This is a genomic window from Thalassobacterium maritimum, from assembly GCF_031127805.1.
In the GTDB taxonomy this organism is placed as follows: domain Bacteria; phylum Verrucomicrobiota; class Verrucomicrobiia; order Opitutales; family Coraliomargaritaceae; genus Thalassobacterium; species Thalassobacterium maritimum.
The window spans coordinates 1-57,671 of the sequence record NZ_JARXHW010000003.1; the positions used below are offsets into that span (position 1 = coordinate 1).

Genomic DNA, 57,671 nt, shown 5'->3' on the forward strand with positions numbered 1-57,671 from the left:
GCGACCATCAAACGAGAGCGACAGCTTAAGAAGTGGTCGCGAGCAAAGAAGGTCGCGCTTATTCGCGGTGATTTTGAAAAATTGAAAACACTGAGCAAATCACGAAAGACTTGACCACAATCGTTCCAAAAGTGTTCGTAATCGAATCCCTCCTTCTCCGCCATTCGACACGCTACGCTTGCTCATGGCAGGCCAAAAGATGGCTACAAGGAGTCTATTAATGCGGATTTCTGCGCCTCACTCAGATCAATCTGTTGTAGCTTCTCAACGATGTAAGCAGAACTACGACGAGCGGACCACCCTTTCAAAATTTGCTGACTGAGCTTTGCTACCTGCGCTTGATCTTTGACTCGGAAAGCTGCCAATAGAGCAAGATCAGGGGTCGAATACGCGATGCGCTTAGCAAGCGATTGATAAGTCGCATCAAGTGACGCAGGCGCAGTCACTTCTTCGATATAAGTCATCGCACCTTCAGGGTCTTCTTGAAACAGGCTGGGAAGCACGCCTTGGCGAACCGACGCTTGAAACTCTGGGTTCTCAATTGCTTCGACAAATTCAATCGCACCAAGGGCGTCATTTTCGCCAAGGGCACGTATCGCCCGTCGTTGCAGTTCTTGATTAAATTGAACATCATCGGGATTCGCGGCCTGCTGTTCGACCAGCCAATTCCATGCAGCCTCTGGATTCTGACCGAACCACTCATCGACCACGCCCTCAAGAGCCTTCTTTTGTAATCCTTCATCCTGAATTTGAGCAGCGAATTCGAGCGACTTATCTGCTCCGTATTTGGCCAACTGCGTAGCGATCTGATGCACGCCATCGCTAAATGTCATCTCACTTTGATTTTTGAGAAAAAGTTCAGCAGCGTCGCTGGGAGCGGAGTAACTAATTGAACTGATATACTGGTTTAGAAAAGCCGAGCGAAACTCAGAAGACTCTAAAGCTGCGTAGGTTTGTTCAAATGCGCCTGCATCACGAACCCGCCACGCCAGCGAATTAAAAAAACGATTGTGATCTTCGGGGCGAATCTCCTGCTCTAATACTTCGACAATTGTTTCAGGCGCATCCACGACGGATTGCGCATACAGAAATTCAGTGAGTCCGGCTCGGGCTGCAGGCGAAGCATACTTTTTAATAAAAGCGATCGATTGCTCCAACGGAGCGCCACGTGGATCGTAGGCGAGCGTATTCAATGCGTTATCTTTCTCCTCCGAGGGCCCGCTTTGAGCGAAAAGCTCATCGGCCTTAGAGAAATCACCATTCTTCAAAATTTGTACATATAAAACCTGCTGGGCTTGAAGCGCCAACTCGTCGCCCGCCATACCAGCTGCGATCGCCTCGGCACGCTCGAAATCCTCTTCAGCGATGGCAAGCAATGCACCCAAGCGAGCGTCATTTTGACGTAAAACAGGAAAACGTTCGTCGATGATATCAAAAACTCTGTCCGGTTGCTCCTTCGCTATCAGTAAAGCAATGTCTACATAGCGAAACTGCTCAAAAATAGCAAGATCGCCATCGAGTGTCAGGTCCAGCACTCGATCCGGTGAAAACTCCATCATCATCTCAGCAAAGACCGCCTGATAAGCGATTTTCCGGTGCCAGTAGGAATGCATAGCTTGCACCCTCTTTAACGCGCTCAATGGCTCTCGAACTGCCATTACCCGTAGTGCTTCGGTCAAAATAGCATCACGATAGGGTGCGTGTAAATCGCCATTTGATTCCGCCCAAGCATACAGACCAACAGGATCCTGATCAGCCAAATAACGAATCAAAGCATCAAATTTAAGCCGTTCTCGCCCACGCAGCGAGTTTTGTTCTGCAAGTGTCTGCAAGACATCAAGCTGTTCGCGATAATTAACAGGCAGTTCCTCCGCATACAGAACTTCGAGCATTTGTCGGCGTAGGGATTGTTCATCTCCCACGGGATGTTGCGCCTCAGCCGCCTCGCCGATAGACGCGGATACGATTTCGGCGGACTCCACGGAGACCAGCTCAGAAACAAAGCTCGAATGCAGCCACCAGCCAACACCACAGCCCAGCAACAGAAGCATTGCTCTCATAAAAAGCTGCAACCCGCTACGATAGAACGGGGTCGAAGGTGAAACCTGATAACTCATTTAGCTAGATACTGCCTCCTATAGCGCTCTTTAGTTTGTTCATTCGAGAGTGCCCAATCCAAAGCAGACTCCATATCGTCCTGCATCCATACAGGAAAATAATTAAGACAAAATGAATAACGCTCCATTAAATAGAAACATGAAGAATACACATGTTTCTGGTCAAGTATAATCCCGAGCGCCTACAGTTAGTAGACCGACACTAAAAAAGGCCGCCCTTGCGGACGGCCTTTAAAGTGGTGGTGAGAGCCGGATTCGAACCAGCGAACTCAAAGAGAACAGATTTACAGTCTGCGTGCTTTAGCCACTTGCATATCTCACCAAAAGTGAAGAAGTGGTGGACTGTAGGACTAAGTTTCACTTTGCCAAGTATTTTTTTTAAAAATTTTCTGTGCATCGAGCAAAGACTTTTATAGACCTAGAAAATGCTGTGCAGCCATACCCTGCACAGCTTTTTCTTTTTAAATATTAAGTCCGATGCCACGCGAATCATTTAGCCTGAATAATCTTCCGAATTGGATGCGGGGTCGTTTTAACGACGGCCAGCGCTTTTTGATGCTATGCATCTGCGCAGGGGTCCTCTGTGGCTTGGTGGGGGTAAGCTTCCACTTGGCGATTACTTTTGTATTTGAGAATATGTTCACCTTGTATGAGGGATTGGGATTCTGGACGATTCCTGCGATGATTTTGTCGCCGGCGCTGGCGGGCCTGATTGTGGGCTTAATGATTCGCTACGTATCTCCGACTGCAAGCGGCTCGGGGATTCCACAAACAAAGGCGGCCTATTACCAAAATTTTGGTATCATCAAAACGCCTGAAGCCTTTTGGCGCTTCATCATAGGCACCATCTCTGTTGGTTTTGGTAACAGTTTGGGCCGCGAGGGTCCAACCGTACACATTTGTAGTGCCATCTCCTCGAAGTTGGGCCGTGTTTTCGGCTTAGGAAAACTGCGCATTCAATCCATGGTACCCGTAGGCATGGGCGCGGGCATTTCGGCAGCTTTCAATGCGCCGATCTCTGCCATTACTTTTGTATTTGAGGAGCTATTTGATAATAATTTCAGTAGCAAGGCGCTGGGCGGCATTCTGATTGCAGTGGTGGTCGCAGCTGTGGTGGAGCGTAGTTTACTTGGAGAGCACAGTGCATTACATGCGACCCGTGAGGTGTTTGAAACATCTTGGTGGATGCTGGTGTGCTTGGCGATCGGCCCCGCTGCGGGACTCTTAGGCCATGTATTTGTCTCTCTACTACTCGGCCTGCGCGGGTATTTTAAACAATCCACTCACTTTCCAGCCTGGGCACGCCCAGCTCTAGGGGGCTTAAGTGTGGGCCTAATCGGCGTGACTGTCTGGCAGTTTAGCAGTGGTCATAATGGCGTATTTAGTATCGGCTACGACGATCTCAATTCCGCACTGCACGGCCACCTGGTATGGCAGGCGCTGCTGCTGCTACTCATTGGCAAATTACTCGCCACTGCAATCTGCTACGCCTCGGGTGCCAGTGGCGGCATTTTTGCGCCGGTATTATTTATCGGCAGTATGCTGGGTGGCCTCTTCGGCGTGCTCATGGTCAAGTTTCTAGGTGTGGATCAATCGGTGGCCGCAGCAACTGCGCTGCTGGGAACGGGCGCATTTTTCGCGGCCGTCATTCGCTGCCCGCTCACCTCAGTGCTCATCATTTTCGAGATGACACAAAACTACTCACTGATCCTACCCTTGATGATCGGCAACTTGATCGCCTACATCATCGCTGGCAAGCTACGCAGCATCCCAGTCTACGATGCCCTACTCTTACAGGATGGCATCAGCCTCAAGAAACTGCCCGCTTATCGCGGCGATCGCGACTGGCGAAATTTGCCCGTCAGCACGATAATGACGCACGACTGCCGCAGCACACTGGGCGAACTCAACGCAGCGGACAATCTAGAGCGTATTGCCAAAGACGGGCACAAGCACCACGCCTACACCATCGTATCCAGCGACAACCAACAACAGTTACTAGGAATGATTACGCATCATGAACTAGAAGAATTACAAGCGGCCAACGATACCCGCTCGATCGCAGAATGGGTAGAAGGACACTCGATTATCGAAATACACCCCGACGATTCGATCCGCGATGCAGCGAATACTCTGGTGATACGCGACGTCATGCAAGCCCCTGTGGTGAGTCGTAAAGATACCCGCAAATTACTGGGTATCGTCACACTACACGACATCGCACGCCAACAAAACGCGATTGAAGACTCCTTAGCTTAAGCGATGATCTGCATGCCACGCACGAGTTCGCGCGCAAATCCTGTCAACTCGTCTGCATAACGATCGCAGAAGGTGATCAAGTTCTTGCGATCCAAAGCTTGAGCATCGACTAATAAACGGAAGCCAAGCTCGTGGGCATCGTAAGACTCGCCAGCCATCAGCATACACATTTCAGCCACATCGAACTGCGTTTGCTGACTGTAGCTGCCAATAACTGCCAGCCGTTTACACCACTCCCGCAACTCGGAAGAGCTATCGAAAGTCAACATCTGGCTCAATGCCGCCGACACACAGAGTAAGACTCGCATCTGCCGATTATTCCGTGATTTTGGCTTTTGATGCCAATACTTACGGTAGCCTTCCAAAAAATAGGGCGTCTCAATAAATTGATAAAAATCAGCCTCACGTTCGGCAAGTGGGGCCAAGTTTGGCTGTGCCGGTCGGAAGCCCGCGATATTGCGCTCGGCGAGCCAAGTGCGCAAGGGCCCGTATTTCTCGGGCGTAATTAAAGACTGCATGAGTCGATGCCTCGCAGCGCTCTCTCGAATCGACTCAGGCAATAAGTCCAAGATTGCCGCGCGTAGCTTAAGCACTGCTCGGGGATGGTCCATTCGCGCATTGATGCGTGACTGGATCGAGCGCTCTTCCTGCGCCGTAGGGCTAGATTCCTCGTAGAGCTCGCAGCACCAGCGCTCGGTGTCACTTAGCATATCATTTCCCTGAGTAAACTCGCGAATCCCTGACCAATGCTGCGAGGCACGTGCACCCGCAATCTCCCACGATAGGCAGTAGGCCATCGCTGTCACCAGAAATGCATCGGATTCTCTCATACTTTATTATGACTCAGGTTCAAGGCCACGTCCATCGCTCAAGGCATAAAGAAATAACTCGCAAACTCGGCAAAGTAGGCGTCCACGTAAGCGTCAAAGCCTAAAAAGTAAATCAGCGCCGCGGCTGCTAGCATCGGCCCGAAGGGCACCTGCGCTCCAAACTGCACCTCTTCCGCCTCATCGCCCTCGGCTCCCCTAGCTCCCTCGGCCGAAGCAGCTTCCGCAGCTTCCGTGCCCGAAGCCCGCGCTTTGCCACCAGCTCCGAAGAGACGCCCCAACAATAGGCAGGGCAACAAGATCACAGAGCCCACCAACGCACCGCCAAACATGGAGAAGACAGCACCCTGCCAGCCGCAAAAAGCGCCCACAAAACCTACAAATTTAACATCGCCCTCGCCCATCGCAGGCTTGCGGAAGACAATCTCTCCCAGCACGGCAATCCAATAGACCAGTCCAGCGCCCACCAGAGCCCCCACGATCGAACTCACCCCTGACTGAATATTACTCACAATGGGTAAACCATCTACGCCATGAAGCGCAGGAAAAATAAAGGAAAGGATCACGCTAATCACCATTCCTCCAATCGAGAAACGATCGGGAATGATCATGTGATCGAGATCAATAAAGGTCGCACAAATCAAAAAAGACACAAAGAACATGCCGAGTAAGGCCACCAAAGGCGAATAGATCAGCCACACCCACAGAAAAAGCACCGCCGTCAGCAACTCAATCGCGGGATAGCGTATACTGAAAGGTGCCCCGCAGCAACTGGCCTTCCCGCGCAGAATCAACCAGGTAAAAATCGGAATATTATGGTAAAACGGGATCGGTCGGCCACACGCGCAGGTAGAGCCCGGAAAAATAATCGAGCGGCCCGCTGGTATACGGTAGATACATACATTAAGGAAACTCCCTGTCAGCGCTCCAAAAATCGCTGCCAATGTGGCGAAAAACCATGGAAAATCCTCATTAATAAATTCAAAAGTCTCGAACATAAGCGGGCCGTCAGCACATCAAGGGGTGAAAACACTTAGGCAAGCGACATCTAGGCCACGTGGAAAGCTTAACCTTAAAAAAAATACGTGCAAGTTCGCGCAGACTCCCTAAGCTGCCTGCAGTATGCCAGCAGAAGTAATGCGTAGACCGGGCGGTTTCCAGCCGGTCATTCAATTTTCGATCCACGCCGACAACAAAGTCGGGCGGCTCAATGAAATCATCGGGCTCCTCTCTGTCCATGAAGTGCACATCATCGCGCTCTCAGTGCTTGATACGACCGACAGCTCAATCATACGGATTATCGTCGATTACCCAATCGAAGCGCAGAAGCTCTTGATTGAACACCAGTTCTCTTATGTGCAAAGTGAACTCATCGCCGTCGAACTGACCAGCGAAGAACAAATAAAAACAGTCACCTGCGCACTGGTGCAGGCGGAAATTAACATCCACTATATTTACCCCTTTCTGGTGCGCCCTCACGGTCGCTATGGCTTAGCGATCAGCTTAGAGGATAATGAACTCGCCGCCGAAACACTCACTCGTAGCCAGCTGACTGTCATTGGCCAGGACGATATCGCACGCTAAATTTCATATTCGAGGCCCGCTAGGCTTGCCGCCCTTCCGAAAAGACTTCTATATTGGCGATCATGCCACGTACCCGCTCACGTCCCAAAACCGAAGAAAAGTTTCAAAACGCAGTTTTGAAGCTTGTCGCGGACGCAGGCTGCAGTGCCCTCGGGATCAACGCAGTCGCCAACCTGGCCGGCGCCGATAAAGTATTAATTTATCGTTACTTCGGAAATTTCAACGGGCTGCTACAGCTGGTCGCCGAGAGCCGCCAATGGCTGCCCTCGGCCGACGAGTTGTTCCACTCCCTCCCCTTCAATTCGCCGGAGCGTTGCGAGCCCTTAGCAGTGTTGCATAAGATTTCAGATCATCTGGTGCAACACGTCCAAGCTGACAAGTGCACCCATCAATTGGTGCGTTGGCGGCGCACCCGAGCTTGTCCGCTTTGTCTGCGATTCTCCGAAGAATGGCATCAACTGTGGAAAGAGCTCTCCACACAACTCGCGACACACAGCAGCACATCGAACACGCAACAACGCCAGCAATGGTCACACGCCTGCACTCTGCTCGCATTTACAGTGGAAGCCCAATTGTGTGACGAGCCGCTAGACCACGACTGCCTAGAGACCCTCGCGTATGGACTCGAAAGCCTGGATCAACTGCCGGAGCTAGAAAATTTGCAAAAGCTAAATACGCAGGAAGATGTACGACCGCCACAGCTCATGGAAGAAAGCCTTCCCACTAATTTGCTCTAACTTCAGCTCTAACTCTAGCTTTAGCTTTAGCTTTAGCTTTAGCTTTAGCTTTAGCTTTAGCTTTAGCTTTTAGGGTGAATAATAGCAGGGGCTGCACAATTCAAGCGCCTCAAAATCCTGGCTCAGACAAACAATCAAGCTAGGCGTCTAAATTACACTTCGCTGAAACTTTCATTCAATAGGTCTCGATAGTTAAATCAAGCAGCACGTTCCGCTGCGAAATTAACACCAAAATATTACAGATCATGAATACTAAGTCACTCATTCTCCTCGTTCTCTCTTCCTCACTTATCGGCATCACTGCCCAAGCAAAGCCCGAAGGCGAACCACGCGACAACCCAGGTAAGCGCCCCAGTCCACAAGAACTCTTCCAGCGCTTAGACGCCGACGAAAACGGCACCCTTTCGCTAGAAGAAGTTAAAGGCCCCCTCGCTGAGCAATTTGATAAAATTGATGCGGATGGCGACGGCGAACTCACCAAGAAGGAACTAATCGCCGCCAACAAAGATCGTCGTCAGGCTGGCAAAGATAAAGGTCCTCAGCGCCGCGGACAAAACATCAAAGCAGCAGACACCAACGAAGATGGCTCCATCTCTAAGGCAGAAGCCACCGAAGCCGGACTCGAGCGCCTGCTAGAGCACTTCGACGAAATCGATGCCGACGGCGATGGTGAAATCACACGCGAGGAAATGAAGGCCATGGCCAAAGGCAAACGCCAAGGCCCCCCAGAGGACGAGTAAAACTCGCCTTTACATCCACAGATAATTTCGTCTCAGCCCGAGAGCTCAAAAGCTCTCGGGCTTTTTCTTTGCATTTCGCTCGATGCCTTGTTTCATTCCCGCCTTTTATCAAATACGTATGCGTGAAGTGGAAATAGCAGTCACTCAAGCATTTCACTTCACAGACTACAGATAAATCCTAATACTCTTAATCGGCGTCCAGCGCCGCCAGGTCATGATCACAATCAATCAAGTCTCCCACAACTTCGGCAAGAAGGTTCTCTTTAATGGTATCAACTGCGTCATCAATGCGCATGACCGGATCGCCCTCGTCGGCTCCAACGGCTCCGGTAAGACTACACTACTGCGCATGCTCATGGGCGAGCTCGACTGCGATAGTGGTAATATTGAGAAGGCAAGCTATGTCAGCGTCGGCTACCTACCCCAAGATGGTATTTCTGTATCCGGAAAAACACTTTTTAAAGAAGCCGAGAGCGCCTTTGGCGACATTCTAGAATTGCAAAAAAATCTAGAAAAAGCGGAAGAAGAAATGCTCGAAATGGACACCTCGACCGATGAGTATTACGACTTGATCGATCTGATGGGCGAATGGGAGCAACAACTTGAAGACCACGAACCTGCAAAAATGAAGTCGCGCATCGAACGCATTCTGCTGGGTATGGGCTTCAAAAATAGCGACTTTGAGCGTGACACCGGTGAGTTCTCCGGGGGTTGGCAAATGCGCATCGCACTAGCCAAACTACTCTTGCAGAACCCGTCTCTAATTATTTTGGACGAACCGACCAATCACTTGGATATCGTCTCGCAGCACTGGGTGGAGCAATATTTAAAACATTATCAAGGTGCCCTGATCGTAATCTCTCACGACCGTGCCTTTCTCGACGAAGTCACTAACCGCACCCTCGAACTAAAGTTAGGCAGCCTCACCAGCTACAAGGGTAACTACAGCTACTACCAGTCCGAGAGCGACAAGCGCCTCGAAACCCTGCGTAAGGCTCACGCTAACCAGCAAAAAGAGATCAAAGAGATCAAAGACTGGATCAACCGTTTCCGCTCCAATGTGAAAAAGGCTAGCATGGTACAAAGCCGTATTAAAGCACTGGAGAAAATGGAGTTGATCCAGATCCCACGCGACGAAAAGAAAATGTTCTTCCGCTTTCCTAAAGCGCCCCCAGCCAGCGCCAAAGTCATCACAATTAAAAACCTGCACAAGGCCTACGGAGATAATGTTATCTTTGACGGCCTCGACCTACGCATCGACAAGGGCGATCGCATCGCAGTCGTCGGGGTCAATGGCGCGGGTAAATCCACACTCGCCCGCATCATGGCCGGCACCGAGCCCTATCAAAGCGGCGAAGTGGAAAAAGGCATTAACACCGTACTCGGATACTTTGCACAGTCGCAAGCTGACGAACTCGACCCTAATAATTCTGTATTAGAAGAAGTCGAAAAAGCCGCCATTGGTAACGACGATGCGAACCCGCGTGGCGCACTCGGAGCCTTACTTTTTTCTGGCGACGAAGCGCTCAAAAAGACATCCGTGCTCTCGGGAGGAGAGAAAAATCGCGTCGCATTGGCGAAAATGCTAATGCACCCCGCCAACTGCATGATTTTGGACGAACCGACCAATCACTTGGACATCAAGTCTAAGGAAGTACTGCAAGAAGCCATCAATCTCTATGAAGGCACTGTGATTCTGGTCAGTCACGACCGTGCCTTCCTCGACGGCGTGGTCAACAAAGTGCTGGAAGTTTCCCCCGGCAGCACACGCATGCTCACCTGTAACGTATCCGAATATATAGAACGTTTGGAACAAGAAACGGCAGAGCAGCTGGACCGCTAAGCCATCATTCAGTCCCGCCGAGCACTCGTCAGCCGCGAGTGCTCGCGGCAGCGCTGACACTGAATCCTCCACCACAATTTATAGTTTATACGCATGCAAAGAAGCTCAGTATTTACTATGTGATTTAACCCTTAAAAACTCAGGCTCGCTTTTTAAATAAACTACGTTATCAATTTTCGCTAAACCCTCAATGATTACGATGGAAACACAAGAGCAGCCCAGCATTCCAAAAGTATTAATTGTTGATGATGAGCCACAAAACTTAAGACTGGTAGGTGAGATCTTACGTCGCGCAGAGATCGGCTTCATACTCGCGCTCAATGGCCAAGAAGCCCTTGACGCAGTCGTTACAGAAAAGCCAGATCTAATCCTGCTCGACGTAATGATGCCCCAAATTGACGGCTTTGAGGTATGCGCTCGACTCAAGAAAGATCCCCAGACAGCTGAAATACCAGTGATTTTCCTCAGTGCTGCCACGAGCCCGGCAGAAGTCGTCAGCGGATTTACAGCGGGAGCGGTTGATTACATCAAAAAGCCATTTGTCCGTGAAGAGCTGATGGCACGCGTGCATACCCACTTAAGGTTGAGTGCAACTCAAAGGCAGCTAGACGCCGAATCGAAAGCCAAAGCCGATCTACTAGCACGTCTAGCCCATGATATAAAAAACCCATCGGGTGCCATTAAAGGACTGACTAATTTCATTCTCGAAGAACTCAAAGGCTGTCAACACGAGAACTTGGAAGAGATTCTCTCAATGACTCGATTGATTCAAGACTCAGCCGATGGCATGAGCGACTTAGTCGTCGGCATACTCGACGAAGCACGCTCGCATTCCAGCTCCACTCAGCACACGGTTACAGAGACGATCCAAGTCGCCGAAGTCATCGAATACCTGCTACACCTCAATCACTTAAGCGCAAAAGAAAAAGAGATTCATATCGAGTTCGCAAACAACGCTCCCGCTAAGGTCGCGATTAGTCGGCGCATCCTCGTCGAAATGTTTGATAACCTACTCAATAACGCGATCAAATATTCGGCAGAAGGCACAACGATACACATCCATCTGAGCCCCTCACAGTTCTTCGAGTCTGGAATGCGCTTTGAAGTGATCGACCAAGCCCCCACCATCAACGAAACATTGCGCAAAGGCTTGTTTACCGCCTTTGTTCGAGGCGACTCTCGACACACGCATGAACCTTCCCACGGAGTCGGTCTCTCAATCGTCCAAAGACTCGTCCAGATGCACTCGGGGAAAGTAGGAGTCGAAGCTAGTGAGCGCGGTGAAGGCAACCGATTCTATATCGAATTACCCACCCCCGCCTGCCACTAAAATTACAGCAGTATTCCCACTCAAGTGCATCCACACACGAAGCCTCCTCGATTTCACTCTCATTCGCAGTATTGGCTTTTATTGCTCCTGAGCTTGCTGCTATTCAGCCTCAGCTATGCGAGCGAAGAAGTGACAGCGCTGGAAGATTACCTAGTCAAGAATCTTACCACCGAAGACGGGCTGCCGATGAATCAGCTCAATTATATAGATGTCTCCCAAGAGGGCTTCCTATGGATTGCGTCTTTTGAAGGTCTCATTCGCTACGATGGAGTCGACTTCAAGAGTATTACTCACCACGATTACCCCGAACTACGAGGTGGCGCATTTGATCTAACGATCGATCGTCACAATGGCCTATGGGCCTTCGACACCAACCAGAGGTATCTTTTTCACAGCCGGCAAGGAAAACTGCAGCATTGGGAGACCGATCAACTGACAGAGGTATTAGACTACAACCTCTTCCTTGATTGGGATGGCGAGACTGTTCTACTGGGCAAGCATCGCTTCTATCATGTGATCGACGGCAGCCTCACTGAGTATCCGCTCCCCGGAGTGGAAGGGCGATCCATACACTACGCACTCTTTGCCAACGATAGAAGTCTATGGCTCGCAGATAAAAATTACGGCATGTATCGTATCGTTGACGGGCAAAGTACGCAGATCGATCCCAAAACGTTGGGCTCCAAGTCAGGGCGGATTGTATTACTCGAGCAAGGCATCGGCCAAACAGTCTGGGCAATTTCAGCCGAAAATGACTTACTACACTTTCAGGACGGGAAATGGAGCCTTTATCAAGACCCCGTGCTACAGCAAAGCGGCCACACACGAGCCATGCTAAGCGTAAGCAACGGCACAGTTTGGATCGGCACCCAAAACGGAATGTTTCGTTTCCAAAACGGACAGATCAAAAAACTACCTCGTAGTCAGTATCAAGACGAAGACCACATTTACTCCATCGCACGCACCCCTGATGGAAACATTGCCTACAGCACTTTCAACAACGGAATCAAACTACTGCAAAAACGTGTGTTTCACACACACACACGAGATGGTGCTTTTAAATACGGAGTCGTTCGTAGCATCTGTCCCGAAATAAGTGGGCACAGCTACCTTATCGGCAGTATCGATGGCGTCAGTCGCATAGATTCCAAAAGTGGGCACATTGAAGCCCGATTCCCGGAGCTTCAAGGCATCGACATTACCGACATCGAGATCATCACGCCGGATCAGATCTATTTTTCAAGCTACAGTCACGGCCTCTATGCATACATTGATGGCAAAATGCAGCGCTACACACAAGAAGACGGACTGCCCGCAGATACAATCTACCAAATTCAAAAAATGCCTGACGGGCGGCTGGCACTCGCGACCTACGATGGCTTGGTATTCTTCGACGGCGAGAGCTTTGCCCCCCTGCCCAGCGACGCCAAACTACCATCCAATCTAATCATCTCACTGTTTTTAGATGGCGACACGCTCTGGTTCTCGATGGCTTCCGCAGGAATCTATGCCTACCGCGATGGACAGATCATTCCATGTAGTCAAGGTAGCGAAATCGAAGCGACCACAGTCTTCCACCTGACTAAAGACCTGGATGGAAACCTCTGGGGCGGTTTTAGCGGAGGAATCTTAAAAATTAAAGATGAGCAGCTGGAAATTTTTCAGATGCCTAAGAGCTTTCCCTATATCAATATTTTCCACGTATGGCGCGATGCCAGCGAAGGCCTTTGGATCACAACCAACACGGGCCTCTATCGTGTCAAAATAGCAGACCTAAGCCCCTCCGATTCTTCGCAAGCATTTACCTTTCAAAGTTATTTCAAAGCAGACGGGCTCCCCTCGAATAATATCACCGCACTCTCCGAAGCCTATGCAGAAGGCGGCATATTTTGGGTTCCCTTCAGCGAGGGCGTGCTCGAACTGGACCCCAGCCTGCTCAAAAAAAATCATTATCGTCCCGAACTGTTAATCGATCAAATAGAGGTTAATGGTCTCAACCTAAGCCCAGCGGAACTTGAAGAAAGCACCCCAAAGACATTTGCCCCCGGCCTGCGTCACTTGCGCATCAACTACACCGCTCCTCTCTTTCAAGGCGGCGAGGATCTAAACTTTCGATACCGCCTGCAGGGCTTTGAAGATTGGATAGAAAGCAACCGCCGAGAAGCCGTCTATACCAATTTACCCCCAGGAGACTACACCTTTGAGGTCACCTACGTGCTTGATCGCAGCGACTCCGATAATGAGGCTAAATGGGCACGCTTTCATTTCAAAATCGAACCTTATTTTCATCAAACTGTCTGGTTCTACTTTTTAATCGTCAGTGCTTTTGTAATCGTTGCCTTCATCGCGCACAACAATCGCCTGCGAAGAGCGCAGCGTCAGAATGAACGGCTCGAAATGCTAGTCGACCAGCGCACCCAAGAGCTCAAGCACCAAAGTGAAGAGCTCTTAATGGCTAAAGAGCATGCGGAATCAGCGAACCGTTTAAAGAGTGAATTTACTGCAAATATCAGTCACGAAATTCGCACCCCGATGAACTCAATCATCGGCTTTACCGACATCTTACGCAGCGAAACGCAAGACTCAACGCACAAAGACTACCTCAATACCGTGTACCGCTCTGCGACGATGTTAATGGCCATGTTCAACGATCTACTCGACCTGTCCAAAATCGAAGCCAATAAGCTCACGATGCACCCGCGGCCCTCAGACCTCGTCTTGGAATGCCGCGAAGCACTACAGATGCTCAGCCCCAAGCTGAGTCATAAAGACCTAGCCGTGAGCTTCGAATGCTCCCCCGACTTCCCGCAATGGCTACAAATTGATCCAACACGCTTTCGGCAAGTACTGCTCAACATAATAGGTAATGCCATCAAATTTACCGATTCAGGCGACATCAAGATTCACCTAAAACTACTACAGTCCTCCAAGGCCCATGCGAGTATCTCCTGCCAAATCATGGACACTGGCATCGGCATACCACAGAAGATGCAGAAACGCATCTTCCAAGCATTTGAGCAGGCCAGCCGCGACTTCACACGCAATGAAACAGGCTCCGGCCTAGGCTTAGCGATTTCTCAACGATTGGTCAAAATGATGAACGGCCGAATATACGTGGAAAGCCAAGAGGGCGTCGGCTCCAGCTTCACCATCGAATTGTACAACTTAGAAAGATGTCATCAGCCCAAAGCCGCAGCGACAGTCGCGAAGCCAGTAAATATCAATGCACAGCCCAATGAAGATTTACCGCCTGAAATCGATGCGGCGTGGATACTCGAGATCCTCAACATCGAAGCACTTGGTAAAGAACTATTCGACTCGCTGCTACAGATCATCAAAACCGAACTGATGCCCGCTCTCACTAAAATGGACACGGAGCACCTACAGTCAGTGATCTATAAACTTCAAAGTATTAATCAGTCTAAGAATATTGATAGCCTCGATGCCTTGTGCCACATGATTCGAGAGTATTCTGAACGAATCGACATATCCAAAAGCCGCAGCTTACGCCGCCTACTCGACGAAGCATTGAGCGAAATCCCACAAACTAAAACATGAGTGTCAACGTACGCAGACATCGACTCTACCTATTCTTACTAACAGCGATCTACTTGCACCAAAGCACGGCGAACCCATCAACCAGCTCGAATAATAGCTACCAACAGCTTGAGGAATATGTGGTGAGTTCCCCCATCCCGCACGAGGCCAGCGTATTACCGAACGATCACCCTTTCAGCTCGGTCTATGGCTACGAAAGCGGTATCCTCGACACACCGCGCAATGTCACCGTGATCTCCAGCACACAGCTCGAAGCCATCAGTCTGAAAGATGTGCGCGATTTTACCAAGCTAACCACATCCAGCTACACTGGCTCTAATTTTGGCTCCCCCACGACCCCCAGTATCCGTGGCCAAGCCGCAGACACCCTGCTCAACGGCATGCGCAAAGGTTTGACCAACAATGGTAATGGCCTGCCACTCAACACCAACTCCCTCGAATCCGTCAACATCCTGAAAGGGCCTCCCTCGGTGATGGTGGGCGTTTCGCAATATGTGGGTGGCTATGTCGACTTGCTCACCAAGCGACCAAGTGGATACAACGAAGGCCGCCTCGACCTCACAATCGACAGTGAAGGCATGCGAAAGATCGCGCTCGATCAAAATTTCGCACTCAATGAGTCGAGCAGCCTACGCATCAGCCTCAGCGGTGAAGACAGCACCGACTACTACTGGGACGACTTTCGCCGCCAAACCGCGGCCTTCTACGCAGCCTACGAATGGATCCCGAACGAGCAATACAAGCTAGAATTCATGGCCGATTACTATCAGGCCAACTATACCGAAAACTGGGGCATTAACCGCCCCACACAAGACCTGATCGATCACAATCAATACGTAACTGGCATCGGCAGCAGCGGAGGCTTTGGCGACAGCCTCATCACTACCGGCACCACCGAAATTAATCGCACCGCCCGCTTACATGGCGAAGGCGACGATTCCAATGGCGAGTATCTCTCGCTACAGATGATACATACGCTCAGACCCAGTCCCGAGCTCAGCATTGTCAACAACTCACTCTTTCAATACCGGGACCGCGACATCTACAGCTCCTACGCCTACAATGAAGCGCTGCGTGACAACATACGCTTCGAAAACCGCAGCGAATTTCGTGGCACATTCGACTTCTTCGGCTTCGAGCATCGCTTCAACCTCGGAGCGGCCATCAGTTATCAAGATGTGTGGGCGACCAATGACTACTACCACGAGCCCGCCAATGCCTGGGACCTCGCGAATCAAGGCTACGACGACATAAGTGTCAACGATGCAGGTGTCTTCCTGGATCCTAGCGCGAGCAACTTTCTCAATGCCGTGCCCGTCTACAGCGAGTCCCCACGTGGGCAACTCAGCTTCCTGCCCGGCAGCACCTCAAATAGCTATTTCTTTCCAGGCATAGGAGACGACTATAATACCAATGGCACCAACGACGGCATTCCCGACGGCCAGCCTGACGGTGTCTTTGTATTAGGTAATCAAGACTCCAACGACTCTCAAATCACTGGCATCGGCATCTTCCTACAAGATGAGATTCAGCTAAACCAGCGCGTCTCACTGCTACTCGGCGCACGTCTGGACTATGTGCATGTTGAAACAGCCGATCCGCTCTACGATGACATGATGCGTTACATGAGCGCCTTCTTCCTCCCCGACGAGCTCGCAGCCGCCGGCGTTAAAAAAGGTGAAGATTCACACGAAGATTTCGTGCCCAACTATAACGTCGGACTCGTCTACAAACTGAGCGCTTCACAGCGACTGTATGCCAACTATAACTACAGCGAGTCCATCCCCACCGACCTAGGCGGCGGTATCGCACTCCCCGAGAGCGGCCAGCTCGACCACGAAAGCTTTAATACCGTCAGCGAACTCTATGAACTAGGCTACAAGGCCACCTTTCTCGATGACACCCTCTACTACTCGGCCAACATCTTCCAACAGAGTCGCAATGAGCCGCAATCCATCGGTCCCGACCAAAAAGTCGAAGCCCATGGCTTCGAAAGCGAACTGCATTATCAACCAAGCGAGCGCTTCTTTTTTATTGTCGGATATAGTTATATCGACTCCGTCACCCAGAACGGCGTAGTTTCTTCGCGCGTGCCCATCAGTGACGTAGCTTCCACCGGCGGTAGCTATGATTACAGTACATTCTACGGTTTTTCAGGCTACGATGCCAAAACTCCAGCGGTGCCCACACACATCATCAATGGCTTAATCGCCCACCAGTTTACGGAGCGTTTCTCCAGCACTCTCGGCCTACTGATCACCGCCCCGATGGACCTAAGCTTCAACGTACCCGGCGAATACACTTACAACTCCAATGATACCCCCACTGGCGAACCTCTTCGCAGCGCGGAAATCCCGTGGCAATACTCGCTTGATCTAGGCTTTAAATACGAAACCGAGCACTGGGCACTCGCCCTGCGCATTCTCAATTTAACCGACGCGGAAAACTGGGGTGCCGTCAACAGCATCTACGGCAACGACTCCGTCTACGCCGAACTCCCCCGCCGCTACGAACTAAGCGCCTCACTCAAGTGGTAACAACACAAGAAGCGATACTCTCCGGCCGATAAGGCTCACCTCTTTAAATCAATCTGATACACTGTTCCTGCAAGCATCCATGCTCGAGACCGCGTACATTTCTGCCGGCGTGAATGCACGCCGATAAACAGCTAAGCCCGCAAGCTGTCCTTTGAAGAAATTCCCCATGCAACCACTGCGATCAACGCCGGCAACGGTAAAATCGGATCCTGTCGCACCACCATCATGCAAGCCGCCTGCCATACTGTAGGGATTAAGCCCAGGGCGAGCGTCGAGTAGTCCATTTAGCCAAGCATAGCCCTGAGAGCCGTCGTAGCTCATAGCCACAACCGACCATTCATTACAAGGCACCAACGACTGACCGACTGGGCCGTCAATACAGTATTTATAACCCGGCGTGGGGCCGCCCACATTGGAAAGATGCCCCGTCACTTGATGATGCTGACGCCAAACAGATATATTTAAGAATAAGCCGTACTGACGCCCAAGCTCACTTTCGTTCCACTGCCCTGCAATAAACTCGCAACCTCCATGCTGCGTGGCTTCACGTCGCAACCAGGCCACTACAGTTAATTGACCATTTTCACCGTGAATATCCAGCTCCGGGCATTCGGCACGAGGACATGTCAACCAAGTCCCTTCGGGGATGACAAGTGCCGATCCGCTCAAGGGTGCATTTGAATCCGTCGACACCTCCAGTGGCCCCTCCGATGCGGTCAAAGTATAAGGCTCTCCCTGCACAGCAGTCCACGAACTGCCAGCCTGATTAAACTCCCAATAAGCAACGAGTCCGGGAAAGTCATCCGCTTGGCGGGACATCAAAAAAGAATTTTCAGGGTGTTCCAGCATGCATCGAATCTTCAGGGTTCTTGAAGATTCTCAATTAAAATCTACCGGACGTCATTTTTAATAATCAACAAAGCGAAATCAAAATGCCAGCAATCACGATTTGCGTATTGCTCCATCAAGCTTCAAATACAAAATGAAACACGAGCACAAAACTCTAGGAGTCTAAACCCATGCTCGACCAAGGCACAGCCCAGTGTTGCTCCCACAAAATAAGAACATTCAATCCCCCCCCCAGAATGAAACCTAATATCGTTCTCATAGTCGCGGATCAATTCCGTGGCGACAGCCTTGCTTGCGACGGCAATCAAGAAATCAAAACACCGCACTACGATGCATTAGCCGCGCGAGGCATGCGCTTCTCCAATGCCTTCACCCCCTGCCCCATTTGTGTTCCGGCGAGAGCAACCATGATCACGGGCAGATATCCGCACAATTGCACAGGCACTAAAAATAACTGTGGCCGAATTCCTCCCGAAATCCCCAAGCTCCCTGAGCTGCTAGCTCAAAATGGATACCGGACCTATGCTTCAGGCAAACTGCACTACCTCCCCTATAAAGGCCCAGGTGAAGAAAGAACACTACATGGTTTTCAAGAAGCGAAATTAGCAGAGTCGGGCCGTATCATCTCTCAACATGATAAGTCAGGGAAGACTCCTGGCTTAGAGGATTACTTTGACTACTTAGAAACCGTCGGTTGGGGCGGTTATACCCGTGCGCATGGCATCGGTAACAATGATATACATCCCGCCGCGTCACCACTGCCGGGAGAACACACTGTCGATGGCTGGGTCGCCACAGAAGCTATCAATTTTTTAGATCAACACCAACAAAACTCCCCCGATCAGCCCTTCTTCCTAAAGGCCAGCTTCCCGAAACCACACGCTCCATTCGACCCACCACGGCCCTACGATTCAATGTATTCCCCACGCGATCTCAAAGAGCCTCATAAGTCGCAGGATGAGCGACCACGCACGCCGGGGAAGCAGATTGAACAAAAGAAACATGGCTGGGACTATCTATCTCCGCAAGCGCAGCAGGTTATCAAAAGCCATTATTACGGGCTCATTAGTTTTCAAGATCAACAGGTCGGCCGACTCATTGAACACTTGGAAAAAATCGGCGCTCTGAACAACACTTACATTATATTTGTAGGCGACCATGGAGAGCAATTAGGCGATTTCGGCTATTACTTCAAAAGCTGCATGTATGAAGGCAGTATCCGAGTGCCCTTTCTAGTCAGTGGTCCTGGCATTCAACCACAGGTGTCCAACGAACTGGTTGGCTTGGAAGACCTAACGCCCACCATCGCCGACTTAGTTTCCATACCAATCCCTGCTGCGGTCGACGGCAAATCACTCAAAGAACTGCTCCATGGGAGTCACGAGACTGTTCGTGATGCGTACTACGCCTACTGCTTGGAATCGCCTCAACAAACTTACATGGTGCGCACGAAATCCCACAAGTACATCTACAACGAACTCGGGGGAACGGAAGAGCTCTACCAGCTGGAAACAGATCCAAACGAACTTAGCAATCGAATACATGACCCCGCGCTGCAAGACAGCTATCAGCAACTGCGCAGCGCATTGATTAACTGGGCTCAAACCCATGACGACCCCGTCCGACTGCCTAACGGCGAATTGGCCCAAAGCCCCATCCCCCCTGAAGCCGTTGCCTTCGATGCCAATGTAATGGGTTGGCGTCATTACTAATACAGCCTCCGACTCCACAGGTCCTATAATTACCTTGCAAAATGATGCTCGTGCACATTGACTATACTTCCCCTAGCAGGGAATGGTCTCTGCTAACTAAACCTCATACCAAATGAAAGAAACAAAAAGACACTCCTCAGGCCTTCGAATTCGTTACGGCCACATCACTCTGACCCTGATTAGCTTGGGGCTATTACCTGCAGGATCCGCCAGCGCGCAGGTTTCCTGGACGGGCGTCACGGACGACAACTGGTCGACGACAGGCAACTGGTCTGGAGGCACCCCAGCGGGGGAAGATGTTGTCTTCGACAACACTGACAAGACGGACTCCACCACGGCCAACAGCATCGTTGATACGGATACGACACTGAGCTCTTTGTCGTTTGTGAATACTGGCAGCGGCACTTCGGACTGGCAGGTGGTCGAGATCGGCGCCACTGAAACATTGACTTTGGATGGCAGCGGCATTTCAGGGGGCAACGTTCTCTTAGTCGGAAATCCAGCGACAACGAGCACGAACTACACCCGCGCTAAAATAACTGGCGGCGGAGCTCTCGCCATCAACGCTGCTGATGATAATATCCTGCTGACCAGGGTAAGTAGCAGCACTGGCGTCGCCGATCTGGATCTTTCCGGATTGAGTTCCTTCACAGCCAATGTCGCCAATGTTTTCATCGCTCAGGGGTCACGCACCACCTCCAGCCTCATCCTCGCATCCACCGGAGATGGAATCAATGCCATCACAGCCTCCACACTGTCCGTTGGTGATAGTAACGCAGGTAACCCAGGCGGAGATAGTCTTCTTCAGCTTGGGACTGTCAATACGTTGAATGTTGACGATATTTTTGTGGCTGCACGGGCCCTGGATGGAGATGGCTGGCAGCGATCTAGTGGAACCATGGAATTTCAAAATAAGGATGAGAGTTCCAGTGTGGTTATTAGAGCTGCCGACGGCGTTTCCCGAGCCAATCTGTCGATCGGTCTCATGGGCAGATCCAATAAAGTGACTAATAGTCCCAATCTCACAGGTGACGTTGATTTCACGGGCGGCACGGTGGATGCCCTACTTGGAGATCTGACAATAGGCGAGCATCATGCTTATAATAGCAACGCTGGAGCCACTGGTACACTGAGTATGGATGCAGGGACGATCGATGCAAGCTTGGTCACCCTTGGCTATTCCGAATATCGGAGTGAGAGCAGTGCTAATCCAGCAACTGGTATTCTAAATGTCAGCGGTGGCACGTTCATTGCAGGAAGCATGTCTCTTGGCGAGAATAGCGGAAGCAATGGCATCCCGATAGGACAGGTTAACGTCTCAGAAACGGGGGTTGTGCAGGTCAACGGAGATATAACAATGGGGACTCGAAGCGGAGGCGCTACGAACGTAGGCGCCGAGATCGACATTGCAGGCGGATCGCTGACCGTGGACGGGAATATGGCTGAAGGGACGGGAGATGCCTCCAAGATTGAATCAAGCGTCAAACTTCATGGCGGCACGCTCGACATGACCGGTGGCACTGTAAAGGTCGATACCTTCACACTGGAAAGCGGCACACTGAAAAACTTGGGCCAATTCAACAGCGGCGACACTGTCGGTGCGGCACTGGTCAAGACCGGCACGGGCACTCTGAATATTGAAGGTAGCAACACATTCACCGGGGCCACCATGATCAACGAGGGCACAGTCGCGCTGGTCACTGCGGGGACTAACAACATTGCAAACTCCTCCGGAATTACGGTTGCCGATGGCGCCACATTTGACGTCAGCGGAGTCGTCGGAGGATTCACCTTGGCCGCCGGACAAACACTTGGCGGTGACGGAACCATCACCGGTGATCTAACTTTTGCGGCGGGTTCGGGCTATGCATTCAGCCTCACCGACACCCTCGCGGTCACTGGAACGGTCAATTTCGAAGGATTCGGAATCACCGACGTGGAAGGATTGGACAGCGCCACAATTGTTGGCACCTACAACCTCATCACTGGGACTGTGGACGCCACCAACATCGACAACATCGGTAGCGAAAATGCCTTTGACCTCGGAGACGGCAAAAGCGCCTACTTCGAAATCGGCAGCCTTGATCTAGTCGTGGTCCCCGAGCCATCCGCATTCGCACTGATCATGGGAGGATGCGCCCTACTACTGATCGGCCGCCGCCGTCGTTAGTTTCAATAGCAGTTCAGAGTTTATTTTCGAGGCGCACTCTTTGGAGTGCGCCTCTTTTTTTTTGCTCATGGTTGAAGAATCAGAGAGCACTTGCACACACACATCATTTAAAGACTGAACCGCCCTCGCCTTTCAGGGTACGATCTAAAAACTGCGTAATAGCCACCCATATTTCGAATGAACGGCACGGGCAAGGTTAACGCAAATTACAATAGATTATCAGATGCCAAAAATTGAAGCAAAAGAACTACTGTGCCTGCATACGTTGTGCGGCCCGTTGAGCACTAGTAAGTGCGTCATCCGTGAAACTGAAGAAGCTCAAGGTTGATTTTACTGGTTTGGAACGATCAACCTTATAGTCCGGGTTAATGGATTCCTGTAACTTACCATCGGTCACGACGGCGATTCCTGTAGTGCGCCAATCGGAGCGAAGCGGAACACGTTGATCGAAAATGGACTTCCATTGATCATTCTCATCCTTGTAAACAGTAATCACACTCACCGACGGAAGGCTCGATTTAGAACCAACTTTGACCACTTCTGATTTGAGCGGTTGGACCTGTGTCAGCTTCTCGTCAATTTTACTACTAATGACTACGGGGGAAATATTAATTAAACGATATGAGCGCTTGGGAAAATCAGACCAATCGTCACTATAAAAATAAAGCTGCGGCCGGCCATTCGGAGCAATGAGATAAATACCGAGCGCCGACTCAGCATCCCGAGGAAGCTTGCCCTCCACCAGCAATTCATAGCGAGGCCCCTCAGGAGTCTCTATTTTAGTGTATAGCTGAAGAGCACGCCCTTCTAGCTCTAGTTGATATACAGGCGAATTCTGATAAAGCGGCACATACACTACCTCAAAGTCCGCGCCTTGTTTAATATATAAATCGCTGCGATTCGTCTCAATGCCCATTAAGCGGACACTGACCTGCTCCGCCTTGGCAGTCAGAGCAGATAGGCACAAGGTCAGGGTAGATAGAAGAATTCGTGTAGTTCTGATTTGCATATGGAATAAGGGAATAAGGCTCAAAGTTCTGATTGTTCTAGAAAACGTATATCGACGATCTTGAAGCGACGCCCTGCCAGCTGATTGGCGCTGCTGAGGGACACAGTCTCGACGTCCGTATTGGCGAGATCGCTCGGATCTACATACTCAGGTAGACGTTGCACAACCGCTTCGACATAGGCTTCGGACGACACTTCACCGCTGATGGGGTCGAGGACGTTACCATAGCTACGAATGGTAAACGTATCCGATCGGACAGTTAACACAGGTTCCAAAGCTTGCAGCAGGTCTGCTTGCAAAGCCCAACCTGGAGATGATGCAGCAGAACTCGCGTTTGCAATCACCGTGGTTCCATCTAGATCGTAGATGATGCCACTGCCGACCTGCTCATGATGTATGATATCTTTTCTTGAGCCGATGAGATCTGTAATGCGAGAGATCACCACATCATAACTCGTATCAAACTTATTATTAAAGCTGCGGTCCAGGGCCGCTTGCAATGCCCCCGATAGACTGGTTCGGGCTAAGGGCTTACTGTCGCTTTGACTAACCAAGCGACGATTGACGAAATCGGCCATCGAGGCAAAGGGGCCGCGAAACTTGACCTCTTCAACGATCGCTTCAGCGAGTTGATAGAGCTTTCTGTCTTCAAGCGGCAGTGCTGCATCATCTTCTAAGTGTCGCCAACCAGCCCATGCGGCATCTGTAGTGCCATCCACCGTGCCTTCAGCAAACATAGGCAACTGGTTCAGAGTGCGCGGGAAGATGCCTTGACCCTCTGTTATACCACCAAAGTCGAAGCCTCGAAAGCTATTGAGCAAGGCATACCAAGCCTCAACCGAGGTGGAGTTGACATTAAACGCCCCATCTACATAGAGATTCTCGGCTGCGGCCGTTCCAGAACTACGAACTGCATCATCGTCGATATTCGCATCGAATGACAGTAAACGTTTATTCGGCAGTTTGCCATATTCGACATCAACTAAGCTGTCCTGTGGAATGCTAGAAAAGAAGTATTGATCGAAGAGCGCTTCGTTGAGCAGATAGGACACGTCGGAGAACGTCGTATCCGGATTGGTGCTCGTCACCACACCAATGGTCGCTTCACGAGGCACTTGCGCCGCGGCGTAACTATTGCCGATCGCGTATGTGGGCGTGTAGCCTAGCGTATTCAATTCGGGATCGCTGTCGATACTCACCGCCGGGTCTAAATGGTTCTCGGTCCAACCACCGGGATTAAAGTGCTGAAGCTGCCCCAGAGAGGCGATCGCAGGTTGTTGCGTAACATCATCAATACGCGGGATATCAAAGAAGATGGCCGTTTCAACCTGTGTGTAGGAATCTGAATAGCCCGCCCCCCAAACATAGTTTGCCGTGCTAGAGCTCAATGATTTTTCCAGTTTTCGGTCCGTATAGGAAGTCATGTTTCCAAATTCGGCTAAAGCATATGCAGTTGGCTTGCTAAAATTCTTACCTGGGAACCAGATACTCTCATCCTTGTAGCGAGACATTCGCGGCGCACGCAGATTAAAATCGGTAGCCCAGCCATCAAAATCGTGCCAATCCCAACGATCATCATAGCCAGTGTATTCATTGACCGCACCATGTAGCTCGAAGTTGGAAGCATAGGCCTCCGGACTAATTGTGGTATAGCTATTACTCTCGGTATACGTAGTCATTGCTGGCTCATAAATATTATTGGGCAAATTCCCTATATCCCAAAAACCTTGCCAGCTGATACGAGAAGGCACGGTCCTTGAATCGCTGTTGTCATACATGCCTTCACTTTCAAATACACCGATGTCTTGCAACAGCTGTTCGTTATCCTCCAGTGCTGCGGAGTCACCGGCATAGGTGCGCACACTGTAGAGCCCCTGATCGTCAATTAGCGTATACATCCGTTTGATACGTGAATTTCCAGCATTGTCGACATACTCGATCTCGGCGCCAGTGACACTGCCCACATCCCCGACACGAATTGAGTTGAACTTGGTATCATTGACGGCTGCAAACACAAACTGCCGTGGCGTACTAGCGCTAATTTCGGAGCCTGTATAGTTCGCGTATGAATCCCCCGGGTCCAAGCTTGTAGGCGAACTTACGAAAGTGTACCCGTAACTTGAATCATCAGAACTTTTTAAACTATAATACAGCGCTTCCCCAGGTTCGAGGCTGACCTCTGGCACAACAAACACCATATTCTCCAGCACTTCCTCATAGGAGTTGTTCACAAGATCGACCGGCGGGGTCATGCCATTATTATCCCAGTTCTTAGTGTTGTCGTCGCTGTCATGATCATAAGCGATTCTGAAATTAGCATCCGTCTCTGCGTCGAAACGGATTCTGAAATTGGAAACGGTCAGTTTTACATTGTAAGGGTTGGACAAGACAAACCAGGGACGGATATGCGCGTGAACTTTATAGTTTCGAGTCGCGGGGGCATCGGTCGCAGGATCGATGGGCGTTCCGAGATAATCACTCGACATCGTCATTCCAAAATTAAGAGTCAGCACCGCAAGTAGAGGATAAACGCCTGCTTCGGTTTCCGTTTGCGCGCGTGCAGTGATGGTATCGCTGCTTGCGTTGAGATCATAGCCCAGATTATAAAAGCTCTTTAATTGCCCCCAAGTGATGCGATCCATGGCGGAAGTGCCGCCGGGATAAATGGGATCGGTATCCGCGGGAGGACTACCTTGGCTCCCGCCTTCGAAATAGTAGGTCAGGTCTTGCTTGAGCCCCCCAGCACGGGTGTTGGTCAGTAAGCCACGACTGGAAAAGCTCAGATCGTGAAAGTGATCCTCTAGTAGATCTTCAAAACTAGCATCTAAAATCGTTCCTTGTGCGGGGCTCATTACTTTGAGTAAACTAGCAGCGAAAGCATCGTTCTGATAGGCGTAGCTTGTTCCGAAGCCCTCGAGCGCCTCGATTCCAAATCGCGGCGAAACACCGAGTCGTTTGTCCAAATCGGTCAGTGGATCACGAAGGTAAGTCGACTCCGCAAGATTGAACTTTGCTTTCACTCCCTCATCGCCCACCCACCATGCGAGCTCGCCACCGACCTGATTATTTTGGCCGGGGATCCCAATAGTAGCCACTTTGACCGCCTCAACGATCTCGCTCGAGTTGGTCGCAGCGGTCTTGCGCGCGCTCACCAGTTCCAACCAGTCTACATCGACGGCGTCCGTCCCCTCCTCACTGTCATCAAGCCCCGAAGCGAGCCATGCAATTGGTGCGCCGACAGCTCCGGGAGTCACATCCGAGTCCCAAACAACTGTATAATTTACCTTAGTAGGGTCCACCACCTTGGTGGAGTCATTACCATACAAAAGATCAGCACGTCCCGTCACACGCTGATCGGGCCCTGCGGCGACTTGCAGCTCCCCCAGTGCAATATGTAAGCCGAGCAGAGCATTGTTTTGAGCCAATAAGTCTTCTTTAATCATCGCACTACTGGACGTCTCGACGCTGACAAGTGTGGTGATACTGAGCAGCAAAAGTAACACAAAGGCCATCAGCGACATTGCAATCACGAGTGCAAATCCTGCTTTAGACTGTCTGCTCTGCAATATGACAAATGAGGTTCGAGTAGGATCGTCTGGCATAATGATAGGGCGATTGATCAGTTAAGATACTGCAAAGATTCAGACGCGGGAAGCAGTACAGCTTTTTTGCGCGATTCTATTAACGTAGATAAGGGACAGAAGGAAGGGCACGGTAATCAGATAGAATGTGCATCATGAGACACAAGAGGTATTATCTGTTTAGATATGAACGACAGTAGACTCTCTAAATTAGGCAATGTCAAGAAATGTGCACGTGAATCACAAAGCACACTCACCTAGCTCACCAATACTCCCTAACAGCGCTTATTTCGCCGAATTTTGCCGTTCAGCAACTTTTTGAGCAGTCGTGGATTCTTGATCTTTGAAGCTAAAATAGCTCAATTTAGCTTTCCCGACATCTGGAGCCCCCGTTGCCGCGGGGACGCCCATGGCTTGATCGAGCTTACCAGCCGTCACCACAGCGATACCAGTGATACGCCAATCCTCCACAAACGGGGTGCGCTGATTATAAATGGGCTTCCATTGGTCGTTACCATCTTTGTAAACAGTCATGACCCGAACGAGCGGAAGGTTCGAGTCAATCTCAACCTGAACGGTACCCGACTGGAAAGGTTGCACCTGTATCAGACTGTCTTCAATTTTACTGCTAACCGATACCGGTGAAATATTGATTAAGCGATACGAGCGCTTAGAAAACGTGGACCAATCGTCATCGTAAAAATAGACCTGTATTTGTCCGCCTGGCCCAATAAAATAGATGCCCAAGGCTGAATGAGCGCCCGTGGGAAAATCCCCCTCAACGACGACTTCAAAGCGTGGGCCCTCGTCTGTCTCGATTTTTGTGTAAAGCTGTAAACTTCCTTCACTTATTTCCGCCTTATAATACGCAGAATTCACATAGAGCGGAATGTCTACAGACACAAATTCAGTCCCCTGCTTTAAATAGAGATCATTGCGCGAGACCTCGACTCCCATGAGGCGTACCTCGACCGCACTGGCATGAGCGATCAAGACAGCTGAGCACAGCGTAATACAAGCGATGAAAATACGGGGCATTCTAAGCGGGTAAGGAAACATAATTTAGAGTTCTGATTTGTCTAGAAAACGGATATCAATCACGGCAAACCTTCGTCCAGCCAGCTGATTCAACACACTGAGAGTAGGGTCATCGACATCCTTGTCCGGCGCATCACTCGTATCCAGGTATTCTGGAATACGCTGTACAACAGCTTCGACGTAGGCTTCGGCCGACACCTTTCCAGTCACAGGATGAAGCAAATTACCATAACTACGGATGGTGAAAGTATCTGAGCGAACGCTCATGGCAGGCGCCAAGGCTTGCAGTAGGTCTCCCTGCAACACCCAAGCTGGCGTGGAGGATGCCGCTGAGGCGTTCACGGTCGAACCATCCTCCCTTAAGAGCGGAGTCCCATCTACATTCAAGATGAGGCCACTGCCCAAATGATCAAAGTCGACAATCCCTTTTTTTGAATTCGTCGTGATCGCATCATAGTCCGGGTCGAAGTTACAATTAATGGTACGATCCAAGGCCGCTTGCAATGCACCGGAAAGACCCAGTCGCGCATCACTATCTGTATTCAGGACTAATTTACGATTAACGAAATCCGACATCGAAAGGAAGGGCCCCCGGGCTTTGACTTCTTCGACGATGGCTTCAGCGAGTTGATAGAGCTTACGCTCTTCCATTGGCAAGCTAGCATCATCTTCCATATGCCGCCAACCAGCCCAGGCGTCGATATCATTAGTGACCGAGTCGTCGCCATTGGACACACCGTCGACTTGGCCTTCGACAAACTCTGGCGACTGATATAGGCTACGCGGGAAGATCCCCTGCCCTGGATCGCTGGCATCTTTGTTACCGAACTCAAAGCCTCTAAAGCTGTTGAGTAAGGCGTACCATGCCCCCACCGAAGTCGAATTGACGTTAAAGGCGCCATCCACTAAGAGGTGCTCGGCTGCGGCAGTTCCAGAGCTACGGACATCCTCATCGGCGACCGTATCAATGGCAACCAAGCGCTTGTTTGCAAGCTTGCTATATTCGATATTAGCAGCGCTGTCCTGCGGAATAGTAGAGAAAAAATACTCGTCAAAGAGCGCCTCATTGAGCAAATAGGAAACATCGGAAAATATCGTCTCTGGATCGGTATCCTCGTCCACACGCACCGTTGCTTCGCGAGGGACGAGCGGCGCAGCGTAGCTATTACCGATCGCGTAGGAGGGCGTGTAGCCCAGCGAATTCATCAGTGGATTGATGTCCGCATTGTCAGGAAAACTTTCGGTCCAGCCCCCCGGATTGAAGTGCTGAAGCTGCCCGAGGGAGGCAAGCGCGGGTTGTCCCGAAGGCCCATCGAGGCGCGGAACATCAAACAAAATGACTTTTTCAACCTGCGCTGCCGTGCTCGCACTAAACTGAGCGTAGCCTGCACCCCAGGAGAAGTTCGGGGCATCATTCAAGTTAGGATAACGTAGCCCATAATAATAAATCACTCCGTCGGCGAAAATAGTGAAGCCATAGGCTGGAAAAGACTCTTGTTCGTATTTGTAGCGCGTCATCCGTGGGGCACGCAGGTTATAGTCCGTCGCCCAACCATCGTAGCCACTATGAAAGCTTCGGGTCGGGGCGCTGACTGCGCCATGTAAGATAAAGATGTTGGAGATAGATGTAGTGGACAGTTTTTTGGAGCGCTCGCTACTGGTATCAAGTGGAATTTCGGTACGGCGGGTGACGAGCGTGGTGGGGTCTGAAGCATAGTCGAAGCTCAACAAGCTACTGGGCAAATTATCAATCGGCCAATAGCCCTGATAAACGTAGTAATTGTTGCCGTGGGCTAGATCATAATATCGAAATGGCCCAATGTCTTGCAGGATTTTATCGTCTTCGTCGAGGGATGCAGAATCCCCCAAATAAGTACGCATCCAGTTGCTTCCGCTTTTTTGGGTCAGCTCGAGATACATCGCCTTAATCCGCCGAGTACCGGCCTCGTCGTATTCGATGTCGGCTCCAGAAATCCCACTGACGCCACTGCCCAAACGAATCGAGGTTATTCCAGAGTCATCGGCAGCCTCAAATACAAACTGCTGGGGCGCGTTTGAAGTCATGGCAGCATCCGTAAGGCTTGTGTAGTAACCGTCATAAGCGCTGCTGTGAAAGCTGTAGCCGTAAGTCGATTCGCCGGAGGGAGATAAACTGAAGTAGAGTGCCTCCCCCGGCTCCAGGGTGACCTCTGGCACCACAAAGACCATATTCCGCAATATGTCCTTATAGGTATAGGTGAGCAGAGTTGTCGACGGCACGGCACTGGCGGCATCGCCATAAGAAATTTTAAGGTGGACATCATCAGAGGCCTTAGACGCATCTGAAGCACCGAAATAGATTCTATAATTGGAAACTTCTAATTTGGTATTATACGGATTGGATAAGACGAAAGCGGGCCGAATGTGTGCATAGACGGAGTAAATCCGATCCTCTGGGGCAGCAGGTGTGACACCATTGAAATTACTCTCTAGGGTCATACCGTAGTTTAAGTGCATATAAGTGAGTAATGGATAGACGCCCGCCACCGTCTCTTCTTGTGCCCGCGCAGTAATCGTGTAGTCAGTCGAGATCCCGTCATCCGAGGGCGTGCTGATCAGTTCATGCCCTAAATTATAGAAGCTATTTAATTGCTCCCAAGTGATACGACTGAGCGCATCCGAACCATCCGCACGAATGGCTCCCATAGGACCACCTAGATTACCCTCGAAGTAATGCGTGAGGTCTTGCTTGAGACCACCCTCTCGCGTGTTGGTTAACAAACCATGACTATAAAAACTGAGATCGTGAAAGTGGTCCTCCAATGTAGCTCCGAGCTCGCTGTTTAAAATCGAGCCCTGCTCTACGCTAACTATTTTACGCAGGCTGGCGGCAAAGGCGTCGTCACTATAAGCGTAAGCCGTTTCAAAGCCTTCCATAGCCTCAATCCCGAAGCGGGGCGAAACGCCGAGTCGTCCATCCGAATCGATCGTGGAATCGCGTAGATACGTCGATTCAACCAAATTGAATTTCGCTTTCACCCCTTCATCACCGACCCACCATGCGATTTCACCACCCGCCTGATTCTTGTCATTCGCAATCGAAACGGGGGCGACTTTAACGGCTTCGATCAGTCCACCGTTACGGGCGCTCACCAGTTCAACATCAGTTGCATTGCTAGCCGTTGCACCAAAATCCACAGGATTTCCATCGTCGTCGGTCTCGACAGTGTCCGCCCCCGACACGAGCCATTTAATTGGACTCGCGACTTCCCCCGCGGCAACGACTGCAGTCGCATCCCAGACGGCAGTGTAGTTGGCTTTGCTGACATCAGTCGTAGCGCGAATGTCCCCGCGGCCCGTGATGCGCTGATCGAGGCCCGTAGCCATCTGCAACTCTCCCAGCGCCATCTGCATCGCAAGCAAAGCATTACTTCGAGCTCCCAACTGCGCGCGACTACGTGCACTGTTCGCATTTTCAACCTGAACAAAAGCCGTAATCGAAAGCAACAAAAGCAAAACAAAAGCCATCAGCGATAGAGCAATCACTAGGGCAAATCCAGAATTAGAAGGCTGGTCCCGCATCACCACAGACGGCTTGAGGCTGAAATTGTCTAACATAATGAGGTAAATTTGGGAATCGATCAGAGAAAACAGGCAGCTAACACCCTTTTATACGAATCAATCATTTGAAATATTCATAAGAACTCTGGTATGATAAAGAGAATGTGTCCGAAATTTATAATCTGCCTCAAAACCAGTTTCTGTTGTTGTGAAATAACAAATCGAGTATATACTCAGCTGTCAATGATGGGCACGTGCATCAAAAAGAAAGCAACACTCCTCGCGACGCAAGAAAAACAATTCTGCGAAATTAATCCTCGATAAAATGGGCACGTGACTCAATATGATTTTAAACTTAGTCATTTACCCCTTACAACCACCTCGCATCCATAGCATACAGAATCTACAAAAACCCACACAACACGCATGAATAAAACCTCACCATTCATCCTCAGCACGCTCCTCATCGCTCTCTTGAGTGGATGCAGCCAGCCGGCTTCCTCGGATAAAGAAGCTGCAACAGATCACGAGATCGGCGACCAGAAAAGCGCCGCCGTCGCACTTACCGAGCTTTCCGAAGTCACTGATCCACCAATGGCCCCGACCCCGCGGGTAGTCCCGGTCGTCACGGAGCCTGCGGATAACGCAGATGCTCGACCATTCCTGGAGCTGGACACTGATCGCAACGGCCTCTACGACGACACTGAGCGCCTCGCATTGCTAGAGCTATTTCAAAAGGAAGTGCCAGAACTGAACGACATTATCGCCAAGAAATCGATGCCTGTTGTTCAGGCCACCAGTAATTATCAGGAGGATTTCAGCACAAACTCGCTCGATCCTGATGCGGCTGAAATGGTTGAGTTCACTACCTTCGACCTAAACGGTGATGGCAAGGTCAGTATCGAAGAACAAAGCTTCGAGCGCCCTCCCCTCACACTCTTACTGCCACAGCGGATCATCGATATTGATTCAAAAATCCCCTGGTCACCGAATATTTTCCCCGAGTGGATCACCACCGCGTATCTGCAAGAGGATGTCGCAGTTGATCAGGCTCCACCGTTCATGACGCGCGGCACCGCCCAACTAGAAGCCGTGCAGACAAAGTCTGCCCAGCAACCTCATAAAGCGGAAGCCGGCGCGGGCGTCGAATTCGGCGCGAATACTGGCGACTATTTAGAGACCAAGGGTCTGCGTGACGCTCGCTGGGATTACCGTTGGACCCTCTTCACCTTCCGTATCGATGCTGCCACTGGAAACGGCGAAGATACCGTATTGATCGATATCAACAGTGGCAATCAGCCTGGCATGTCCTCACCAAAGATTTGGTATAACAAAAACAGCGGCCTAAATATTCAGTTCTCAGGTAAGCTGCAATCGGGCGCTGATCTGAGAACAATTCAAACCAAGGACGTTTACACCGACGGTGAATCCTGGAACGTGGTCGTCTGTGGCATTCGTTATGGCCAAATGTTTGCAAGCGTCAACGGAGTCGAACTCTCGACTACGACACCGCAACTGCCTCGCTACTCAACCAAAGAAGTCGAGCGCAAGAAGAGCTACATCGGTAGCCGCAACAAAGACAATGCGGCCTGGGCCTATGATGCCATTCTCTTCGGTCTGACCGAGCCCTCCGAAGCAATGGTTCAAAAAATGACAGGTTGGGCGGCACACCGTCTCGACTTTGAGCAGAAACTGCCCCACTCGCATCCTTACTACGCGGAGCGTCCTTTCCTGGATGCAGAAGACTTCCCTTACCGCTATAATCACGACGATGTCACATGGAATGAATGGGGCAACTTGAGTCGCTCCAAAGAGATCACCCGTGCGCATGCCGGACAGCCACGTCAAACTCACGAAGACTTCGAACGCGTCTTCTATGACGACTTCCGCGCGAAACGCCTCGGCGATAGCACCGCAAGTGAAGGCGATCTATGGATGGGCTTTGGATTCAATGTCTCTGTCGGCGGCGCGGCTCCATTGGTTCGCCCCGATGAAAAACCGGATGCCTACCCCTACGACGCAGAGAACAAGAAGCAAATTCTATCACTGGTCCCCCAAGGCAACAAATGGCGTGGCTCAGCGCTCTACACGATCAATGACATGGGTTACGGCTACAGCTGGAAAGGACCGAAAATCTTCCGCATCCGCTGCATGTTCCCAGAAGTCCCACAAGAAGAGCTCGCGAAGGGTCTCTTCCCGGCCTTCTGGTCTTACGGCATTGAAAATATTCACTGGCGCACCTCCAACCGCAACGAGATCGACTGGTTTGAATTTGATGGTTTAAATGGTGCTTGGCTCAACGGCCTATCCACTCACTACCACTACCCTTATATGCGTGGAGACGGCAACATCTTTGCCAAGAACAAGAATAGCCATAATCGCTTCAAGCCTCTAGGAGGTCCACTCGATGAGAAAAGCTCGAAAATCCCGGGCGGCATTTACATCTGGGATGGCCAATACCGAACTTGGGAATTCGTCGTCACCGAAGAAATGACTTACGTCAACGTCAGCCTCTACGATGAAGCGGGCAATGAACGTATGGTCGAAGTCGGTCGCGTGCCGACGCCTGCGACCTACCTCGAAGAAGTCGATCTACAACTGGATTACGCCATGAAGTCCCACAATGGCACAGGCGCACCGAAAAACGGCGAGCGCCAAGACTTCTTCGTCGACTACGTCGAGGTCTTACAACTCAGCAGCGAAATCGAAGAGCTGCCAGCACCCTTCATATCACGCCCAACAATCACACTACAGGACGACAACACAGTCGTCTGCGAAGCGAATGTTGATGGTATCAGCGACCTCCGCTACTACTGGTATGCTGATGGCTACCCGCTCACTTATGGAGCGAGCAACAGCTACAAGCTCACGAAGGACGACATCGGTAAGAATATCCGCTGCCAAGTGAAGGCAGTCGGTGCACTTGACAATCCAGACGCATGGAGTAACACCCTGTAACAATCACTCGTTAATGAGCCCTAGCCAGGTCTGGGCTAGGGCTCACTTACGGTAAGACCTTTAGGATACCCCACCCTATTTTTCCGCAAAGAAAATGCCTCCGCAGAATCAAGCTACGTCAGCAACTACACACCCCATTACGCAGCAAACCAATCAGGCAGCACTCCCGGCACTAAATGCATCACTATCGTCTGCGAGGGCCTGGTCAGAGCGGAATGTTTTAAGCATCACCACCGGCGCAGTCCTCCGCAAGTTTACTTGGACTGGACAAGGATTGGTCACCACCGGCCTGCAAGACCTGCGCAACGACAAGCATTGGGCCCACGCGGGCTGCAATCAAGAAGTTGCCGATTGGCATTTTCCCGGATTAACTGAAGGAGATGCCCACTTGCGCACTCTCACTGCAGTGCCTTCAACCGACGAAGGCTTTACTTCGGAGCACTTAGCAGTCGTTGCCGAAATCGCATATCCAGAAACTGGAATAACGCTGAAATTTGTCATCTGGGCCTACCCGGATGCCCCCGGCCTACGCACTCAACTATGGCTTAAAGGCAACACGCTCTCAAACTCTGGTAATGCCGCCGCAGAGAAAGACCTGTCACTGTCAGTGCTCTCAGGAAAAATCTGCACACAGCCGAGTAACGCTCAACAGACCAGCCCCTATGCCGCACACTCGATCCAAGCACCTGAGAGAGTCGACCTCAAGGTGGAAGGACTGAAGCAGGATCGCCACTACAAAGCGTTGACGACTTGCTGGGCGACAGGCGATGCGGCTAGCCTATCGATCAACGCCTTGAGCTTGGATGGCGAAAGCCGTGCCATCGTCGTGCCTCCAGTTGAGTGCCACTCCAATGCGGATGGCCCGGTTCCCCTAAGCATGGGCTTCGACATCCCCGAAAACGTTCGAGCCGCCAATAGCGTGCACATACAGATCAAAAGAGAGCAAGGCGCCTCTGTAAGTGCCTCTGAGCTTTGGATCTATGAATCAGGAGCGACTCCCGCAGCAGACACTCTGGATCACAGTAACGAACGTATTCTCGAACTCATTCAGAGCGCCCCCGAGGGCTATCACCTGGCCGCTTATCTAGACTATGCATGCCCGGCCGAAGACAGTGCAAATACATCCGAGCGCCGCGTGGACTACCTTCCGGTTCTCGACGGTCAGCTTACCGGATTTGGCTATTTTAATAACACTCAAAATCGCCACACCGAAGCACACCATATTTCACGGCAAGAGCGATTGACCACCAATGAGGTCGACTGGGCAAGTGTGCTTTTTGTCGAAACTAAGAGCGGCGGCCTCGCATGGGTGAAAGAGTCACACAAGTGCGTGAACCGTCCTGGCGTTGATACCGGAAACTTCGTGCGCGATGCGGCCGGTTTGCACAATTATGGCTCCGCCCTGTCGGGTGAATTTATAACATCCGACTATCGCTGGTGCTGGGCATCTTGGGTAGTGCTCTACCCGGAATCGACCGCCGACGCCCGCGAACTGGCGATGAAGCAATTCGACCGCGCCCGCTTTCCCGTCGATGCGACACGCGATATCTGGGTCAAAGCCAATACTTGGGGCAGTGGCGACAATAATCAGGAGTCGGTCGCAAAAGCCTCAGAAGAGGAAGTGCTCCAAGAACTCGAGTCCGTGAGCGATCTCGGCATCGACCTCTTACAGATAGACGACGGCTGGCAAAAGGGACGCACCACCGAGCCCGACGCCAAGACGCACGAGTGGCAAACACGTGAAGATTGGTATCCGAATGGATGGTCCAGGCTACGAAAAGCTGCCGCCGAGAAGAAGATCCAGCTCGGATTATGGACCGCATATACGGCAAAATTAGAGGACCTGAAGCGCAATTTCGATGAAGGCGGCTTTGTGACTTGGAAATACGATTTTGCCCACATTGATAATTACGAAAACCTCTTCCACCACTGGAATAAATTCCGTGATTTTATTCTATATACCGATCATCAGGCCCGCATGGCGCTGGATGTGACAGAAAACGCCCCCCGCTTTGGCTATTTCTGGGCACGCGACTTTGGCTGCATCTGGCTTGCTAACCGTAAGCCCAACTATCCAGTCAAAACGATTCCCAAGCCGACTTTATTGCTACGCGAGAACCGTGAACTCGCGGAATATATCAACTTAAACAAATTCGAGCTGCCGATTCAAAATTTCGATCGAGTCAACCCGCAAGAAAGCGATGCCTCACTCTACGGCGCCAGCTATGGAGTCGCCCTGGGACTGATGGGGATTCCGACCTTCTTTCAAACCACCTATTACTACCAGAATACGAGCCGCGATTCCGTGCGCGAACTGGTTTCGATTTACAAAAAGGAACAAGCTGCCCTTTACCATCGCTATGTCTTTGCGATTGGGGATGAGCCCAACAGAGCAGCTTGGAGCGGCTTTCAATGGATGCACCCAGAGTCGCAGACCGGCTACTTGTTGATATTCCGAGAGCGGCAAAATACAGAAACAACGCGCTCGTTAAAATTACGTGGGAGTCAACTAGGTAAGCAGCTAAAGCTCACGGACCTCAGGACCGGACACGCCAGCCAGCAAACACTCGATCAGGAGGGTCGTATAACTCTGGCAATTGAGCGCCCCGCAGACTTTGTTTTTCTTAAATATAAGCGAATATAAATTCGGCAGAAAACCATAGTTCGTTAAAGCTCTCCAGAGTGACTCCAGCAAAGCGATCGTTTTATAAATCTGCCCACTGTAGCGTTCGAAACAAAACGAGGAACATACATAATCGTAGCGCGGTGCTTTGGCCTGCGGGCGCGGCCATTGCCACCAAGCAACTGAACGACTGCGGCTAAAGCACCCAAAGGGCATTTCACACGCAGCTACTGCCAGAGTAAGACCTAGCTATGCGTAATGTCTCAGTTGCTAGGTGATTTCAAATCAGTAAGCGGCTGACCGTTCACGCTGAGTGTTAAACGCTGTGGTTCACCGCGACTAAAGGACATTTTCTTCTCAGTATCGATGCATAAGAGCAAGCGATGCAGCCCTGCCGACAATGTGGCCGTCTTACCACCTTGTAGTGGCATGACTTGACCATCCACCAAGGCAAGTGCCACTGATCGCTCTGAATCAATCGTCAACGGGGCCGGATTCTCCAGTAAGAACTCGACTGCCACCAATACCTGTGAAGGCTGACGCTTGTGTGCCGCAGCCGCGCTCTTCCAGGCGGCATCTGGACTGAATGTGATAAATCGGTCACGAACGAAGTCTTGGCTCCATTGAGGATCTGCAGCGCGCCACTGCCCCAAGGGTGAATCATTGAGTGTAGTCAACTCAGCGCCTAACTGGCTCAAAGGTAAGAGCATATCGGCCTGAATCTCATCGGATGAAAAAGGTCCAGCCACTAAGCTCAAATCACGAATGCTTGCCGTAGGCGTTGGATCGACCTCGCCTTCATAAACGGCATAGATCCGTGCTTCTTCACCTTGGTAAGTAAAGTCGATTTGTGCCGCAGCAAACAAGCGTCCATCCCGCAAGCTAAAGTCCTCACTCATCGAACCTGCCGGAATATTCAACTGTAAGGAATCGTCAGCTGGAAGCGTCTTGACATAATGGTTAGACACACCGTTCTCATAAACCAACGGCAGACGCACAGCGATCTGCAAATCAGTCACTACATCCGCGCCCTTATTCTCGAGAGACAAATCCCAGCCAGCAGCAGCATTTAAGCTAAGTTTAAAATCGAGATCAGGAAATTTTTCCGCACGCTTAACTTTAGCAAAGCCCGGACCATTCGAGGTCCAATCCACCAAACTGGGGCCTTTCTTTCCTGCAGGATATGGCAGGTTCACTAACCACTGCATAGAATCCGCAGTCGCGGCAACCTCCAGTGGCTGACCATCCAGTAACACCTGATCCGGCTTAGGACCTGAGAGACGCAGGGTCAGTGGAATCGGATCCCCCGCAAATGCGGCCGTCGGACGTATCAATTCGTATTCATTGCTGCGCTCGGAGCTTGGAGTGATCTTTGTTTGCACTACCTGCAAAAGATAGGACGCTAATTCCGACTGATTGCAGACCCAAAAGTCCTCGCGCTGCGTATACTCGAGCAGCAATGCTTCAAATTTAACCAGCTCGGCAGCAGGCTGCCACGTGTGCACCCCCAAGCTAATCGCCGGCGCCTTTGCCTTATATTCTTCAGGCGCATCCATAATGCGATTCATCTGCGCATGAAATTTTTCAGGCTCAATTTTACGGTCGCCTGCGTAAATCTGGTTCCCAGTCGATCCGAAGCCGGACGGCATATAAGGATTCTTCAGAATGAAGTTCACATAAACATTGTGATGATAACCACTACGCAGCCATGCTTGAGTGATTCGCTCAAAAGCCATTGGTGCGCCCTCTTCCTTATATCGACCAAAAGGGAATGCAAATGTGTTAATCGAACGATCTGTATCCGCTTCACGCGTAATCCGATTAAAGTAAATTTCCCGAAAGATGCGATTCGCCGATAAGTGGGTCAGGAAATTATGATTCTCTGTGTGCCCACCGACACTGCTACCATCCTCACTTAACTTACGCGCGAATTCACGCCCGGTATTCCCAGACGATTTATTCAGGTAAAATGTCCCCTTCATGCCGGCCGCCGCCATCGTCTTCTGCATATTCAGACTATTATGGTTGTTGTCATCCCAGCGAGCCGTTAATGCCCAGTCCTTGTCCCCGAAAACAGGGGCAATTTCGACCTCGGTCGCTGGCCCTGCAATCACTAAGCGCTGCTCGACGACTGGCATCGCTCCAACGTTGGGAGAAATGACTTCGGCAGTCACTACTTGTGCTGAAAGGCTTGCGCCCCCAATGATTAAAAGGCGAAAGAGGGAGAAAGACAGGGATCTATTCATAACAAAAGGCCTTCATCTTCTCTAAATGTTCACGTGATTCAACATTAATTATTGGCAGGCTTGCAACAAGTCCAAGATAAAACCGAATCGTATACTTAAATAAGTTAAGCATTTCCCTAATACACACCAGATTCCACAATAATAAGAACGAGAGCCGCACACTCTTAACACATTTATCTTCAAATAATCCTCGACTAGATGTGCACGTGAATCATATTGTCTTTTCAACATTGGCTCAGAGTCCCAACGAACATTAACAGGCGTCCTCCAAGCAGCTCCAACCGAGCACAAGGCTCCCCGCCCCTTCCAGCCCACTGAATACGACAAGTTTCTCAGCCTCCGAAGCCCCAGACACGCATGAAACAATACACTCCTTTAATCCTAGCCACACTTCTCATAGGGATGTTAAGCGCCTGCAAACAATCATCGCCGAATGACGCAGCCAACTCTACCCTAGACACAGCAGCCACAGATACGCGCGCATTTCTAGAACTCGATCTAGATCGCAACGGCCTATATGATGACAGCGAACGGTTGGCCCTGCTGGAAGTATTCCAAAGCGAAGTCCCGGAACTAAACGACATCATAACCCAGAAATCGATGCCTGTCATTCAGGCGAGTAGTAATTATCAGGAAGATTTCAGTGCCAACAAACTAGCCCCCAATGCAGCGACTCCGGCTCCTTTTACGACCTTCGACTTAAACGGCGACGGTAAAGTAAGCATTGAGGAACAATCGTTTGAGCGCCCTCCCCTATCGCTGTTGCTGCCGAAGCGTATCATTGAGATGGATTCAAAAATCCCTTGGTCGCCGAATATTTTCCCAGAATGGATCACGACAGCATACTTACAAGAAGACGTCGCCATCGGCCAAGCCCCTCCCTATATTGCACGCGGAATTATCCAGCTCGAAGCAGCTCAACCCAACCCCAACCTACAGCCCAATAAAGTCGAACAGGGCAAGGGTGTAGAATTTGAAGCCAATACAGGCGACTTCTTAAAAACAGAAGGTCGCCGTGATGCGCGCTGGGATTACCGCTGGTGCCTATTTACTTTCCGCATCGATGCAGCGACTGGAGCGGGTGAAGACACTGTAATGGTCGACATCAACAGCGGCCGGCATGGTGGCATGTCTTCACCCAAAATTTGGTATAACAAATCCAGTGGTTTAAATATTCAATATTCCGGCACACTTCAGACGGGCCCCGACTTGAGAATCATGAACACTAAGGATGTGTTCACCGATGGTAGTTCGTGGAATGTTGTCGTTTGCGGCATTCGCTATGGCCAGATGTTTGCCACAGTAAACGGCATCCCACTCACCACCGAAACGCCTCAACTACCGCGCTACTCGACCCGAGAAATCGAGCGCAGAAAAAGCTACATTGGCAATCGCACAAATGACAATGCCGCATGGGCTTATGATGCATTGATCTTTGGCCTAACCGAACCTTCTGAAGCGATGGTTCGTAAAATGACCGGCTGGGCAGCACACAGACTCAACTTTGAGCAGAAACTCCCCGACGATCATCCTTATCAAGCAGAGCGCCCCTTTCTGGACGCGGAAGACTTCCCCGACCGTTATAATCATGACGATGTAAAATGGAATGAATGGGGTAATAAGACTAAATCCAAAGCCATCACCCGTGTGAATGCCGGCGGCGATCGGTATGTCCCGGAAGGATTTCAGCGCACGTTTTACGATGACTTTCGCGCACGCAGAGTCTCAGACAGCACCGCCAGTGAAGGCGACCTATGGATGGGTGTCGGTTTCAATATCGCCGTGGGTGCAGATGCACGACTCATCAAACCGGAAGAAGAGCCAAATGCCTACCCACACGATGCGGTGAACCAGAAGCAAAACGTATCACTGGTGCCGCAAGGCAAGCGCTGGCGCGGCTCTGCGATGTATAGCGTCAATGACATGGGCTACGGCTACAGTTGGAAAGGTCCAAAGATCTTTCGTATCCGCTGCATGTTCCCTGACGTTCCACAAAAAGACCTGCCCTCGGGTCTCTTCCCTGCCTTTTGGTCCTACGGCATTGAAAATACACAATGGATGTCATCCAACCGTATCGAAATTGATTGGTTCGAATTCGATGGTGCCAACGGTGCTTGGCTAAACGGACTCTCCACTCACTATCACTACCCTTACTATCGCGGTGAAGGTAATATTTTCGCCAAAAACACTAATAGCCACAACCGTTTCAAAGCCTACGGAGGGCCATTGGACGAGAAAAAGTCTAAGATCCCAGGCGGCATTTTCATGTGGGACGGTCAATACCACACCTGGGAACTTGTCGTCGAAGAAGAGATGACTTATATCAACGTCACCATTGCCGATGAGGATGGTAATGAAAAATGGGTGGAAGTCGGACGCATTCCCACTGCAGCGACCTACTTGGAAGAAGTGGATCTACAGATCAACTACGCCATGAAATCGAAAAAAGGTAAGGGCGAGCCTAAGACTGCTGAACGCCAAGACTATTTCGTCGACTGGGTCGAAGTCTTACAAAAAACCGAACAAGTCGAAGCAATCCCGGCGCCCTTCTCAGCCCGCCCGGAGATCACGCTTCAAGCTGATAATACTGTCACCTGTGACGCCAAAGTGGAAGGCGTCACTGACCTGCGCTACTACTGGTATGCGGATGGCTATCCACTCACTTACGGTGCAAGTAACAGCTACACATTAAGCAAGGAAGACATCGGAAAAAGCATCCGCTGCCAAGTCAAGGCAGTCGGTGCCTTGGACAAGCCCGAAGCTTGGAGTAACCGTTTAAACTAAAATATATCAACGAATTCACAGCATTTCCTACAGAACGATCCTCGAGCCCGCCTCAGTAATCGCCGCCTGCAAAAAGAAAAAACTCATTAAATAATTACCCGCCTGACACATGCAAACAATCGATTGGCTCATCACCGTTATCCCCGTTATCATCATCCTTTGCGTCGCCGTATATTCTAAAAGATATATTCGTGGCGTGGTTGATTATTTAGCCGCAGGGCGCGTCGCCGGACGCTACGTCATTTCTGTGGGCGACTTATCTTCCAGTTTGGGAGTCATCACACTCGTTGCTCTGGTGGAAATGAAATACCAGGTCGGGTATGCACTGACCTTCTGGGAATACATGGTCATTCCAGTCGGTATTATCATGGGCTTGACCGGGTATTGCACCTATCGCTTCCGCGAAACCAAATCGCTATCGATCGGCCAATTTCTTGAAATGCGCTACAGTCGTAGCTTCCGAATTGTAGCGGCCAGTGTTCGCACCTTCGCAGAAATGTTTACGAATGCAATTGGCCCCGCCATTGCTGCAAATTTCTTCATCTACTTCCTAAACCTTCCGCATAAGGTTTCTATACTGGGGATGAATATCCCGACCTTCTCCATCGTGGTCGCCACGACACTGTGCATGGCAATTATCATTATGTGGCCTGCGGGACGCATGTCACTGCTCATCACAGATGCGTTTCAGGGCATCATTTCCTACCCGATTTTCGTCATCATCGGTGGTTACGTACTCGTTCACTTCTCATGGAACTCAGAAATCGCCCCAGTGATGCTAGACAAAGTCCCAGGTGAAAATTTCCTCAATCCTTTCGACATCGAGGAGCTCAGAGATTTCAATATCTTTGCCTTATTCGTGACCGTTTTTGCGAGTATTCTCAATAAAGCGAGTTGGATCGGCGGGGAAACCAGTGGCTGCGGGCGTGATCCACATGAACAAAAAATGGCTGGTATCCTCGGCTCATGGCGCGCTGGCTTTAGCGGACTGATGTGCCTGCTAGTTGCCGTCATGATCATTACTGTCATGACGCATCAGAACTTCGCAGACAAAGCCTATGACATCCGGCAACAGCTCTCACAAAAAGTGACAGAGGAATCGGTCGATTCTCCAGAGCTACGAGCCACGCTAGACCAGAATATCGCGAACCTGCCAGTTACGAGACACGAAATTGGTGTCGATGAGCCCCTGTCAAGGGATCAGAATATTGATACGCCGTATATGGAAACAGCTCAAGCGACCCTTGGTCAGGACGGCGAAGGCAATCTCGCCTTCCAGAAATATCGCACGCTCTATAATCAAATGATGATGCCCATTGCCCTCAGGAATATGCTGCCCACGGGTATCATGGGGCTCTTTTGCCTGCTCATGATTATGCTCATGCTGTCCACGGATGACACTCGGATTTTCAATTCGTCCTCGACCATTGTACAAGACATCATCCAACCATTACTGAAAAATTCACTGAGTCCCGAACAGCACCTATTGCTGCTTCGATGTGGTTCCGTGGGCGTCGCCATCTTCTTCTTTATCTGCTCGATTTTCTTCGTTCACTTGGACTACATCAACATGTTCATTACGATCATGACCGCAGTCTGGCTTGGCGGAGCTGGGCCTGTCATGATCTTCGGTCTCTACAGCAAATTTGGCACAACCACTGGCGCTTATTGCTCCCTGATCGCCGGCTCCGGCATATCCGTAGTCACTCTATTTCTACAAAGAAACTGGGCGGAAACCGTCTACCCTTTCCTTGCGAATCGAGGTTGGGATGAGCCGATTGGTCATTTTCTGGTGACGATCTCAGCACCCTTTTCTCCCTATATTGAGTGGCAGATGGATCCGATTAAATTCCCGATCAATTCCTATGAAAGTTACTTCATCGCAATGGTCAGTGGTATCAGCGCCTATCTAATCGGCTCATGGATCACTTACAAGGAACCCTACAACATGGACCGCTTACTTCACCGCGGCGAATACAGCATTGATGGTGTCAAACATATCAAAACACCATGGACCGCACGAAACTTTGTGAGTAAAATCATCGGCATCACTCCGGACTACACCCGTGGAGATCGAGTTATTGCGTGGTCGGTATTCGCTTATGCAATCGTCTATAAAATGGGATTTTGCTTCCTGTTCGTCCTAATCTGGAACCTAATTTCTCCTTGGCCTGAGGAATGGTGGAGTCATTATTTCTTCTACACCACCATCGTCGTCACAGGCATTCTCGCCATCATCTCGACAATCTGGTTCTTAATCGGAGGTGTTATCGACACGCGAAGACTCTTTATCGATCTTTCAGACCGCGTCGACAACCCATTGGATGACGGCAGCGTAGTCGGACATGTTTCGGCTGCCGATAAAGCTGTCTTCGACGCCAAATCAAACAAACCCGAAGACGAGCAATAAAGCTTCACCTAAAACCACAAACAAAGTATGGATTATACACTTTTTGAACGCCCGCAGTGGAATTCGGGACAAATGATCGCCTTTTCCGGATTGGATGGTAAGACCGACTATACACAGGGACTCGTAGCCCGCACGTCACTCTCACCTACTGGCATAGAGATCGTAGACCCCGGCAAGCTTAGCATTGCCTTCAAAGGCAAACTAACCGGGCCCGTCATCTTTGGAGGCGACTTTTTTGCAGTAGAAACTGAAGCGGGGCCAGTGCGCGGCGTCGTACTGGACGCATTTCACATCTTAATCGAAGGTGCAGCTGAAGTTATTTCGCATGAGGATTACATTCAATACCAAGAGGCCGATGGGCGACTCTTGGTCGGCACTGCCACAACTTTTGACGCCTCTCTGATCACAGCTGATCTGGAGGATGCATTCCTAGCTCGTAGCGAATGGATACGCACACGCGAACTCCCCACAGACTTATCCCCAGAAAGACTGCGCACCGTGGTGCGAGCGTTAACAGCAATGAAGAGCCAAATCTTATCACCAGAAGGTAAGATTACGCACCGTTGGACGACTCCAGATCGTTGGCCACACAAAGATATGTGGCTATGGGATACTGCTTTCCACGCGATCGGCTGGCGACACATTGATCCCGCTTTAGCAATGGAGATGATCGATGCTATGTTTGACCTGCAACGCGAAGATGGCTTCCTCACCTACCGTGGCACTCCTGAGGGCCCCTACTTCCATTTAGGCGACTTGCTCAGCCAACCACCAGTGCTCGCGATCGCTGTCAAATTAGTCCATGAAGTCACCAAAGACGACACATGGCTCAAGAACATCTATCCTAAACTCTGTGCCTACCTCGAATGGGACTTGGCCAATCGTGATCTCGATGGCGGCGGCCTGGTGGAGTGGTTCATTGAAGACAACGAAGAATGCCGCAGCGGCGAAAGTGGCATGGATAACTCGCCCCGTTTCGATGATGCAGTCGCTCTCGACGCCGTCGACTTCAACGCCTATCTGGCCAGTGAATATCAAGTTATCGCTGCCTTTGCCACACAACTGGGGCTCAGCGATGATGCCGATAAATGGAACGCCCGCGCCTCGAACTTTTGCTCACTGATTGAAGGCAAGCTATGGTCCGAGACTGAACAATTCTACTGCGACCTAAATCCAGCTACCGACCAACAAACGGCGGTCTTAGCGAGCTCTGGCTTCATGCCCTTACTCTGCGGTGCGCCCAGTCAAAAGCGCGCCGAAGCCTTAGAGCAAAACCTTTTCGACCCTCAACGCTTTGGCACCGCCTTGCCAGTTGCTTCAGTCGCAGTCTGCGACAGCGAGCATTACGAAAAAGACATGTGGCGCGGCCCGACTTGGATCAGCATAAATTGGCTTATTGCTAAAGGATTTGAGCGCTATGGAATGGAGAACTGTTTCCGTTCGATTCGCGATCGTTCAGTGGAAGAAATTGAAGCTAAAGCGGAAAAATATGGCACCTTCTTCGAGTATTTTGACGACCGTTGCGAAATCGATCCACCGAAACTATCCCGCAAAGGTGTATGCGCTCCGGAAATAAGCCCCTACAAACAAGTCATTCATGAGTTCGGCTGGAGCTTTACGCTATACATCGATATGGTCTACAGTACGCAACTAGACCACGCATAAATAATTGCATTCTAAGAGAATCATGAAACGAGAAAGCTATAATGTTTATGACTTTGGAGCCACTGGCGTCGCCGTAGCCGCAGAGACACTCACACTAGAGAATTTCCAATACGAGTGGTTGTTCTATCAGGAAGGAACGCAAGCGACCATCTACCGAGCAAAAGCTGGAGCAGAATACGACTCCATTGGCATACAAAAAGCTATCGACTGTGCACACTCCAACGGCGGTGGCACTGTGCTCGTGCCCGCAGGTGACTATTTAATTGGACCGATTAAGCTGAAAAGCTCGGTGCGGCTGCAACTCGAACCAGGCGCGCGCCTATGGGGCAGCCCTGACATCGAAGATTATGCGCTGCCTGCGGGTGATACCATCCCCCCCTACACCCTATCCAATGGCTACAATCGCGCCTCTGAAGGCTTAGACCGTGATTTCCGCCGTCTGTTCTCCGCCAACAATGCACATGACCTCTCCATTGTCGGGGCAGGACAAATATCTGCACAATCTCCAGCCTTTGTGATTCCATGGCTGAACAGTCAGCCCAATAACCTCTTAACGCTCTACCGCCCGCAAGATACCTTTATCTTTTACCAGTGCGAAAATGTGCAACTCCAGGGCATACAAATACGAGACACCCCTTCGTGGTCGATTGTGTTTGATACCTGCGTAGGAGTGCAGGTGCATGCAATCAAGCTGGATGCCTTCAAGATCATCAATTCGGACGGCATTGATTTGGTCAATTCCTCCAAGGTGACCATCTCAGACTGTCATTTAAACTGCACAGATGATGCCATTTGCCTAAAGAACACCGTCCCCGATGCCACTATGGGCCAAATTGCAGTGAGCAATTGCGTCTTACGTACACTTTGCAACGGTTTCAAAATCGGTACCGACAGTGTCGGCCATTTCGAAGACGTCACGCTCAACAATCTAATAATTAAGATCCCGGACGATGAAGTCGGTGGAGATCGCGGAGGCATCAATATCAACGCACTCGATGGGGGCACGATTAAGAACATCAATATCAGTAACGTCGTCATGCACAACGTTTACTGCCCCTTCTATTTCTACGCCAACGCACGCACAGGCCCACAAGAAGCCTTAGGCTTAGAAAAACGGCCTGGAAAGATCCAGAATGTAACACTCACCAACATAATCGCAGAAGGCACCCGCTACCCTTGCTACATTGTAGGACACCCCGAGCAGCCGATCACAGGTATCTACATCTCAAACATTAACTGCACAAAGCAACACGACTTTTACAGCGAGCCACCTGCAAGCCCGGTCCCCGAAGTACCAGATGTATACCCAACACCGTTCATCTTCGGAACGCGCGATACTGGAGATCAACTTCCTGCGCACGGACTCTATTTGCGAGCGGTCGAAGACGCCACAATTCGTGATTTCAAGGTCACAAGTCTCGATTATGACTGTCGTAATGTCTTCTTCCAAGAATCTTGCGATCAGATCGAAACCAGCGGTCTCAAAGCAAGATGTGCATTAGATTTAGTTTTAAGCCAATAAGCGATCCGCTTGAATAGAGAAAAAACAAGCAAGTCCCGATCGATTCGCACACCGCAGCGGCTCCAGTAAGTGCTAGAGTCAATAATTGACATTATGTGTCTGTCATAATTCTCTATTCTGATATTATCGAGGAGACTCATGACCTATACACAACACCAAATTGTCAAACGCCTCGGCATCAGCCGAGCGACCCTTCACCGCGTCTTGTCCAATTCCCCCAAGGTAAAACCGGCCACACGCGATCGTGTTCTAAAGGAATTACAGGAGCTCAACTACGTACCCAATGCCATCGCTCAAAGCCTAAAGACCTCCAAAACAAAGACCTTAGGCATCATGGGGCCAGCCACCGCCAATGCGTCGCAAATCGACAAATTGTCATCACTGTATGTAGCCGCTCGCGAGCTCGGTTACTCCATCATATTCGCATACAGTGATGGTAGCCCAGAGGCGGACGCCAATAGCATTCGAGAGCTGCAATCCCGCATGGTCGATGGCATCATTGCTTTTGACCGCGGTCTGCACGCCAATACGCAGCTCTACAAATCGCTAGTCGACGGCGGCAAACCACTCGTCACTCTCTATCCCACTCCAGGTGTCGAAACAGACTGCATCTACGTGAATACACGTGATGCATTCAGTCGCTTAACTAAACATTTGATTGACTTAGGCCACAAAGACATCGGCTTACTAATCACCGCCTCACAATCAAATTACATCGTCAACCGAGAGTTAGGCTTTCGCGATGCGATGAAAAAGGCAAAATTGCCAATCAATGACAATTGGATCATTTATGCCTCCCCCGACGGCATGAATACAATCAACAGTGACGACGAAGAAGCTGCAGCATGGAAAATATCAGACTATCAATACGGCTTCTGGGGAGCCTCATTACTGTTTGCCAAGCGTTCCCGTCCCACTGCATTGGTTTGCTATACCGATGAAGCAGCGATTGGAGCCTTGCGCGCAGCTCACATGGCAGAGATTTCTATACCCGACGAACTTGCACTAGTCGGCTATAACGATAAAGAAGATGCTAAGTTTGCCCGTGTTCCTTTAACGACCATGCACCAACCTGACGAATTAATCGGCAAAAAAGTGCTACAAACCCTAGTTAAACGAATCAATGGCGAACTGCCTAGCAAAGCTGTGCTTGAGGCATTATCCGCCAAATTGATTGTCCGTGAATCCTGCGGTTCTCATTTAGCCAAGTAAGCTTAGACTGTCAACAAGCTCGCGACAGATACACGGCTTCATTCTGGCAAGCGGAGCAATCTCTCAAGATCTTGATTAAATAACCGCCTCCTACAAGTCTGTGCTGGGAGATCGGGGGAGCCTCTCGATTTTTTTATATTTAATTATCGACCATTTTGTGCACGTGCTACATAAGTAGGTAAAGCCCCCCCCCCAACACCCCCTCCTATTGCTTAAAGCTTTCGACCAAGCATAAATCCTGCGGACCGACAGCTGTAGCGAGTCCTCGGATATAAAAATTACGAAAATGCAGTTAATCGCTCGCTCCAATTAAGCATAGACCCGGCATTCCCCACACTGCAATCACCTGATTATAACTGGCAAAATATGCCCATTTCTATGAAGCTATCATCAATGAAAACCCTGATTCGCGTCGCACGCGGATTATCGCTCGTCCTAATTGCCTCACTCGCGATGTGCATGACCTCCGCGTTGTCGCCACTCTTTGCGCAGCCTAGTTCAGGAGCGCAGTCGCCAGCTAGCAGTGAACAGACATCGACTACAACGGACACGCAAAGCGGCGAACTTGAAAGCGTCGAAGTTGACTGGTGGGAGCAGATCGTCTCCGGAGGCATGACCATGCTGGTGCTGGGCATCGTATCGATGGCCGGCATTGCTTTTGCCCTAGAGCGTGCCTTGATGATTCGCGAAAAATATATATGTCCACGCAAGCTTGCAGCATCCGCAACTATTTGTGTGCAAAACAACGACTTTACAGGCTTACATAAGCTGGCAACAGCACACCCAAGCACCCTAGGACGCATCATTATCTTTATCGTTGAGCATCGCGAAAACGACTACGAAAAGATTTCATCCATGGCAGAAACGATTGGAGCCCGCGAAATCATCGACCAAGAAGAACGCACATTCCCATTAGCTGTTGTCGCCGCCATCGCCCCACTACTAGGACTATTAGGCACTATGATCGGAATGATTGAAGCCTTTCAAATGGTTGCCGTCTATGGCGACGAGGGAGGAGCTTCCATGCTCGCAGACTCAATCGCCAAGGCCTTGATTACAACGGCTTTCGGTTTAATTTTAGCCATTCCCTCCATCGCTGCGTTCCACTACTTCAAACACAAACTACATAAGATTGGCGTGCGTCTAGAACTCGAAATGGAAGCAATCATAACTGGTCTCTTTTACGTAAAAACCTCCCACCTAAAAACAGAGGAAATCGCACTCGATGAGCAGAAAGCCGAACCCAAGCTAGCGCCGCACTCATAAGACCCACTCCAAGGCTTAAGCATGATTTTATCAAGAAAACGACGAACTAAAGCTGAGGTTCCAATGTCGCCTCTGATCGATTGCGTCTTCTTGCTGCTCATTTTCTTCCTCGTCACCACGATGCTTAAAAAGACGGAGAAGCAAATTCCGATCGTTCTACCAGAATCAGACCTCGCCTTGGCCGTAGAATCGGACAGTGAAGTGTTGACTTTAGGCGTCGACCACCAAGGAAACGTCTACTTAGGACGCAGAGGCACCAGCAGCGACCAAATGATCACCTACGAACCATTGGATGACTTAGCTCACTATCTCAAAAAGCTATCTGCGCAACAAGGATCTCTAAACCCGATCCAACTAGCCGTAGATCGAAATACTGAAACGCAAGAAGTCATTGACCTACTAGATATTTTTCAACTCCAGGGCTTTGAGAATGTTTTTGTTCGCATCCGCGAAGGAACCCCAAGCGACGGCTAACTACAGCCTGCCACACACAGCACGACGATTTTAACCTTATGAGCATGCTCCGAAAAAGTCATTCCGAAGCGGAAGTATCCATGTCACCGCTAATCGATGCAGTCTTTCTATTACTGATCTTCTTTCTGGTGGCGACCATGATCAAGAAGGAGGACAAAGACATCGATATCGAGCTCCCCACCTCCACCTCGGCCCTTAAAGTTAAACCAGATGATCGCATCATGGTCATCGGTATCGACCAAGCAGAAGCCCTCTACCTGCAAGGTGAAGCCACCACTCTGACCGAATTAATGTATCAGTTTAGACAACTTTCTGAAACAGACCCCGATCGACGCATCCGTCTGGATACGGATAAGACGACTCCATTTCATAAAGTCGTTGAGGTTCTCAATCTACTGCAATTTCGCGGTCTAACCAACATAGGCATACGCACATATGATGAACACTACAACCGATGAAATACGCTCCAAGCGCGTTCTCCGTATCGCCTGGAGCCTCGCCATCGGGCTACACCTGATCGCCGTTGTTGTTTTAATCAATAACAAAGGCCTGCTAACTGAGACCTTAAGTTTTAACCGAGAGGAGACCAACCAACAGGTCGCCGCCGTCGAGAAGCGAGCCAAGAAACGCGAGGCCTTCGAAAAACAGCGACGGGAAAAAATCATATTAAAACAAGAAGACGCCAAAACGCTCAGCAAGAAAGAAGAGAATAAGCGCCTCGATCAACTGGTTCAAGCTGTGGAGAAAATCAAGCAGGACTACGAAGCCATTAAACAGGTTGAAAAAGCCAAGTTAGAGGCGCTACGCAAAGACCATTTGGAGAAGTTTAATAAAAGCTATGCCAAAAAACTCGATGAGCTAACGCACCAAGTACATCGCAGGACGGGTATGCTCAAGGCTGCCATCAAAAAAGACCCAGAATTAGAGCAGCTAAATATTGAACTGGAAGAAAACCTGGAAGTATCACTAGCCGCTCGCATCGCGATTAAAGAATATAGGGAAGAGAAAAGCCCGCGAGAGCAACAACGCGAAGAGGCAGTCAATGGAGCCGAGCAAATGTTAGCAAATGCCAAAGCCGCCATCGAATTAGCCGAAGAGCATATGCAAGTTGCGGACGAATCAGTCGAAGCTTTAAAACGAGTCGTCGAGCGCCTTGAAACATTCACGAACGAAATGCCGATTGCCGCACAAAACGACAAGAAGCTAGAGCAATCACTCGCCAAAGCACCGCCCCCCATCGACGACAGCGAACTGCTGGCTAAAGCAGAGCAATTGGAGCAGCTCAGTACCGATCAACTCTACGACACAGCCGTCGAACTGGAACAAAAAATGTCCGCACGTTATGAAAACGCGCGCATCTCAGAACTCGCTGCCACGACAGACAGAGACTTCGAAGAGGCCAGCGAGCGAATGTCTGATCTGGGAGAGACGAAGCGCCCCGATCTCGGCACCGAAATTCGCGAAAAACAGGTTCACACAGTCAAAGATCTCAACGAGTTTCGCGAAACCCTTGATCATGCCGTCTCCGAGACTGAAAACATACGCGCGCGTGCCCAAAACCGCCTGCGCCAACTCGATCCGAACGCCACTGCTGAAGCGACTGAGTCCGAACCGCAAGGGCGTAATATCGCAACCAAGCACATAGCTCATCAAAAGAGAATGTATAATGCCGTTCGTCAGTCCAAAGGCCACTCGATAGACCTCACAGCATTGATGAACAAAAACAAAGAACCTGTCCTCGGCGAAGGCACATCCAACACGAGTAAGGCCGAGCGGCTAGCCGAGCCTGAATTGACCGAAGAAATGGTCGTCACTCGAGCACTGCCGGGGCGTCGCTTCACAGAGGATTCGACACGCCAAGGCTGGCTCTACATCGACACTTGGTATGTCATAGGGCCCTGGGACTTAAAGGAATTTGAAGGTAAATCACTTCCACCGGAAACCGAAATCGATCTCGATGCCGAATATAGCAACGGTAAACAAGGTATGGTTCGACGAGCGCGCACCGCGCGCGAGCGCTTCGAACTCGACGGCAAACTACGCTGGCAATTCCACCAATCCGACAAACTCTTCGTCCGTCCACCCAATGAGACTGGAGACGCAATCTATTATGCGTATACCGAGCTCCATTTTGACCGCGATCGTGACATCCTGTTGGCCATCGGAATCGATGATCATTCAACCATCTGGCTCAATGATGAAGTCATTTGGCGTCACCGCGTGAACAGCTGGAATATCGGTTCGAGCCTGCGCAAGGTGACTTTCAAACAGGGTTACAATACCGTGCTCATTCGCATGGAAAACGGAGGCCCCCTTATGGACTTCTCACTCGTGCTCTGCCCCCCAAGCGCTTTGCAGGCGCAGGCGCAGAACTAAAGATAAATGAAGAGACAAAGGAACGTAGCCATGGCAATCGCATGTTATCGGCTAATCAAAGCGCTGCTGGCCCACGCCGTTATTATACTTAAACAATTGCCCTCCAACAAGCGTGGCCTGGAAAAATTTGCCTTGCACTGTGCACCTGCACATCAATTATAGATCTATGCCTACCACTCGTACCCCATTATTCGCCGTTGGTTTTCTTTTTTGTGTTGCCACCGGATCTTCACACGCCGCCACCATTCTCTCTACCGACTTCAGCGGACGCACCGTTACCGGCAATATTGCCAGCGAGATCGCCTACGTCACCAACGGTGTGAGCAATCCGGGCGACCTCACAGTCACCCAAGCCACAGGCATTACCGGCAGTGGCTTGAACGGCCTTTTTAATACCACGCAGGCACAGGGCTTTTTCGCTCCGGACCTCAATACGGGCAATCAAGGCAACTGGACCTTCTCGGTGCCGATCACACTGACCGTCAGTTCCATTATGATCGACGAAGTTGAACTTGATGGCGCCATGTTTGATAATAACGGAAATCTACAAGTAACCTCTCCTAGAAGCACCTCGATCAAGCTTTCAATTGTAGGAAGCTCCAGTGGAGAGGTCTTTTTCAACACTTTGACTGCTAGCAATCCAAGCACTAACGCCGCATGGAGTGCCCCCCTCACCTACACTCCGTCCGTCACGCTAACCAATGCAGAGACTTGGAACATAGTCTTCACGACCACCAATGGCGCTGACAGCGGCAACAACACCGGCGTAGATAGTTTCACCGTCTCCGGCACCGCCATTCCCGAGCCCTCCGCCGCCGCGCTCCTGCTCGGCCTCGCCGCTTGCGGCCTCGTCGCACGCCGTCGGCGCAGCTAGGTCGTCGAATTTCCAGAAATTTTCAGCATCCCCGGGGTCACCGAGTTCATCGGCGGCCCCTTTTTTTCTCTTTGCCATCGCGGTGATAGGCATTGGATCAGGTCGGGAGGAAATTGCATCACAAAATTTCACCAACACCTTGCACCCAATCCTCCAAAATTAAAAAGTTGCATCAATCCGTCCGACCACCGTGCATTGCGCTTCGAGCTACGCAGGTCACGCAGTCGGCCGGCACTCTCGTCAAATATAAGCTTGTATACCTTCTAGGCGAATAAGGCACAGGCCATAAAAAATCCTCGAGCGGCACGCGCCGCCCGAGGATTATCTTAATTAATGAGCTGAATGCAAGGTGCGCTTAAACGCGACGACGTGCGACTAAACCGAGGGCGCCTAAACCTAGTAAAAAGGCAGCCGATGAAGGCTCCGGAACAACGGATGTCTCTCCATTGAGCACTATATTGTCCAAACGAAAAACATTCGCATTATTACCGGCCCCGCCATCGTCCAGATACAGACGGAATTCGGTGGCGGTGCTGACGGTGGTCAAACTGCTGAGCGTAATCGAGCGATCATAAAATGCACCGCTCTCACCTTCTCCCACCAGCGTAGCAGCGCCGATCGCATCTCCAGTCGTGGCAAAGCCATCGATGCTGGAAAACAGAGTCGCACTCACAGTCGCACCAGCACCAAATTGCTTAAACATATCGAACGTGAAATCAGTAAAGCTAAGCTGCGTGCCAGCATCCGGGGTCACCGTAAAAGTGTAATAGCCATTCGCAGTATGCGAAGCACCGATACCAGCATAGTCGAAGTCGGCAAAGGTAATATCTATACCTGGTGCGGGAGTTCCTTCAGTCCCTGATATAGAGCCTGAAATATTAGGTAGCCCAGCACCGTTGGAAATATCCGACGTTCCCCAAGAGGTCGAAGCATCACTGGAGGCGAGACTCGAAGCGTCAAAATTAAAATCAGCCAAAACGGCTGCTGAAACAGATGCTTGAAAGGATAGTGTGAGCGCGGTAAATGCCGCAAAGGTAGTCGGGAATTTCATAAACAGTATAATTTAAGGTCTAATTTTATTAATGAGAAAGTGATACCAGCATAAAAATGTTCACGTGCATCACTAAAACTGAGTAATTACAGTTAACGGCGCGATGTCAAGGAATTTAAACTTAAGAATAGCGCTCTATGAACGCCGTAAATACAGCAATAACAGTAAATAGAATCCTTAAGAAGCATGAGTTTGTTTACCGCGAACCATAGTGCGTCTATGATTAATTAACCACGAGTCACATGACAGAGTAAGACTTCCCATATCCAAATCTTAGCGCAGGTAGTTGAACATAGCGAAGGCAGCGAGTATCCAATCGAAATAGCGTCGCCTACTGGGAAAGCTGTGCAATTTTATCCTTAATTGCTGCCGCCCAGATTTGGTAGCCTTTAAGGTCAGGGTGCAAACCATCTTTAAGCATCGCCCCTTCAATCAACGAGCCATCCTTGTTCAAAAAATCATTACCAATATCAAGGTAAAAGACACGCTCATTATCATCAAGCTGTGCAATATAGGTATTGATCTCCTTAATGGTTTCACGATCTTGCGTGCCACCTTTATGCCCCCGCGGGAAGACTCCCAAGACCAAAATTTTGGTCTCTGGCAACCGCAGCTTTAACACATCGACGATCGCCCCCACGCCTAGGCCGATCTCCTCGGGCGTATTCTTTCTCATATTGTTCACACCAGCGAGTAAGACGGTTACTTTAGGTTTGAGCGTGCCCAAAGCACCATTCTGAATCCGCCACAATATATTCTCAACTTTATCTCCCGAAAGGCCAACATTGACAGCGCCAATCTGACGATACTCTTCTCTCCAAACAGGACCACCATTCGTAAGCATCATATGGGTGATCGAATCTCCAATAAAGAGAAGGGGCACCTCCCCGCGCTGAGCACTCTTGCTGATTTGCTCGTGAGCCCTTAGCCAGCCCTCTTTGCCCTTCTCTCGCGGCATCGCCTGCGCAGCCGTATTTACAGCGACTTCCTCCCGGTCAGATCTCGTGAAAGTCTCGAAAACAGGCGAAATGTATCCATGGGTCGAACCTTGATACCAAACGATTTCTTTCTCCGTATCCAGATTGTTGTAAAACGCAGCCAGCCCAGACGGTGGACTGGTGTAATCCCCCAATGCTGCACGTGTAATTTCCACAGGGCATTCGATGTAAGGCGCATAGTTGACCACGTCATAATACCCAAGCTCAGGCACCCACTTAGGTTGCCAGCCGCCAAGTCGCCCATCCTGGCTTTCCCCGGCAATATTAGCACACCAGATAATAGAAACTTTGCACAAACTCACATCAGGATCCTGCGCAGCAGCCCAGATAGACTGCAGTCCACCTTGACTGCCACCTTTGACTATGAGGTTTTCCCCATCCCACTTAGGCTGCGTTTTAACAAACTCCAAGGCACGCATCGCACGTAGAGCCATGCCATTAAAGTAAGCAGCCTCGGGATCACTGTTCTGCTTCGGATCGAAACCATAAATTTCGCCATGTGAACGGATCAAATTTTTAAAATTGTCATAGTAATCTTGTTCTTGCGCCAACTCAAACCCGTGTGCGTTGACAGCAAAAGTAATTTCCCCGGCAGTCCCTGAGTGCGGAAAATGCGGCCCGACCCCATAGCCATAGAAGACCACGCGCGCGGGCAGTGACTTATCGGCAGCACCCGTAGGAACCGTGATATAACCTGTTACCGGACGCGGTCCCGCGCAATCGACCTCCACAGCATAGGTATCAAAACCAGGCGTTTTGGATTCAACGCGCTCGACTTTTCTATTCATAGGCACCGCATCTAAGCGCGCACGCTGACGTTCCCAAAATGCAACAAAATCATCAGGTGCTGGCACAGCTTGCTGTATCTGATCTACATCTGCCCCCGCGCCCCCTTCGAAAGCGATCTTGGCTGTCCGTCCGGGCTTTTCCCAATTGTCCTGTTTTAATGCCACTCCCTGAGCGTCCAACAACTCAACTTGAAGTCGAACAAAGCCTGGACGACTCATGGATTTCGTAAGAATCAGCGGTAACTCCGACAAACCCACTCGCCCATGATCACTCACACCATCATCACTGGAGGATTTCCAGTCGACAAAATACTCTCCCTCTAGTTCTTGATCACCAAGATCTAGATCAATAGTAAACCTCATATCTTCATTCACATGATAATCGATGGGATCTTTATCAGTCGTAAAACTCAAATGCACTCGATTGAGATCGATCGCATTACTTCCAAGGTGGACTGACTTCGATTGCGCAACCAAACAAACGTTTAATAGCACTACAGCAGAGAAGAGACAAAGGAGTTGTTTCATTATTATTTAGGGCTTGATGGGGGCATTTACAATGGTCCTATTCAAGCTGTTAAGTGATCAGACAATGAGCTTTAAGGAAAAATCGGAAAGTTTTGCATTATTTATTGTGCACGTGACGCATTCAAGGTAATTCTTGTGTATTACTTCTCCTTTCGAGCAAAAAGCGAAGCTGTAACTAGCCACCAAGGTTAAAGCAGTCGCCTTGGAGTCGGCTTCCAAGGCGACTGCTATTAAGACGATGCCCCGTAAATATTCTCCCCAAAAAAGCTGCAACCCCCTTCACGAACAATTGATCTAATCTGAATAAGAAAAATATGAGTATATATAATATAGAAGACTTTAATGCCGTAGCAGATGGACAAACGGTAAACACAGTTCATATCCAAGCTGCGGTCGACGCTGCATACCAAGCAGGTGGTGGCACCGTCAGAGTGCCAACGGGACAATTCGTAACCGGCACCATCC

At 50.3% G+C, this 57,671-nt stretch carries 34 protein-coding genes and 1 tRNA gene (1 of these 35 running past the window's edge); 23 read left to right on the top strand and 12 right to left on the bottom strand.

Features of this window, described 5'->3' with window-relative positions; all coding sequences use genetic code 11:
• Positions 1 to 203 precede the first annotated feature (203 nt).
• Both QEH52_RS02065 and QEH52_RS02070 read right to left on the bottom strand, forming a co-directional pair.
• Positions 204 to 2,060, bottom strand: coding sequence for a hypothetical protein (locus QEH52_RS02065; RefSeq protein ID WP_308948303.1), 1,857 nt, complete (start codon positions 2,058 to 2,060; stop codon positions 204 to 206).
• 294 nt (positions 2,061 to 2,354) lie between these two features.
• A tRNA-Tyr gene (locus QEH52_RS02070) sits at positions 2,355 to 2,439 on the bottom strand.
• 155 nt (positions 2,440 to 2,594) lie between these two features.
• On the opposite strand from QEH52_RS02070, the gene QEH52_RS02075 reads away from it, so the two are divergent.
• Positions 2,595 to 4,376 (top strand): chloride channel protein, encoded by a 1,782-nt coding sequence (locus tag QEH52_RS02075; protein WP_308948304.1) that lies wholly within the window; start codon positions 2,595 to 2,597, stop codon positions 4,374 to 4,376.
• Here the strand turns inward: QEH52_RS02075 and QEH52_RS02080 are convergent.
• Both QEH52_RS02080 and QEH52_RS02085 read right to left on the bottom strand, forming a co-directional pair.
• A complete protein-coding gene (locus QEH52_RS02080) occupies positions 4,373 to 5,206 on the bottom strand; it encodes a hypothetical protein (RefSeq protein WP_308948305.1) in 834 nt (277 codons plus the stop codon). The genes QEH52_RS02075 and QEH52_RS02080 overlap by 4 nt on opposite strands.
• A 38-nt stretch (positions 5,207 to 5,244) precedes the next feature.
• Positions 5,245 to 6,201 carry a prepilin peptidase gene (locus QEH52_RS02085; protein ID WP_308948306.1) on the bottom strand — a complete coding sequence of 319 codons (957 nt, stop codon included), beginning with the start codon at positions 6,199 to 6,201 and terminating at the stop codon, positions 5,245 to 5,247.
• A gap of 124 nt (positions 6,202 to 6,325) precedes the next feature.
• Here QEH52_RS02085 and QEH52_RS02090 point away from each other — a divergent pair, with 124 nt between their 5' ends.
• The 7 genes from QEH52_RS02090 (at position 6,326) to QEH52_RS02120 (ending at position 17,532) form a co-directional block, all read left to right on the top strand.
• Positions 6,326 to 6,787 (top strand): acetolactate synthase, encoded by a 462-nt coding sequence (locus QEH52_RS02090; RefSeq protein WP_308948308.1) that lies wholly within the window; start codon positions 6,326 to 6,328, stop codon positions 6,785 to 6,787.
• Positions 6,788 to 6,849: 62 nt separating this feature from the next.
• Entirely contained in the window at positions 6,850 to 7,524 is a 675-nt protein-coding gene (locus QEH52_RS02095) for a TetR/AcrR family transcriptional regulator (protein WP_308948309.1), read from the top strand.
• Positions 7,525 to 7,769: 245 nt separating this feature from the next.
• Positions 7,770 to 8,264 (top strand): EF-hand domain-containing protein, encoded by a 495-nt coding sequence (locus QEH52_RS02100; protein WP_308948311.1) that lies wholly within the window; start codon positions 7,770 to 7,772, stop codon positions 8,262 to 8,264.
• A gap of 214 nt (positions 8,265 to 8,478) precedes the next feature.
• Positions 8,479 to 10,107, top strand: coding sequence for an ABC-F family ATP-binding cassette domain-containing protein (locus tag QEH52_RS02105; RefSeq protein WP_308948313.1), 1,629 nt, complete (start codon positions 8,479 to 8,481; stop codon positions 10,105 to 10,107).
• Positions 10,108 to 10,306: 199 nt separating this feature from the next.
• Positions 10,307 to 11,437 (top strand): hybrid sensor histidine kinase/response regulator, encoded by a 1,131-nt coding sequence (locus QEH52_RS02110; RefSeq protein WP_308948314.1) that lies wholly within the window; start codon positions 10,307 to 10,309, stop codon positions 11,435 to 11,437.
• Positions 11,438 to 11,530: 93 nt separating this feature from the next.
• Complete coding sequence (locus tag QEH52_RS02115) at positions 11,531 to 14,995, top strand: sensor histidine kinase (RefSeq protein WP_308948315.1); 3,465 nt, start codon at positions 11,531 to 11,533, stop codon at positions 14,993 to 14,995.
• Positions 14,992 to 17,532 carry a TonB-dependent receptor gene (locus QEH52_RS02120; RefSeq protein ID WP_308948316.1) on the top strand — a complete coding sequence of 847 codons (2,541 nt, stop codon included), beginning with the start codon at positions 14,992 to 14,994 and terminating at the stop codon, positions 17,530 to 17,532. The genes QEH52_RS02115 and QEH52_RS02120 overlap by 4 nt, the downstream gene beginning before the upstream one ends.
• A 48-nt stretch (positions 17,533 to 17,580) precedes the next feature.
• Here QEH52_RS02120 and QEH52_RS02125 read toward each other — a convergent pair whose 3' ends face one another.
• Complete coding sequence (locus tag QEH52_RS02125; protein ID WP_308948317.1) at positions 17,581 to 18,381, bottom strand: LamG-like jellyroll fold domain-containing protein; 801 nt, start codon at positions 18,379 to 18,381, stop codon at positions 17,581 to 17,583.
• A 236-nt stretch (positions 18,382 to 18,617) separates the two neighbouring features.
• Between QEH52_RS02125 and QEH52_RS02130 the strand changes: the two genes are divergently transcribed.
• Entirely contained in the window at positions 18,618 to 20,093 is a 1,476-nt protein-coding gene (locus tag QEH52_RS02130) for a sulfatase family protein (RefSeq protein ID WP_308948318.1), read from the top strand.
• 112 nt (positions 20,094 to 20,205) lie between these two features.
• Positions 20,206 to 22,263: a beta strand repeat-containing protein gene (locus QEH52_RS02135; protein WP_308948319.1), complete on the top strand. Its 2,058-nt coding sequence runs from the start codon at positions 20,206 to 20,208 to the stop codon at positions 22,261 to 22,263.
• Positions 22,264 to 22,510: 247 nt separating this feature from the next.
• Here QEH52_RS02135 and QEH52_RS02140 read toward each other — a convergent pair whose 3' ends face one another.
• The 4 genes from QEH52_RS02140 to QEH52_RS02155 all read right to left on the bottom strand — a co-directional run bounded on the left by QEH52_RS02140 (position 22,511) and on the right by QEH52_RS02155 (position 31,488).
• The gene (locus tag QEH52_RS02140) at positions 22,511 to 23,272 is read right to left on the bottom strand and encodes a hypothetical protein (protein ID WP_308948320.1); all 762 of its coding nucleotides are present in this window, start codon (positions 23,270 to 23,272) and stop codon (positions 22,511 to 22,513) included.
• Between the two features lie 20 nt (positions 23,273 to 23,292).
• Positions 23,293 to 26,874, bottom strand: a complete 3,582-nt coding sequence (locus tag QEH52_RS02145) for a hypothetical protein (protein WP_308948321.1) — start codon at positions 26,872 to 26,874, stop codon at positions 23,293 to 23,295.
• Positions 26,875 to 27,138: 264 nt separating this feature from the next.
• Entirely contained in the window at positions 27,139 to 27,891 is a 753-nt protein-coding gene (locus QEH52_RS02150) for a hypothetical protein (protein ID WP_308948322.1), read from the bottom strand.
• A gap of 24 nt (positions 27,892 to 27,915) precedes the next feature.
• Positions 27,916 to 31,488: a hypothetical protein gene (locus QEH52_RS02155; protein WP_308948323.1), complete on the bottom strand. Its 3,573-nt coding sequence runs from the start codon at positions 31,486 to 31,488 to the stop codon at positions 27,916 to 27,918.
• A 369-nt stretch (positions 31,489 to 31,857) separates the two neighbouring features.
• On the opposite strand from QEH52_RS02155, the gene QEH52_RS02160 reads away from it, so the two are divergent.
• Positions 31,858 to 34,389, top strand: a complete 2,532-nt coding sequence (locus QEH52_RS02160; protein WP_308948324.1) for a hypothetical protein — start codon at positions 31,858 to 31,860, stop codon at positions 34,387 to 34,389.
• A 94-nt stretch (positions 34,390 to 34,483) separates the two neighbouring features.
• Positions 34,484 to 37,033, top strand: coding sequence for an alpha-galactosidase (locus QEH52_RS02165; protein WP_308948325.1), 2,550 nt, complete (start codon positions 34,484 to 34,486; stop codon positions 37,031 to 37,033).
• Positions 37,034 to 37,275: 242 nt separating this feature from the next.
• Here QEH52_RS02165 and QEH52_RS02170 read toward each other — a convergent pair whose 3' ends face one another.
• Positions 37,276 to 39,258: a polysaccharide deacetylase family protein gene (locus QEH52_RS02170; protein ID WP_308948327.1), complete on the bottom strand. Its 1,983-nt coding sequence runs from the start codon at positions 39,256 to 39,258 to the stop codon at positions 37,276 to 37,278.
• 357 nt (positions 39,259 to 39,615) lie between these two features.
• Between QEH52_RS02170 and QEH52_RS02175 the strand changes: the two genes are divergently transcribed.
• The 10 genes from QEH52_RS02175 to QEH52_RS02220 all read left to right on the top strand — a co-directional run bounded on the left by QEH52_RS02175 (position 39,616) and on the right by QEH52_RS02220 (position 53,841).
• Complete coding sequence (locus tag QEH52_RS02175; RefSeq protein WP_308948328.1) at positions 39,616 to 42,042, top strand: hypothetical protein; 2,427 nt, start codon at positions 39,616 to 39,618, stop codon at positions 42,040 to 42,042.
• Between the two features lie 109 nt (positions 42,043 to 42,151).
• Positions 42,152 to 44,452: a sodium:solute symporter family protein gene (locus tag QEH52_RS02180; RefSeq protein ID WP_308948330.1), complete on the top strand. Its 2,301-nt coding sequence runs from the start codon at positions 42,152 to 42,154 to the stop codon at positions 44,450 to 44,452.
• 27 nt (positions 44,453 to 44,479) lie between these two features.
• Positions 44,480 to 46,117, top strand: a complete 1,638-nt coding sequence (locus tag QEH52_RS02185; protein ID WP_308948332.1) for an amylo-alpha-1,6-glucosidase — start codon at positions 44,480 to 44,482, stop codon at positions 46,115 to 46,117.
• Positions 46,118 to 46,139: 22 nt separating this feature from the next.
• On the top strand, positions 46,140 to 47,639 hold the full coding sequence (locus QEH52_RS02190) for a glycoside hydrolase family 28 protein (protein ID WP_308948333.1): 1,500 nt from the start codon (positions 46,140 to 46,142) through the stop codon (positions 47,637 to 47,639).
• Positions 47,640 to 47,777: 138 nt separating this feature from the next.
• A complete protein-coding gene (locus QEH52_RS02195) occupies positions 47,778 to 48,851 on the top strand; it encodes a LacI family DNA-binding transcriptional regulator (protein WP_308948334.1) in 1,074 nt (357 codons plus the stop codon).
• A 393-nt stretch (positions 48,852 to 49,244) separates the two neighbouring features.
• Entirely contained in the window at positions 49,245 to 50,117 is an 873-nt protein-coding gene (locus tag QEH52_RS02200; RefSeq protein WP_308948335.1) for a MotA/TolQ/ExbB proton channel family protein, read from the top strand.
• Between the two features lie 21 nt (positions 50,118 to 50,138).
• Positions 50,139 to 50,591: an ExbD/TolR family protein gene (locus tag QEH52_RS02205; RefSeq protein ID WP_308948336.1), complete on the top strand. Its 453-nt coding sequence runs from the start codon at positions 50,139 to 50,141 to the stop codon at positions 50,589 to 50,591.
• A 38-nt stretch (positions 50,592 to 50,629) separates the two neighbouring features.
• Positions 50,630 to 51,049 carry an ExbD/TolR family protein gene (locus tag QEH52_RS02210; protein ID WP_308948337.1) on the top strand — a complete coding sequence of 140 codons (420 nt, stop codon included), beginning with the start codon at positions 50,630 to 50,632 and terminating at the stop codon, positions 51,047 to 51,049.
• Positions 51,027 to 52,967 carry a coiled-coil domain-containing protein gene (locus tag QEH52_RS02215; protein WP_308948338.1) on the top strand — a complete coding sequence of 647 codons (1,941 nt, stop codon included), beginning with the start codon at positions 51,027 to 51,029 and terminating at the stop codon, positions 52,965 to 52,967. Before QEH52_RS02210 ends, QEH52_RS02215 begins: the two co-directional genes overlap by 23 nt.
• 166 nt (positions 52,968 to 53,133) lie before the next feature.
• On the top strand, positions 53,134 to 53,841 hold the full coding sequence (locus tag QEH52_RS02220) for a PEP-CTERM sorting domain-containing protein (RefSeq protein ID WP_308948339.1): 708 nt from the start codon (positions 53,134 to 53,136) through the stop codon (positions 53,839 to 53,841).
• 355 nt (positions 53,842 to 54,196) lie between these two features.
• Here the strand turns inward: QEH52_RS02220 and QEH52_RS02225 are convergent, their stop codons facing one another.
• Positions 54,197 to 54,892, bottom strand: coding sequence for a PEP-CTERM sorting domain-containing protein (locus QEH52_RS02225; RefSeq protein ID WP_308948340.1), 696 nt, complete (start codon positions 54,890 to 54,892; stop codon positions 54,197 to 54,199).
• Between the two features lie 331 nt (positions 54,893 to 55,223).
• Entirely contained in the window at positions 55,224 to 57,206 is a 1,983-nt protein-coding gene (locus QEH52_RS02230; protein ID WP_308948341.1) for an acetylxylan esterase, read from the bottom strand.
• A 314-nt stretch (positions 57,207 to 57,520) separates the two neighbouring features.
• On the opposite strand from QEH52_RS02230, the gene QEH52_RS02235 reads away from it, so the two are divergent.
• Positions 57,521 to 57,671, top strand: the 5' portion of a protein-coding gene (locus QEH52_RS02235; RefSeq protein ID WP_308948342.1) for a glycoside hydrolase family 28 protein. The gene runs 1,220 nt beyond the window's last position; the window shows 151 of its 1,371 coding nt (coding positions 1–151); it begins with the start codon at positions 57,521 to 57,523; the stop codon falls past the right edge of the window.

Excerpts from the sequence above, each read along its gene's own strand:
- QEH52_RS02065 (WP_308948303.1), bottom strand. The coding sequence starts at position 2,060 with ATGAGAGCAATGCTTCTGTTGCTGGGCTGTGGTGTTGGCTGGTGGCTG.
- QEH52_RS02075 (WP_308948304.1), top strand. The coding sequence starts at position 2,595 with ATGCCACGCGAATCATTTAGCCTGAATAATCTTCCGAATTGGATGCGG.
- QEH52_RS02080 (WP_308948305.1), bottom strand. The coding sequence starts at position 5,206 with ATGAGAGAATCCGATGCATTTCTGGTGACAGCGATGGCCTACTGCCTA.
- QEH52_RS02085 (WP_308948306.1), bottom strand. The coding sequence starts at position 6,201 with ATGTTCGAGACTTTTGAATTTATTAATGAGGATTTTCCATGGTTTTTC.
- QEH52_RS02090 (WP_308948308.1), top strand. The coding sequence starts at position 6,326 with ATGCCAGCAGAAGTAATGCGTAGACCGGGCGGTTTCCAGCCGGTCATT.
- QEH52_RS02095 (WP_308948309.1), top strand. The coding sequence starts at position 6,850 with ATGCCACGTACCCGCTCACGTCCCAAAACCGAAGAAAAGTTTCAAAAC.
- QEH52_RS02100 (WP_308948311.1), top strand. The coding sequence starts at position 7,770 with ATGAATACTAAGTCACTCATTCTCCTCGTTCTCTCTTCCTCACTTATC.
- QEH52_RS02105 (WP_308948313.1), top strand. The coding sequence starts at position 8,479 with ATGATCACAATCAATCAAGTCTCCCACAACTTCGGCAAGAAGGTTCTC.
- QEH52_RS02110 (WP_308948314.1), top strand. The coding sequence starts at position 10,307 with ATGGAAACACAAGAGCAGCCCAGCATTCCAAAAGTATTAATTGTTGAT.
- QEH52_RS02120 (WP_308948316.1), top strand. The coding sequence starts at position 14,992 with ATGAGTGTCAACGTACGCAGACATCGACTCTACCTATTCTTACTAACA.
- QEH52_RS02125 (WP_308948317.1), bottom strand. The coding sequence starts at position 18,381 with ATGCTGGAACACCCTGAAAATTCTTTTTTGATGTCCCGCCAAGCGGAT.
- QEH52_RS02130 (WP_308948318.1), top strand. The coding sequence starts at position 18,618 with ATGAAACCTAATATCGTTCTCATAGTCGCGGATCAATTCCGTGGCGAC.
- QEH52_RS02135 (WP_308948319.1), top strand. The coding sequence starts at position 20,206 with ATGAAAGAAACAAAAAGACACTCCTCAGGCCTTCGAATTCGTTACGGC.
- QEH52_RS02140 (WP_308948320.1), bottom strand. The coding sequence starts at position 23,272 with ATGCAAATCAGAACTACACGAATTCTTCTATCTACCCTGACCTTGTGC.
- QEH52_RS02145 (WP_308948321.1), bottom strand. The coding sequence starts at position 26,874 with ATGCCAGACGATCCTACTCGAACCTCATTTGTCATATTGCAGAGCAGA.
- QEH52_RS02150 (WP_308948322.1), bottom strand. The coding sequence starts at position 27,891 with ATGCCCCGTATTTTCATCGCTTGTATTACGCTGTGCTCAGCTGTCTTG.
- QEH52_RS02155 (WP_308948323.1), bottom strand. The coding sequence starts at position 31,488 with ATGTTAGACAATTTCAGCCTCAAGCCGTCTGTGGTGATGCGGGACCAG.
- QEH52_RS02160 (WP_308948324.1), top strand. The coding sequence starts at position 31,858 with ATGAATAAAACCTCACCATTCATCCTCAGCACGCTCCTCATCGCTCTC.
- QEH52_RS02165 (WP_308948325.1), top strand. The coding sequence starts at position 34,484 with ATGCCTCCGCAGAATCAAGCTACGTCAGCAACTACACACCCCATTACG.
- QEH52_RS02170 (WP_308948327.1), bottom strand. The coding sequence starts at position 39,258 with ATGAATAGATCCCTGTCTTTCTCCCTCTTTCGCCTTTTAATCATTGGG.
- QEH52_RS02175 (WP_308948328.1), top strand. The coding sequence starts at position 39,616 with ATGAAACAATACACTCCTTTAATCCTAGCCACACTTCTCATAGGGATG.
- QEH52_RS02180 (WP_308948330.1), top strand. The coding sequence starts at position 42,152 with ATGCAAACAATCGATTGGCTCATCACCGTTATCCCCGTTATCATCATC.
- QEH52_RS02185 (WP_308948332.1), top strand. The coding sequence starts at position 44,480 with ATGGATTATACACTTTTTGAACGCCCGCAGTGGAATTCGGGACAAATG.
- QEH52_RS02190 (WP_308948333.1), top strand. The coding sequence starts at position 46,140 with ATGAAACGAGAAAGCTATAATGTTTATGACTTTGGAGCCACTGGCGTC.
- QEH52_RS02195 (WP_308948334.1), top strand. The coding sequence starts at position 47,778 with ATGACCTATACACAACACCAAATTGTCAAACGCCTCGGCATCAGCCGA.
- QEH52_RS02200 (WP_308948335.1), top strand. The coding sequence starts at position 49,245 with ATGAAAACCCTGATTCGCGTCGCACGCGGATTATCGCTCGTCCTAATT.
- QEH52_RS02205 (WP_308948336.1), top strand. The coding sequence starts at position 50,139 with ATGATTTTATCAAGAAAACGACGAACTAAAGCTGAGGTTCCAATGTCG.
- QEH52_RS02210 (WP_308948337.1), top strand. The coding sequence starts at position 50,630 with ATGAGCATGCTCCGAAAAAGTCATTCCGAAGCGGAAGTATCCATGTCA.
- QEH52_RS02215 (WP_308948338.1), top strand. The coding sequence starts at position 51,027 with ATGATGAACACTACAACCGATGAAATACGCTCCAAGCGCGTTCTCCGT.
- QEH52_RS02220 (WP_308948339.1), top strand. The coding sequence starts at position 53,134 with ATGCCTACCACTCGTACCCCATTATTCGCCGTTGGTTTTCTTTTTTGT.
- QEH52_RS02225 (WP_308948340.1), bottom strand. The coding sequence starts at position 54,892 with ATGAAATTCCCGACTACCTTTGCGGCATTTACCGCGCTCACACTATCC.
- QEH52_RS02230 (WP_308948341.1), bottom strand. The coding sequence starts at position 57,206 with ATGAAACAACTCCTTTGTCTCTTCTCTGCTGTAGTGCTATTAAACGTT.